Raw genomic sequence first — 57,671 nt, forward strand, 5'->3', positions numbered from 1 at the left:
AAGAATATCAAGCAGTGCTTTATATTAAGGAGCAATTTGAATCATATGGGTATGAAGCAGAAATTCAGCCGTTTGAATTTTTTGGATTTACAGCCCCTCATACTGTAGAGTTGTCAGTAGGTGAGACAAGCTTTACTCCTAATTCATTTACTTATACAGCGAGCGGAGAGGTAACTGCTGATCTTGTCGATGCAGGGTTAGGTCGTGAGGGTGATTTATCAGGTGTAGATCTTAAGGGGAAGATTGCTTTGATTCAACGAGGCGAAATCAGCTTTGGAGATAAAGTACTGAATGCAGCAAGGGCAGGAGCTAAAGGGGTCATCATTTATAATAATGCACCCGGGACCTTAAATGGTACTCTTGGAGCAGCAAATGAAGATTATGTGGCTGCCGTCTCTATTTCACAAGCAGAAGGACAAGCATTAGCTTCTCAATTATCTCAATTACCTGAAGGAGAGTCTCTTAAAGCTTCTCTAAAAGTTCTAGGAGCAGAGTCAGGGCTGCGTACTTCTCATAATGTCATTGCATCTAAGAAACCAACAAATAAAAACAAAGATAATGGTAATGTGATTGTGCTCAGCTCTCATCATGACTCTGTACCAGGAGCACCCGGAGCAAATGATAATGCATCAGGAACAGCCATGGTGTTAGAGTTAGCGAGAGCCATGAAGAACCTGCCAACGGATACCGAAATCCGCTTCACGACTTTTGGAGCTGAAGAGCTTGGATTAATTGGATCGAGACACTACGTAAAAACGCTGCCAGATACAGAGCTTAATAGAATTGTCGCAAACTTCAACTTAGACATGGTAGGTAGCCGCGATGCGGGTGACCTTGTCATGAGAACGGTCAATGGCCAGCCGAATCTTGTAACTGAACTAGCACAAGCATCCAGCTACCGCTTAAATGGTGCACCAACTCCATTTAACCAAGGCGGAAGCAGTGACCATGTTCCATTTGGAGAAAAAGGCATTCCGGCAGCACTCTTCATTCATAGTCCGCTTGAGCCATGGTACCACACACCAGAGGATACGATTGATAAAATCAGTAAAGAGAAACTCCAGGATGTGGCTCAGATTGTCAGCACTGCTATTTACGACTATGCAAGCTTTGACAATATGGGAGCTAAACCGAAAAAAGCGAAGCCTCAATCAGTCGATGCTCAAATGTACTTTGAAGAAGACGTACAATAAGCATAGAAACCAGCCCGTTGCGGCTGGTTTTTTGGTGCTTTTAGAATATGGGTTATGTTACCAGAAAAGGCTTGAAAGTGATAAAATGGATGTCGGTGTTAAGTGAAAGAGTAGTAGATGAAAAAATTCTCTTATGCTGCAGCTAGATTATTGTATATTGTTTATTTGCTAGGGCTATTAATATCAGTCATAACTTTGCTGCTGATTTCAAGTTTTATAACAGAAGCATTGCTGTAAAGGTAGGATTAGGGTGGCTGAATAAGGACTGTAGGGGGAAATGCATGGCTTTTATTCTTATTGTTGGTATAGGAATTGCGATGTTAATAGTGGCTAATATTATCACGGGATTACTAATTGGGGTATTTGGAAATGATTTTCATTCTTTTTTTGGTAGAGCTTACACTAAGAATCCCCGATCTACTTTTGATAAAGGGTTAAATAATGTATTTTTTGTTATGCATGCTATTCCTTATTTTTCTTATATTTCATATATGAAAAAACATTCATATTGGAAAGCAAGAATGCTTTACTTGATTTGGTTATTTGGGTTTAATCTGTTGTGCATCATAGTGGCCGTTATTATTGGCTTGTTTCTTGAAGTTTTGGGGTATTAAATACTAATGATTTTTATCTTTTTTTTCCTTTCATTCCATTGTGCCTGCCCTCTTAATCTATGTTCTTATTGATAATTGGTAAAAAAGACCTTGAATCAGCTCTGTTTCACTGTAATTAAACGGTAGAAAAGTCATTTGTGAATAGATTTATTGAGCTTTTCTTTATAATAATAGCACCTTAAGTATGGTTTTCATTTCCAATTGCTTCTTTTAAAATGATAAATGTACTTATAAATGTCATTTTATGTAGGTTTGGAGGGTGTTTATATGAGTGAAGAAATTAGCTTAAAACCAACTCGAGTGAGAAATAAGATGAATCGATTGTCATCTCATTTGGATAGTGTGACTCCCGAGTATACAGTCGCATTTGATGGGCGTTCTGAACTAGATACAATCAAGGAAGCAGAAAAAAACATGAAAGCGATGGAATCCCTGCTTCAATCCTATAAGGCACTCTTGCAAAAGAATGTGGAGCAAGTTTATCGGGTTGTGGAGCAGTATGAAGAAGCAGACCAACAGGTATCACGTCAAATTAAAGGAGGGTAAACGGTGAAAATATTAGATGCAGCTTCCATGATTGAAAATGTAGAATCATTACTTCAAGAAGTTAAGAGACAGCAGGATCAATTATCTCCAGTAGAAAGCTGGCTGCACAATGAAGCCGCTCTCTTGGGTGTGGAATCAAGATTTAATGGGCGTACTGCGATTCGGATCATCAATTATTTCACTTACTGTCATGGCCCTTTTGTAAAACTCCTTCGCACGATTCTATCAGAATTTGAGGCATCTCTCGAAGGTACCTTGAATCAATTAAATGCGTATTTTAATCAAAATGAGTTCATTCGCGAAGACTTTTTACAAGATGAAGTCAATGGAAAAATACAAGAATTAAAATCAACGATGACTACACTGGGTGAAGAAGTGAATGGTATTATTGCCATGTACAAAGATGTGGTATATTTGCCCGAATTCAACTATAACCGCGTCATCGACGGGTTAGCTGCATCGAAATCAAAATCTGAAGAAACTGTTGAAAAAGTGTATGAGTACGACTATGAACAGCTTCCTAGTATGGAATTTGTTGGGCAGGATATACAGCTTCTACAAAACTATGCATCAAGTTTAGAAGAAATGTTCGTCAGCCAATCCATATCAATTGAGCAGTTTAACCATAATATGATTAAGGATAATGAAGCATTCAGAGCTGTTAAAAATACACAGAATATAAGGGAAGCAGATAAATTATTTGAGGTTGCTGCTAATACCTCGACCTTTTTCGGATATACTGAATCAATAGCTCCCAATTTACTAGCTGCTTCAGCCTACGCTACAGGTAGTTATGCGGATGTCATAAATAAAGGGAATTACAATGAGGTTTCAAGTAAATCAACCCAGAATAACAAAAGTTCATCTATTAACAATCAAAACCTACAAAGAAATTCTGCGAGTAGTAAAAGCTTGCAAATTTTAAACTCTACAAATAAGGTAGTCAACAGCCCATTTGTACGGAGTGCTTCAGGTCCGATAGGGTTAGGTTTAACTGCTGCAGGGAATTTAACTGAGTTTACAAGCAGCGATAATAGAGATAAATCAGCTGCTGTGCGAACTACTAGATTTATAAGTGGCACTACAGTTGAAGCTGGTACGGCTGCTGCTGGAGCTATAACTGGTGCGAAAATTGGAGCAGTAGTAGGCTCATTTGCAATACCTGTTCCTGTGGTTGGTACTGCTATTGGAGGCGCTGTTGGTGCTATGTTAGGTGGTGTTGGTGGAGTATATGTAGGTTCTAAGATTTCAAGTTCTGCCAAAGACCTTGCAGAATCTGCATATAATAAAGTTACTGATATATCTAAAGCGGCTTTAAGCTCTGTGAAAAGCTGGTTTAAATAAATGGAGGAAATGAAATGTTAGTAATTTATATAATAATAGGTTTTATTTTTTCAATTCAGCTTGCTATGACTCTGGTCGCAAACCTGATTGGAAACTGGGCTATTCAATTTATGGAGCGTTCTTATTTCAAAAATCCTAATAGTAGTTTTGAGAAGGGGATGAATTTCGTATTTTATGCTCTCTATGGACTTCCTCATTATGTATATACTAAGCTAATGATTCGCTATACATATTGGAAAGCTAGATTTTTATTCTTCTTATGGTCTATCGCGTTTTTTGTTTTCAGTTTTATCCTTATTGTCATTTTTGGTTTATTCATGGAGTGGCTTGTAACGGTCTTATAAAGCTTAGTAAAGGGAATTTGTATGAGAGGTGATTTGATGCAAGCAGTTTTAAAATGTACTACAGAAGAACTGATTGTCCTAGTAGATTTATGCGGGTACCCTTCTGTTGCTAAAGGAATTGGTGAATCTTCACTAGGGGAAAAATCAGAGGATGCTTGGGAAGCAGTGTATGAAGGGGCGGTACATCAATTAATGCTGAAAGGGGTATGGGACGTTAAAAAATCAAGTGATAACGAGGCACCTTTAAATGAGGAGCTTCAATTATTTATTAAGCACTTTGTAAATTCTCCAAAAATTATTCGTTCTATTAATGTCACAGCTAATGAATCTCTCCTCTTTCATCAACTCCCTAATGGGAAGTGGCTCATGCATCATGTTACTGTAGATATAATCCATGAATTCTTTTTTGTAGAAGAACAGGAGATTCCAGAACATATCCTGCACTTCAATCAGTATATCGATATGAAAGGCGAGAATTATCATGCCTTCACATTAACGGATCATCAATTTGATTTATTAAGTAAAGAAGAAAACGTTCCTAAACTGAAAAGTCTTCTAAACATGACGGATGATCAAATGACTGCTTTTGAAGAACTTATTACTTCTATTAAAAGCAACAATTGGACCCTGCACAATACGAGTTTAATAAAAGTCAATCTGGAAAATGAGCAAAATACAATCACAGAAGTTCTATTTCACGTAGCTTCGACTAATGGAGTATGGATGTTGGAATACGATGAACATCTAAATGTACATGTTACTAATGTAGATTCTAATAAATTTCCAAGTAAAATACATTCTACGTTCTTAAACCCAGCAGAACAAGCATAGGAGGATTCTTATGGCTTTTAAAGGAAGACGGGATCTGCCCATGCTGTCTATTAATATAGCAACTGTTATTGGTCTTATCGTAATGTTCTTTGTAATGTATGGCTGGAGAGATGCTTCATTATTAATCCCCCCTTTATTAACCGGATATGCGTTATTAGTGCTGTGGATTATTACGTTGTTTCTTCGTTTACTATTTGTAGTAGAAGACGAGTATTTAGAAGTACAAATAGGGTTGCAGACATATACGTTTGATTATAAAAATATGAAAAGCATTCAAGAGACAAAGGGGTTATATCGTGTCCCTCATTACAATTTCATGTATGCTTTTAGTGGCTTTATGGTTGATTTTCATGACGGATCGATGAATATTCGTGTTTCTCCTGAAAACGAAAGAGAATTTATAACAGAGTTGTTCAAGAAGGCACCTCACTTATCTTATTGCTCGATAGAAGAGTATCGCTCCTTACAAAGAAGAAAAGAGGAAGTAGCTCAACATGAGGTGATCAGTGTCCCTCATCTAGGCAACACGGTAAAAGGGGGTGAAGTTGGAAGCTCATCAAGCAAGTGGGTGAAGTTATAATGACTGTAATTTATATTTTAGGTATTGTCATCATCATGCTTATTGGGATAAATATACTTAGTGCTTTGTTACCCGCAATACTTGGTAATCACTTTATCTCTTTCTTTGGAAGGTCCTATACAAAGCACCCTGAATCCTCATTTGATAAAGGGTTAAATATCGTTTTCTATCTCATGCATGGGATTCCTTATTTCTTCTATATACACTTTATGAAAAAGAATTCTTATTGGAGGGCAAGATTCATATTTGGTGTGTGGACCATCTTCTTCATTATTGTTTGTATCATTGTAGTCATTTTGTTGAGTTTGTTTCTTGAATTACTAGGCTTCTCATAATTCATTTTTAAACGGTGCACTTTAAGTTCGAAAAGTATCAACTAGGGGGTGAACCAATGAACATTGAAACATTATCTTCAAAAGAGTTAATCGTGTTAATTTCTCTATGCGGTTATGAAGACAAAGCGAAGGAAATTGGCGACAGTATGTTTCCTAATCGCACAGAGTTTTTTTGGAGAGATTATTCAGAAAAAGCATTAGAGCTTTTACTTGAAAAAGAATGGATTGATGAGGACCATATCGTATCTGAATGGCTGCAGGATTTTATCCATAAATATATTCAAGCTCGGTCTATCATTCGAGCAATTAATCGAGATAAAAACGAAACGCTTATTCTTCGTCGATTAAAAAATGGGACGTGGCTGCGAGAGGATATCTTCATGAGAGATGAAGATCATAAAATGACCGTCCTTCCTCACGCTGATCTTAATAAGGAGATAGCTAACTTTTACCGCTATTCTAATAAAAGAGAGGCTGCTGATGTCTCATTTACTCTGACTGATGATCAGTTTGCCGAAATGAGCAAGAAAAGCGGGGGACGAAAAATTCGCAGAGCGGCTGGTTTTACTCCACATGAAAGAGATGCCTTTGACCAGTTTAATCGAAGTTTAGATAAGAGAGACAGGCTGCTTGATAGTGTAAGTTTTCTCACAGTGGATGAAGAGTACCAGGATACCCATTTAAATAAAGTGATCTTTCATTTGCCAGCTGAGGAAGGGGTATGGGGGATAACGTATTCTAATGCTAGTAAAGTAGAATTGAAATTGCTGAGTCTTGAAGGTTGGTTGCACACTCTTGAGATTGAAAACCAAATGGAGTGGAGGGAAGAAGATGTTTGAAACAGAAGCGACGGTCCGACAAAGTATAGCTATATTATCAGGTGATATAAGCCAAATCCAAGAACAAATGCGCAGATTGAATGAAGCAAGGTCCAAGCTAGAAAGTCAGGAAGCAGAGATGACAGCATTCAAAGGTCAATTCCTGCTGCCGGAGCTTGATTCAAATACGTGGGCTGGAAAGTATGCTGCAGAGTTTGAAACGATTCGCACGAGTGAGGTGTATGAACAATACAATGATCTTACTTCCTCCTCGTTTTCTACCTATTATCGTCAAATTGAAATGGCTCAGAACTTTCTATCTGTACAATTAGAGTCGAAAACGCAGCAGCTTCAAAATCGGAGAAATCAACTAGAACAACTACAAAAACAAGAAGCGTAAACAACCTGTTCCAAGTGGGAGCAGGTTGTTTTTTTAGCATTTACCCTGCTTAACATTCTAACAAAATAATTCCAAGAGTTTGGGTTAGGCTAATTAAGAAGAACTCGATGAGGTGGTGAAACGCATGCTTTATCATTTGAAGCGAAAGTTTATGAAGCATTCAAGATCAACTGAAGCAGCTGACATCACTACTTCTCCATTAAGTGATGAATTAACACATAACATAGAGTTGATTGAAGAATTATATTCAGCCTCTATTAACAAAGACTTTGTTGTTCGGGATATACATATAAAAGGGATGGATTCAAGAGCTGCACTCTTTTTTTATGCAACGGCTGTGGATCTAGATAAAGTCGAACAATCGATTATCTCTCCTTTACTAACTGAGAATGGGAAAGATATTAGAGATATTGTTTCAGTTGAACATATTAGTGACGTAAATGATCTGTTGGATGTGAGCGAATATATTCATCAAGGATATGTGATCTTCCTTAAAGAAGGAAGTTCAAACGGGCTGGCTTTTAATGTTGCAAGCTATGAGCACCGCGGTATTGAGAAAGCAGAGAATGAAGTGCTTGTTAAAGGGCCAAAAGAAGCATTTACAGAATCAGCTTCGGTAAATTTATCGCTTCTAAGAAAGAGGATCTCTAACCCACATTTTATCGCCGAGGGTATGGGTGTAGGGGTTAGAAGCAAGAGTGAGGCCACGATTTTGTATATGAACGATCTGGTAGATGAGAACGTGTTAAATGAAGTGAGAAAACGTATTGAACGAATTGAGGTAGATAGTGTCAGGAGTATCGAAATGCTTGAGCAATTTATTGAGGAGCGAACCTATTCATTAATCCCAAGTGTTTTATATACTGAAAGACCCGATCGAACAGCAGCTTACATCGATGATGGGTACATCGCAATCATTATGGAAAACTCTCCTGCAGCGCTCATTCTTCCAGTTACCTTTTGGTCTTTCTTTCACTCACCAGAAGATCATTATTCAAGGCTGCTCTATGGTAATTTCTCAAGGTTGATTCGCTTGCTTGCGGTTTTTATTACTTTATTTATCTCATCTTTTTACATTGCAGTGACGAATTTTCATGAGGAAATGATACCTATTGATTTACTTTTAGCTATAGCAGGAGCAAGAGAGCAGCTTCCTTTTCCGCTTGTATTTGAAATCGTCATGATGGAGTTCGCATTTGAATTAATACGTGAAGCAGGATTAAGGATTCCAAGCCCTCTTGGACCAACAATAGGGATTGTCGGTGCTCTCATATTAGGACAGGCAGCAGTTGAGGCAAATGTAATAAGTCCGATTGTTGTCATTGTGGTAGCACTCTCGGGTTTATCGTCTTTCGCTATTGCGGATGTAAGTTTAAATTACACGATTCGTATGATCAGATTTGTCTTTATTTTTGCGGCTGCGACCTATGGCATTTTCGGAATAATAGGAGCCTTTATATTATGTTTGATGTATGCTGCGGCTGCTAGATCATTTGGAGTCTCGTTTTTGTCTCCTCTTTCTCCTCACTTTCGTTCCGGAAACGATACGGTCTTCAGAGGTCCTGTAACAAAGGAAATATTTAGACCTGGTCAGATTCATCCGAGGGATATGAAGAAAAACAGCATGAGGTAGGTGATTATATGGAACATTCACAAAAAATTGGCGGACGTGAATTTTTCTCAATCATTGTTCTAGCGATTGGAACAAAAATTACAAGTATGACTCCTGCCATTTTGGCTCAATCAGGTAAAAATGCATTCTGGATGATGCCTTTTGCGGGAGCATTAACTTTATTGGCGCCCTTTTTGTTGCTTCTATATTTATTACGTACCTACCAGAATAAGAATTTAATGGACCTTATTTATCATTTGTTAGGAAAGTGGATGGGTGGATTAGTTGGCGTAGTACTATTCCTAGTGGCATTTGTATCACTAGTTTTAGAAAGCAGAAATTATCTAGATGAACTAAGTTCCATCTTCTTCCCGCAATCTCCGCAGTATGCATTATATACTGTTTTATTCATTGTCATTTTGTTTGGTGCAAGAAAAGGGTTGAATGTCATCGCATCAACATCTTGGATCTTAACTCCATTTATTAAAGTGATTGCACTCATTTTATTAGTTTTAGTGCTAAAAGATGTCGTGTGGATGCGAGTATTTCCCATTTGGGGCGAAGGAATGATGGTGACAGTTATTGAAGGGGTTAAAAAGGCTTCAATTTTTGGAGATCTCTTTCTTTTAACAATGGCTTACACCTCTTTGAAATCAACAAAAACATTTCATAAAACGGCTTACATTGGCGGCGCATTTACCTTGTTTGAACTAACTTTGTTTTTTCTCATGTACAGCCTCTTCTTTGATTATAAATCGATCGACCAAGTGGCTTATCCTTTCCATGAAGTGACCCAATACATTTCTGTTGGAATGTATTTTACAAATGTTGAGGCCTTCTTTATGATCTTTTGGTTATTTGCAGCATTTATACGATTTATGATTTATCTTTATTTTACCACATGGATTTTTGCAGCTGTTTTTTCAATCACTTCATTCAAACCTTTGTTAGCTGTTTTCTTCTTTTTAGCTATAGTGTTGGGTATGTCTATTAATAATCCAATTCAAAATGTACTCGTTTATCGCGATATGTTCCTAACATTGACAACTCCTTTATTTATCATACTGCCACTCATTTTGTGGGCTGTGGCTAAAAGTAAGGGGGAGTTAGCGAGGTGAAGAGAACTAAAGGTTTGATAATTGTTCTTAGTTTATTAATACTAGGAGGCTGCTATGATAAAACAGAGCTTGAACAGCAGGCTTTTGTTATTGCAGTGGGGATAGATAAGGCAGAAGATGATGGACAATATCAGATCTCCTTTCAGGTAGCTCAAGGGCAGTTAAGAGGAGGTCAAGCAGAGGGTGAACTTCAAAAGAATATAACGATACAAGCCAATGATATAATCGCGGCAAAAAGTACCGCTAACACTCTCATTGCCAGAGAAATTAATCTTGATCAGACAAAAGTATTAATTGTTTCTGAAGAGCTTGCGCGTTCTGGCGAGTTATTAAATGTCCTACAAGCAACAACTAGAGCAGCGGCGTTTAGAAGAGGAGTGCAGCTTATTATAACAAGAGAAAATGCAAGTGAATTTCTTGCAAACAATGATCCTCCGCTTGAAGTAAAGCCCCATAAGTATTATCAGCTTATGATGCAGCAATCGAGCAGTACAGGGCTGATTCCTGATGCAGACATTCATCGCTTTTTTCAAATTACAGAAGGGGATGCTGATTTGTTTTTAGGCATCTATGCAACTGCTACAAGGCTACAAGATAAACCTGCATTAGAAGACGAATTTTACGCTGGTCAAGTCCCGCAAAAAGGGGAACAGGACACACAGTTTATTGGATCCGCTGTTTTTAAAGAGGGAGTTATGATAGATACGTTAACAGGTGAAGAAACAAGGCTTTCAATGATTCTTGATAATACTCAGCATATAGAGGACATATTAATTAATTTTCCAGATCCGAAGTCTGAGGTGCACCGCATATCTGCACGTCTCATAAAAGAGCGAACAACAAATATTTCTATAAAGATGAAAGAAGATGAGCCAGCTCAAATCGATGTGGTTGTTCCGTTTCACTTGGAACTATTAGCAGTCCCTAGTCTCATCGAATATGGGACGAATCAAGAAAATCTTAAAATGCTTGAAAGAGCAGTTGAGGAAAAGTTTAATCAAGAAGCAGGAAAACTAATCAAGAAGTCACAAGATGTATATGGATCTGAGCCTTTTTACTGGTCACTTTACGTCAGGCGATACTTTAGAACAATACAAGAATATGAACAAGCAGACTGGAATAATCGAATTTACCCCAATGCTAACATTGACGTAAAGTTTGATATGGAAGCGATTCGCTTTGGGAAACTTATTCAGAATACAGATATGAGAGAAGTGAGGGATTAAGAGATGATATGGCTGTTATCTGTTGGAGCAGCAATTTATACAGGTTATTATGCAAAAGAATATTACCACAAAGGAAATAAAGCAGGTGGAATAGCTGTTGGAGTTGTGGCTCTTATTGTGTTGATCTCACCACTCAGCCAATATGTCATGTAACTAGGTAAAACCCTTCGCTTTTATAAAGCGAAGGGTTTTTGATTGGGCTGTCGTTTTAAAAATAGGGTGATATTAACTACTCATTATAAAACATACTTGCCAACTAATTGAATATTCTATAAAATTAACATACTGACTAGTAGGTATAAATTGGAGGAGGTTAATGAATGGAAGAGAAAGATAAGAGAGTTCATTTCAGAACCTGTCCACTATGTGAAGCAACATGCGGATTAGAAATTCATACAGAAGGTGATAAAGTAACAGCAATTAAAGGAGATACTTTAGATCCTTTTAGTAAGGGATACTTATGCCCAAAAGGCTTTCATTTAGATAAATTATATTCTGACCCAGACCGGGTTAAAAAACCGATGATACGAAATGGAAGCAAGTGGCGGGAAACGTCTTGGGAAGAAGCATTTGAGGAAGTGAAAAGAGGTCTGCAGACCATTATAAAAAAGGACGGTCGAGATGCGGTAGCGAGCTATTTAGGCAATCCAAATGTTCATAATCTAGCTGGTATGCTCTATGTTCCAATTTTGTTGAGGGCACTTGGATCAAAAAATCGATATTCCGCAAGTACGATGGATCAAATCCCTAAGCAGCTGACAGCAGAATGGATGTATGGAAGTGACTTTTCTATACCTATTCCAGATATCGATCGTACGAATTACTTCTTAGTACTCGGTGCAAATCCGCTAGTTTCAAATGGGAGCCTAATGACTGCTCCAAATATGAGAAAGCGGATCAAAAATATTCAAAAACGCGGCGGGAAAATGGTGGTCATTGATCCGGTATCGACCGTTACAGCAAAAGCTGCTGATGAGCACTATACTATTATTCCTGGTACGGATGCCTATTTTTTAGCAGGACTTCTCCACACGATTTTCTCAGAGGGGTTAGAAGATCTTGGGAGGGCAGAAAATTATGTAAACGGATTAGAAGACTTAAAGCAAGCCCTTAATGACTTCTCAATAGAAGAGTTAAGTCTTACTTGCGGAATTGAAGTTCACATCATACAGAAACTTGCTAGAGAGGTTGCAAAAACAGAACGTGCAATTGTTTATGGTCGAATGGGGACGTGTACTCAAACGTTTGGAACAATGAACAGCTGGTTAATAGAAGTGATTAATATTGTCACAGGTAATCTTGATAAAGAAGGAGGAGTCATGTTCACCAGTGCAGCAGCCGGCTCAAAAAATGCAGGCGGCAAGAAAAAAGCAGATCGGTTCGGTCGGTTTCATTCAAGAATTAGAAAACAACCCGAGGTGCTAGGAGAACTTCCGATTTCATGCTTGGCTGAAGAAATTGAAACGCCTGGAGAGGGCCAAATTAAAGGCTTACTAACAGTCGCAGGGAATCCAGTATTATCCGCACCGAATGGTGAACGAATAGAACAAGCATTAAGTTCACTTGAATTTATGGTCAGTGTTGATTGTTACTTAAATGAAACGACTAGACATGCGAATGTGCTGCTGCCTGCTCCTTCTGCACTAGAACGCTCGCATTATGATTTATCCTTTTACCAGCTGTCCGTAAGAAATATCGCTCATTATTCAAAGCAAGTATTTGATCTGCCTGAAGATCAGCTCGATGAGTGGGAAATCCTGCTTCAGTTAGCTGCAGCAGTGATGGATGAAAAGCTTGGGGATGACCCTGTACGTGCACTAGATGATTATGCCGTTATGCAGCTTATAAAAAAAGAGCAGCGTAACGAGAATTCACCTCTTTCGAACAAGGACCCAGCTGAAATCTTTTCAAACCTTTCCCATAGACGAGGGCCGGAAAGAATGCTTGATTTTTTATTGCGAACAGGTGAATATGGTGACTTTTTCGGAGAGGTTCCTAGTGGACTATCTTTAACAGTCCTTAGTGAGAAGTATCCGCATGGTAAGGATTTAGGCCCTTTAAAATCCAGGCTTCCACAAGTGCTTACCACTATTTCAGGAAAGATAGAGATGGCACCCTCTCTTTTAATGAAGGATTTAACACGCTTAAAAGGAAAACGTGATAAGAATGCAGATCACCTATTATTAGTCAGCCGAAGACAGCTGCAGTCGAATAATTCATGGATGCATAATATTACAGAACTAACGAAGGGTAGTAATCGTTGTACATTACAGATGCACCCAAAAGATGCTAACCGACATCATATTGAAGATAAAAGTATAGTCAGTGTAGAGTCGGCAGTAGGGAAAATAGAAGTCCGGGTTGAATTAATGAATGACGTTATGGAAGGTGTTGTCACTCTTCCGCATGGGTGGGGACATGATTTGGATGGGATTCAGCTTGAACAGGGGAGGAAGAATGCTGGGGTGAATTCAAATCGATTAAGTAATGATCGTTTAATTGATCCAGTGTCTGGAAATGCGATATTTAATGGAATACCAGTATCGGTAAGCAGATGTGATACCAATAAAGACGTTGTCGGGTAACCGGCAGCGTTTTTTAAATTTTAGAAGATCTAAGAATACACCATAACCATTTGACACAAGTTAAGGAATGAAATGCTAAAGAAGGAGGAGGATTACCATGTTTTCACGACTGCAAATCATCTTTGTGTTATTGTTATTTATTGGTATTTCTAATCATGTACTTATCCTTCCTCATCTTCTTCAAGCAGCAAAACGTGACGCCTGGATCTGTGTCCTGATAGGGTATGGCCTCCTTTTAATTTGGGGTGTACTGCTCCATTTCATTATCAAACGGAATAAACAGAAAAAACTGGTTGATTGGGTCAGTGAGAGAGCTGGACATGCAGTGGCGACAATCGTTATTCTTCTATTTATTATTTATATCATTTTTACAGCGGCCATCACGTTTTATGATTTCACACAAAGTGTAGATATCTACTTTTTACCGGTGACACCTATTTGGTTAATTGTTGCACCATTTCTTCTGTTATGTGTCTTAGCTGCTTACTATAATTTAAAAACAATTGTCTACCTTTCATCTTTCTTTTTGCCTGTCGTTTGGATACTTGGGCATTTAGTTGCTTTTTCTACCATGGGGGAAAAAGCATATTCTTATATGCTTCCAGTTTTAATGTATGGCAGTGAACCGCTGATTAAGGGAACAATCATCGTTCTTGGAGGCAGTGTCGACCTGCTTTTTATCGTGCTGTTACAGCACCACCTTAATAAGCCATTTTATCTAAAACACTTCATTATTTTAATTTCTCTTTTAACAGGGTTAGTACTAGGGCCGACTTTAGGCTCTATTGCAGCTTTTGGACCTAATGTGGCAGCGAATATGCGATTTCCAGCTTTTGAACAGTGGAGGCTGGTGATGATCGGAGAACATATTTCTCATGTTGATTTTTTAGCAGTATTACAGCTGCTGTGCGGAACAACCATTCGAGTTTCACTATGTTTATTTATCCTCTATGACATTTTGAGAAAATATACCGAGAAGACAAAACAAATGCTGCTTGTATTAGTGGGGATTATTCTTTCTGCTGTGTCAATCTACCCGATCAGTGATATTTGGATGCAGACTTTTTTAGGGAGATATTTCTACCCATCAGTATTAATTTTTGGGTTTTTAATGACCCTTTTCCTTCTTGTGATTAGTTATTTACCTAGAAAGAAAGGAGGAGCACAAAGCCTATGAAACGTAAGATAGAACGTTATCCGGAGTCAATAACAGCAGATGAAAAATTAAAAAGCAAAACGTTGACGATACCAGAACTTAAAGAGTTGTTGGCAAGATTTGAAGATCTAGAGTGTAAAGAGGAACCAAATGCAGTTCTCTCCTTTTATTGTGAAGGGATGATTGATCACGCCCAATACAATGATCATTACATGGCTGTTATCAGCAATTTAAGCGATCACCATGACGAGAAAGCATATCTTCAAGGGCTGCCTCCTAGTTTTGAAGTAAATAACTTTGATTTATTGATTGAAAAACTCTTTTCTGGTTACCTGATTGTTTTTAAAGAAGGAAATCCACATTTTCAGGCAATTGATATTGGGAAAATACCACAGCGTACACCGCAGGAATCCACCACTGAAGTATCAATTAAAGGTCCGAAAGATTCTTTTACAGAAGAACTTCATACTAATATTGCTCTGATTAGAAAGCGGTTAAAATCACCGCGATTATATAGTGAAACGTTTACGCTAGGGTCTGAAACTGAAACTAAAGTAGCCCTTTTGTATTTGGAACATAAAGCTAACAAAGAAGTCATAAAGGAAGTTAGAAAAAGACTGGAAGGCCTTGAAACAGAAGGGATTGTAAGCAGCGGCCAATTAGAACAATGGCTGTCTGACCGTTCCTTTTCTCTATTTCCCTTGTTTGATTATATTACGCGCCCTGATTTTGTGGTAGAGTGCATGCTGCGAGGCCGGTTTATTATCATTGTGAATGGATCACCGACTGTGTTAATCGGACCCATTAATTTATTCGAATTGATTAAGTCACCTGAGGATGTTCACTATCCATTTTATTTAATTGCTTTCCAGCGTATTATCCGAGTGGTTGCTTTAACCATTGCTATTTTCTTGCCAGGCTTTTGGATTGCCATTGCTTCTGTAAATATAGATCAGCTGCCATTTCCACTGCTCGCAACAGTAGTTATTGCAAGGGAGGGTCTGCCCTTCCCATATGCGCTTGAAGGCATTTTCATTTTAGGTTTGTTTGAGCTGTTGAAAGAAGCAGGGGTCAGGATGCCAAAAGCATTAGGCCAGACAATATCAATTGTAGGTGGGTTAATTATTGGAGATGCGGCGATTCGTGCAGGGCTTGCATCACCGGCGCTTATCGTTGTCATTGCACTAAGTGCAGTTGCGACCTACACGCTCGTCAATCAATCATTGACCGGTACAGTCAGTGTGCTGCGGATCTACTGCTTAGTCGTATCGGCATTTTTAGGAGTGTATGGATTTTTTATTACGGTATTTAGTGTACTCATTTATTTGTGTCACCTTCAGTCGTTTAAGCTTTCATACCTTGAACCAGTTTCTTCTTTAAGTTTAAAAGAAATCCCAGCTGCATTACTGCTGAACCCTTTTAAGCGAAGAGATTTTACCGCACCTATGCTGAAACGGAGGAAATCATGATAGGAACTTTAGGTAAGAGATCCGTCATCCTTTTAGTAAGTGTTTTCTTGTTAGCTGGATGCAGTGATATTAAAGAACTTCAAAATGCCAATTATGCAACAGCTATCGGTGTTGATTTTAAAGACGGGAAATATGAGAGTTATATTCAAATGGTAAACCTTGATCAAGTTGCGACTACAGAGGGAGGCAGTGCAGGAGAGTCACAAATGCTCGTCTCAAAAGCCGTTGCTAATACTTTTGAAGAAGCTTTTTTTGAAGTGTATCGAACGGCACAAGAAAGAATTATATGGGCACATGTAACATCTATTGTTTTAAGTGATTCAGCCCTTGATCAAGGATTTCAACACATCTTTGATGCCTTAACAAGGTACTATGAATTTCGTTTAACGCCTTGGGTTTTTGGTACAAGTGAGTCAATAGAAGAAGTATTAAGTCAAACGGGGTTTTTCGCTAAAACCTCTCTTGACACGGTGATGCATAATCCAATGAGAAGCTATGAGCAAAGCTCAAAGGTAAGACCAATAAAATTGCAGCGTCTGGCAAGGGAAATGTTTGAACCTTCACAAACTACCTTTATTCCTTCACTTTCGATTGATCGAACTCAGTGGGAAAAGAATGGTGAAGACGAACCGAAGTTAGAAATCAATGGGGCATTTTTTATTCAAAATGATCATTTTAAAGGTTTCTTCACAACTGATCAATTAGAAGGCCTTCGTTGGCTTATTCCAGATACACAAAGGGCCTCATTGGTCGTACCTGATGAAGATAATACAGAATATGTGATGGTTATAAAAGACCCTGTACCTAGAACAAATCCAGGTATAAAAGAGGGGAAGCCGTCTTTTGACATTGTGGTATCGATGAGAGGCTATTTTACGAACCGAAACGAAAACCATCACCTCGTAATCCCGCAAATTTATAAACAATCAATTAAAGAGGTCGAAGATGAAATTTTAGCGCTCTATCAATTAGGAATTGAAAATAATGTAGACTTCTTAAATTTAGAGCATCAGTTTTTTAGAAAGCACCCAAAAGAATGGTTAACGTTAAAAAAAGATGGTCAGCTTTTCATTGATGAAGACTCTCTTAATGAAATAACCATTCATTTAAACATTAAGCATACGGGAGCCATCTTAAATAAATCACTTGATATGAAAAACATTAAATAAATGAGTAAAGTGGAGCCGAGGCTAGTTATTGCCTTGGCTTAGGTTGCTTTAAAATGTTTTGATGTTAACGCTTTCAGAGCTTTTGAATGAGCAATTTGAATTGATGAAATCTATATTTATGTTAAGATAAGTAACAATCAAGGCTTAATGTTACTTTTTCTAACACTTAAATGAATAAGAGTAACACCTAAAGGCTGAATAGTCAGAAAAATATTTGCGTATTAAAGCATTATCAGGTAAGATAATAAAAACCTGATGAGAGTCCTATAATTTCTTAGGGACACATATCGACCTGTCGGGACTTAGTGTGTCCCTATGGGCCGTTTCTAAGTTTAGAGTATGAGGAGGATGTTTGAATGATTGAAGTCAATGATGCAAATACATTATTAAGAAATGATGTAAAAAAGCTCGGTAATATCCTAGGAGAAATTCTTGTCCACCATGGTGGAGTTGATCTCCTAAACAAAGTTGAATCCATTCGTGAAAAAACAAAATCCTTGCGTCAACACCATGACCAAGAGACATATAACGCATTAAAAGAAGAGATTGCGACACTTGAACCACCAACACGTCAGCAAGTAATTCGCGCGTTCTCAATTTACTTCCATTTGGTAAATATTGCGGAACAAAATCACCGAATCCGCCGCCAAAGACAATACCAGCTGAATGAAGAGGGAGTAAGCCAGCCATTTTCTTTAGAACGTGCAGTGTCAGCTGTAAAAGAGTTAGAGCCAGAGGATGAAGTGATGCAGAAAGTGCTGAATGATTTATCGATTGAGCTTATTATTACGGCACACCCGACAGAGGCAACGAAACGTACGGTACTCGAAACGCAAAAACGTATCTCAACAATCTTACAAGAATTTGATAATCAACAACTAACGAAAAAAGAACGCCGCCGTTTAGAGGACAGCCTGTTTAACGAGGTAACGGCGTTATGGCAGACAGATGAGCTTCGTCATCGTAAGCCGACAGTTCTTGATGAAGTGAAAAATGGGTTGCACTATTTCAACCAAACGTTATTTGAAGTTATTCCTGAAGTACACCAAGAATTAGAAGTGCAGCTCGATGAACAGTTCCCTAATCACAAATGGTCCGTGCCAAACTTCCTTCATTTTGGATCATGGATTGGCGGGGACCGCGACGGCAACCCAAACGTAACGCCAGAAGTGACGTGGGAAACACTGAAACTCCAAAGACGCCTTGTCTTAAAGAAGTATAAAGAGAGTCTAGTTGATTTAATGAAACGCTTCAGTCAGACAACGACTCGTGTACAAATTAGTGACGAGCTTTTACAATCAGTTCAAGCAGATGAAGCTAATTATTTGGAGGACGGAGAAGAATGGCTGATTGAAACAGAGCTATATCGTCGTAAGTTTCAAGTGATTTTAAAAAGAATTCGTGCTGTTGGCAAAGAGGATAAAGCAGCTTACCAAAATGCAGAGGAATTATTAGCAGATCTAAATCTGATCAAAGAGAGTGCAGAACAGCATCAACCAGCAAACCGCACACTAAAAACATTACGAAAGCTAATTCGTCAGGTACAACTTTTTGGATTCCATTTAGCAACACTTGATATTCGTAATCACAGTGGCGAGCATGAGGCGGCAATTACTGAGATCTTAAGAGCTGTACAAATTACTGATGATTATGCTTCCCTGACAGAAGAAGAGAAATTGACTATCCTGCAAGATGTTTTAAGGGACCCAAGACCTCTCTTACTTCTGAAAGAAGATTACTCAAAAGAAACACAAGAAGTGATAAAAGTATTTGACATGATTAAGCAAGCACATCGTGAGTTTGGCAGCCGCTCTATTGAAGTGTATTTAGTAAGTATGACGCAGTCTTCAAGTGACTTGCTTGAAGTGCTATTACTAGCTAAAGAGGCTGGAATCTACCGCCTGCATGCTGATGGTACAGTAGACAGCGGACTTCATGTTGCACCGCTTCTTGAAACGGTTGATGATTTAGTAGCTGGGCCGCGTATTATGAAGACATTGTTTGAGATGGATGTATATCGCAACCATTTATCTGAGCGCGGCAACCATCAAGAAATTATGCTTGGATATTCTGATGGAAGTAAAGACGGCGGAACACTTACGGCAAACTGGAAGCTCTTTAAAGCTCAACAGGAAATTCATGATATGGCAAAGGATTATCAAGTGCGTTTGAAGTTCTTCCATGGCCGCGGCGGATCGCTAGGACGAGGAGGCGGACCGCTTAACCGCAGTATTTTATCCCAGCCGGCAGAGACGCTTGGTGATGGAGTGAAAATTACGGAGCAAGGCGAAGTGCTGTCCTCGCGTTATCTTCTTGAAGATATTGCTTATCGAAACCTTGAACAGGCAGCGTCCGCATTGTTAGAGGCATCAGCTTCATCACAGATCCAAACGAAAAAAGGACATTCGCGTAAAGAGGCTTGGGAAGAGGCAATGGAAGAAGCGTCTAAACACTCGCTGAAAAAATACCAGTCGCTTGTTTTTGGAGATCAAGACTTCTTAACCTATTTCAAACAAGCAACACCGTTAAATGAACTAGGTGCCTTAAATATTGGTTCGCGTCCAATGAGCCGTAAAGGAAGTCAGCGCTTTGAAGATTTACGTGCGATTCCGTGGGTATTTGCGTGGACGCAGTCTCGTCAAATGATCCCAGCGTGGTATGCAGCAGGGAGTGGTCTCAGCGCGTTTGCAAATGAGAGCGAAGAGAACCTGGCGCTATTACGCGAAATGTACAATAACTGGCCGTTTTTCCATTCAACGATTAATAATCTGCAAATGGCCCTAATGAAAGCCGATTTAAAGACGGCGAAAGAATATATGAATTTAGTAGAAGACCAAGAAATTGCAGATCGAATCTTTGGTGATATTAGTGAAGAGTATATTCGCACAAAAGAGATTTTATTAAAAATCTCAGAAAGCGAAGAACTTCTAGATCACTCGCCAAATATTCAAGAATCTGTCCATAGACGTAATCCGTACGTCGATCCGCTTAATTTCTTACAAGTCGATCTAATCTCAAAAATGCGTGCAGAAGAAAACCCATCTGATGAGTTAATGACCGAGGTATTGCTCACAATCAGCGGAGTAGCAGCAGGACTTGTGAATACGGGTTGATGAAAAACATTTTAAAGCCATCTCAAGAGATCCATTCTCCTGAGATGGCTTTATTTTATAGTTAGACCAATTTATAGTTGCTTTGCTTTAAAATGAACCACCGCTGTATAGATAGGCTGCCCTGTTTTAAAATGTGGGTACACATGATGATTCACTTGCGCTACTTCTAGTAATAATGCTTTATTCACATCAATTTTCTCATTAATACGCTGTTCAAGTTCTTTGAAGCTGGTTGCTTCAAAGCATTCAACTTTATCTTCAATTCGTTCTAATTGGATACTCAATGTCACCACTCCTAGTAAGGTGTTATCTTTTTCGGTTTTATCTGTTTGAAATAACTTATCTGTTTTAAATCATAGCAAATTCGTTTTCAAAAGAAAATAAGTGAATTCATGAGTTCTGCTGTGTATACTAGGAAGAGATTGTTTGAGTGAAAGGAATGAAGGAAATGAGAATTGGAATTATCGGTGCAATGGATGAAGAGGTTGAATTACTAAAAAGCAAACTCGGAAATAGAGAAGATAAAACGATTGCTGGATGTGAATTTCACCACGGTACTTTACAAGGAGTCGATGTGGTACTGCTTAAATCGGGTATTGGGAAAGTAAATGCTGCAGTCGGCACAACACTTTTAATTGAATTATACAAACCAGATCGTATTATTAATACAGGTTCAGCTGGCGGTTTTAAAGAAGGCTTAAACGTAGGGGATGTCGTTATTTCAACGGAAGTGCGTTACAACGATGTAGATGCAACGGTATTTGGTTATGAATTTGGTCAAGTACCGCAAATGCCTGCCTTCTATGACCCGAATGACGAGTTAATTTTTATTGCTGATAAGGCAGCTGCAAAAGTAGGAGTAAACACTGTAAAAGGATTGATTGTCTCTGGGGATTCCTTTATGAGTGATCATGCACGTGTACTTGAATTAAAAGAGATTTTCCCTGCTGCTCAATGTGCGGAAATGGAAGCTGGCGCCATTGCGCAAGTGTGTCACCAATTTAAGGTGCCGTTTGTTATTATCCGTTCATTATCTGACATTGCTGGCAGTGATGCAAAAGTATCTTATGAGAAGTTTTTAGAAACAGCATCTGTTAATTCAGCAAATCAAGTCATCTTAATGGTTGAAGCATTAGCGGAATAAGTTACCTATAGTGGCGGATATTGCATCATCATATCCTCTCTAAACATGCTATCATAAGTGATAGAGTAGGAGGGGACGTATTATGACAGAGAAGAAGATGCGAGAGTTAAAAGATAAAGTAGCTGATTATAAGCGCTTTGGTTTTATCCTGCTGTCGTTAAGTGCCTTTTTGTTTATTGGATTAATTATTCCGGCTGATGGACAAGCTGTCTCGCTGCCTAGCGGATTTATTGTAGGAGTCTTTCTTACAATGGGGTTAGCAGTGGTTTGTCACCGTTTAGCGATGAATGCACAAAAACAAATGTATGAAGATGAATAATATCATGCGCTTCGGCAGACGAGGCGCATTTTTTGTTTTGCTTAATGAAGAGAGGTGGACTGAGCAGTCGGTCCACGCAATAACAATTGATAGTAACCCAATCAGCAAATATATAGGTGCAATTAGTACTTGAAGTAACGCAATTAAACTCAACTGGCGCAATAAAGTTCAAAGTGAATATAATAATTCCTCAGACAGACGCATTAATACTAAACAGGGACACAATTCCTTTCTCGATCGACGCAATCCCACACTGCGATGCTCTCATTTACACCAAAAACCGCCAAGCAGAGCATGAGCTGCTTGGCGGTTTGCTTTTAAGATGCAGGTGGAATAACTAAATAATAGATACAAGCAAAAAAGATAAAAATTGCTAGTACAGATCCATATGATCGGAATCCTCTAAAGCTTTGAGTTGCTTCCATCGCGCGAACTCCCAACACATACATCCAAGCAATTCCTGCTGCAAGCAACGCGAGATGAATAGCAGAGATCGGGTAACCAGCTTGCATGCCGATCAGCGTAGGCATCGCTAGAAAGCTCGGTACTAAGATAATAATAGAAAGACGGTATTGAACACGAAGCAATCCAGCTCCGCCAAAGCCGCGAGCCCCTGCCCAAAGGAGTAGAGTAAAAGCAAATCGAGTTAAAATAATGGTTATAATTCCAAAGATAATAAAGATTACAGGAACAACAAAGTCACGAAGCAGGGGTGATTCAAAACTGCTGACATAGGCGTTGTTTGCTTGAACAGAAAACAGCCCATACGCTGCACCTAGCAGAACAACAAGCAGCATTCCGATGCGGTTCGTTTTAGGTGATTCAGCAAGCGTGCGAAAGGCTTCTCGATCTAGTAAAATCGCTTTAATAAGTAGAGTAAATCGATTCATATGGATAACTCCTATCTCTTTAGCTATGTATATATAAGCAGCAGTGTACACTATGTACACTGCTACTATTCACTTGAAATGTCAAGTGATTCTTATAGATTCCAAGGCATGATGGCCCAAACTGCTACTCCGATACAGATGATGCTGATAATGGCAGCACCAAAACGGCTGTTGTAGCGTGCTGGGTTAACGTCTGTCCAGCCATGGATGCGCTCTACCAGCTTATGATCTTCAGCTGTAGAAAGTTTTGATTGCAGTGAAGGCATGCGGTTTGTAATGTATGAAACAACAATAAGAATCAAGAAGCTTAATGGTACGGCCAGCATAGCACCAGAAATCCCCATACCATCTGTTAATCCATGACCACTGATTACAATAGATGGGAAGACGAAAGGTGAAACAACAACGTATAGACCACCTGCTACTACTGATGCAGCTATGGCGCCAAAGCGGTTTGCTTCCTTCCACCATACACCCATCAAAATTAACGGAGCATTTGTTACACCGGCTAAACCGAAAGCCCATAAAATACTTACTACTAGAAAGTCAGGAGGATTAATAGCAAGCAGGACACTTGCAACCCCGCCCCCAGCAATCGAGAAGTAACCAAGCTTTACTTTCATACTGTTTGTTAAATTTGGCTTTAGCGTCGTTACGATATCTTGTGAAATAAGAGCACCAATTGCAAGGAGGTTTCCACTTAAAGTTGATAGACCGGCGCTGATTGCACCAGCAATAACTAGAGCAGTTACCCACTCTGGGTTGTACACTAAGTTTAAGATAATGGTTAATTTATCTGCATCAGCTTGAGAGATTGCAACACCTTCTGTTTGTGTAAAGAATACACCTGCAAATCCCATTGCATAAGTTGCAGAGAAAACAAGACCTAGTACAAGCGCAAACCATACCATCGCTTGACGAGCACTTTTAAGACTTGATGCCGTATAAATACGCATTGCTAAGTGAGGAAGCCCAAGAGCTCCAATTGTAAATGCCGGAATCAAAGCAAAGTACCATTTAGAAGAATACTGATAATCAAAGAATGTAGGCATAGCCTCAAGCATAGCAGGTACCATATCCGCATATAGAAGCGGAGGGAAATACCAGCCAGTTCCGCCCATTACTTTCATGATCGCTCCAAGAGGAACGATAAACATTAACGCAATGATGACCATTTGGATCGCTGCGTTATTTGTCGCACCAGACATACCGCCAATTGTTACATACCCAACAATTAATAGACCGCCGATAATAAGGCCTGTCATATACGGGATACCAAGCAGCGTTTCAAATGTTACGGCGATACCGATCATTTGACCAAGTGCATACATGATAGATACTAAAATCATAAATAGAGCCGCAATAATAGATGCACTAACCCCGTAACGCTCCCGTACGAAGTGAGTTGGTGAGAATGCGCCCATACGACGTAGACTCGTACCATAGATAATTGTAATTAAAGGAATAGCTAAAATCATTTGAATCCACAGTAAGATAAATGGGGCTTGCAAATTTAAGATAAGACCAGTAACACCAAGGAATGTAGCAAGACTCATGTAGGTCGAAGCCATCGCTAGTCCATTTGTAATTGGACCAACACCGCCGCCAGCGGCATATAAATCTTCTACAGATTTACTCGCACGGTTTGAAACCCAGCCTACGATGTAGAATAAAGCGAATGTAGCGACTACAAAAATAATACCAATAACGGGATTCGATAATTGCCATAGTTGATCTTCCATTTAGCTAGCTCCCTTCTCAGATGATTGAGCAGATTGATTTTGAGCATTTTCATCTTCAATTGCTTGGTCAATGTGATTTCCCATTTTACCAGCGATGATCGTTAGAATGAGTACGCCAAACCAACCGACCAGTATGGGAACGATGTACATAATCGGAAACCCAAATAACATTCCATCAACAGGGAAAAGAGAGAAGATTAAACCCATATGACCAGACACTAGAAAAAGGGCTGACATGATAATCGTAAACCAAACTTCTTTTTTGTAAGCACTCATACTGACACCTCTTTTCGTATAATTGATAACGCTTTCAATCGAAATAAGACTGAACGCTCGCTCAGTTAAATTGACAGCTGAGCATTTGTTCAAATTATATGTACGTCACCCCCTGGCCACTAATTAAATATTCACTTCCTTGTCAATCTATACTAAAATTACATCATGTTTGACTGAATGTAAAGACAAAATATTGAGAAAATTAAAACAGGATAAATAAAAGGGGTAAATTTATGTGAGTAAGCGTAAAACAAAGCGTCCAATTGTGTTAACAGCAGTTATTTTGGCCATGTTTATGGCGGCTGTGGAAGCGACAATTGTTGCTACAGCGATGCCTCAAATTGTTGCTGATCTAGGAGGTTTTTCATTATTCAGCTGGGTCTTTTCATCCTACCTATTAATGCAGGTAGTAATGATCCCTGTATATGGAAAACTTTCTGATATGTATGGACGGAAAATTATTTTTGCTATTGGGATATCTATATTTTTAATCGGATCGATCCTATGCGGCTTTTCTGCAACGATGGAAATGTTAATTATCAGCAGGTTTATTCAAGGGCTGGGCGCAGGGGCTGTGCAGCCAATAGCTACAACGATTGTGGGCGATATGTACACGAAAGAAGAACGTGCGAATATCCAAGGGTACTTAGCGAGTGTATGGGGGATATCTGCGATTATGGGTCCTGTACTCGGTGCTGTATTTATTGAATATCTACATTGGGCTTGGATTTTTTGGGTCAACATCCCTTTTGGAATCATTGCATTAATTGGGGTAACTCTTTTCTTACATGAGGATATTAAGTCCGCTGAATCGATGAAAAAGAATAGGCAATCCATTGATTATAAGGGAGCACTTCTTTTACTTTTGGCCATTACACCTTTTATGCTCGTCTTAATACAAGGAAATGTGTGGGGATTCACTTCACCTCTGGTAATGAGCTTACTTGCTTGCTCATTTATTTGTCTTGTCTTGTTCATCAAAGTGGAACGCAGAGAGGCTAATCCAATGATGACGTTGTCTTTATGGGAGAATCAGCACATTCGCAACGCAAATATTGCCTCTTTTTCTGCAGGAGCGATCTTGCTGGCTGTTTCAACCTTTTTACCTACCTATGTGCAAGGTGTCATGAATCAGCCTCCAATTATTGCTGGACTTGCGTTGACAGCGATATCGATTGGGTGGCCGATCTCATCTACTATTGCTGGAAAAATGATGCTCAAAAAAGGCTTCCGTACGACAGCTTTGATTGGTGGATGTGCATTAGTAACAGGCGGGTTATTCTATATGCTGCTGCCTGTTATTAACCATCCGCTATGGGCTGGAGCAGGTTCCTTTGTTATTGGAGTTGGAATGGGTTTTTCTACAACGACTTTTATAGTGTCGATTCAATCATCAGTTGACTGGAATGTCCGAGGAGAAGCGACATCTATGAATATGTTTATGAGGCTTCTTGGAGGAGCTGTAGGAGTTGCTTTTTTAGGAGGTCTTTTGAATAGACGTCTTGAAAACGAGCTTAAAAACAGTCAAGAGTATCTATCATTTGAGCCGACCATTGATGCTGTCAATCACTTGCTCGAGGCAGGTCAGAGGGAAGAATTACGTTCAGTAGAGCTAGAGGCACTGCAGATAGGCTTAACAAACAGTCTAGGGATTGTTTTTACGACCATTTTTATATTAGCTGTGACTAGTTTCTTCTTTATATTACGGTTGCCGAAAGATTCATAAACAAGTAGGAAGCCAACATGATCTGTCATGTTGGCTTTGTTAAGGTTAAGAAGTGATTAAGGACTCTGGCGGTTAGTCCCCAAATTACGTACGCATCATAAAAATAAAATAGTTCCTGGACCGATTGGGTACGGCCGTTATAAGTTCTCTTGTTTGGAATGAGGTGAAAGGGGAAATTATCTGCAGGTTCAAACGTGATCCCCATTTCATACATTTTTGGCTTTGTCTCATACAAGTAACTAAGCGGTGCTGTAAATGTAGAAGCCACCTCATCCTTGTTAGGGTTCAATTGAGTTATATCGTTAATTTTACCTACAAAGGGGTAGATGACTCCTCGGAAAGGGGTAACTAAATAATCTAGTGGAGCAATTAATTCCACCTGATTTTCTGGAATTCCTAATTCCTCGCTTAGCTCTCTAATCGCAGCAGCTTCAGCGCTGTTATCACTTTGATCAATTCGGCCGCCAGGAAAGCAAATCTCACCAGGTTGACTCCTTAAATGCTCGGATCGAACTTCAAATAATACAGAAAGTTCTCCATCTACTTCAACAAGAGGCAGAAGAATAGCGGAATGTTTAGCAGTCTGTTGTCCAAGTACACCTGGTTGGCGGTCTTTAATCGTTGAAATAATAGTTGAGATATCCGGCAAAGAGATCCTTCCTTTCACACACATAATTATGGTTATCCTATACGCTTTTTTAACTATAGTATAGCATATGAGCATCTACGATTGATTGTTGCAAAGAAGAGGGGGGTCTTGTACACTTAGTACATATCTTAAAATTAAGATAAAGGGGATTAACTATGACTAAAGCAAATGATGATCTTTCGTTGAAGTTATTTGTGGTCTTATCTCGAGCTCATAGTGCTGTGATGACAGAGGTTGAAAAGGATATTCGAAGTTACGGTTTGAATCCAACTGAGTTTGCCGTAATAGAATTGCTTTACCATAAAGGCGATCAGCCGCTTCAAAAGATTGGTGAAAAGATACTTATTTCAAGTGGAAGTATCACTTATGTAGTAGATAAACTCGAAAAAAAACAACTGTTACTAAGGCGTCCATGTCCGAAAGATCGCCGTATTACGTATGCGACATTAACAGATGAAGGGAAGCAATGGATGGATGAACGTTTTCATGTGCATAAGGAACGAATTGCACATATCTTATCTGGTTTAAATACAGATGAAACAGAAGAAGCGATTCAATTGCTGAAAAAGTTAGGATTACATGCTTCAAGTTAAGGGGTCGATTCTCAGATATTGATGAATCAAAGAATCAATTATTTAGAGCGAAATAATGCTAAAAAATCTGTTAGATGATATGACAAGAACTCTGTATTTTAATGAAATGTGAGGTAAGATGAATTCAGGAAAGGTCATTGACCTAGCTTCCAACATGTTCTCTCTACTCTCCCCATTGTTAGCGGTTCACTTGATGTGAACCGCCCTTTTTTTGATTAAATTAAATCAGACTTCATTTCCTAGGGAATATGAATCTTAGTAAATAAAAGCAATAAATTCTTCTTTATCAAGGCTGCCAAAGTAAGGTTTAATATCTACACCGTTTAATGCTTCACGCAATGCATCCCCGTCATACTTGACGCCTATTAGTTTAGATTCAAGCTCGCTTACATCGCCCACACCAAAGAAATCTCCGTATATTTTGCATGCTTCAATTCGACCTTTACGCACATTCAAGCGAACATCTATTGAGCCAATCGGAAACCGCTTCGTTCGTTTTAAGTCGAAGGCCGGAGATTTCCCGTAATTCCAGTCCCAATTTTTATACCTAGATTCTGAAATGCGATTAATTTCTTCCCAATCTGTTTCTGTTAAATGATACTCAGGGATTTCGTCGTCAGCTTCAAAGATATACTGTAATAATACTTTTTTGAACTGATCAACTGTTAATGGCTGATCTAGAAATTCATTAATGTTTGCTACCCTGCTGCGTATTGATTTAATCCCTTTTGAACGGATCTTTTCATCTTTTACATTAAGCGCTGAAACGACATGTTCAATTTCTGAGTGAAGCATTAATGTACCGTGGCTGAACATTCTTCCTTTAGTAGAAAATTGAGCATTTCCAGATATTTTACGCTCACCCACATGTATATCGTTGCGGCCGCTAAGTTCTGCCTCCACTCCAAGCTTCTTTAAAGCAGAAACAACAGGCTCTGTGAACTTTTTAAAATTGTGAAAAGATTCACCGTCATCTTTAGTGATAAAGCTGAAGTTTAGATTTCCTAAATCATGATAAACAGCCCCTCCGCCAGAAAGTCTGCGAACCACATGGATGTCCTTTTCCTTTACGTAGTCAAGATTGATTTCTTCTATCGTATTTTGGTTTTTACCAATGATGATTGAAGGCTCATTTACATAAAACAAAAGATAGGAGTGTTCTGGATCTAAATTCTTTAAAGCATATTCTTCAATCGCTAAATTGATTCTCGGGTTAGTAATATTGTTATTATCTATAAATTTCATCATTTTGCATTACGTCCTTTCTTGATATGTTCCATCTTCAGTATAGTGATTGTTTTAGTAGCCGTCTAATGGGAGTGTTCCTTACCACTTTTTTCATACGTTTAGACTCTTCTTTTATGAATAGTAAGGATTGTCGATTGGAAAGATATGCATGCACCTATAAAAAAGGAGATGAGTTAGATGAAAAAATTACTTAGTTTAGTATTGCTTTTTATGCTATTCCTAACCTTAACAGGAACCGGTTTTGCTGAGGAAATGGCAATGGTTCGAGTACTCCATGCAACACCTGATGCTCCAGGAGTAGATGTTTTTGTAAATGAGGAGCTTGTAGTAGAAAATATAGAATTTAAAGATGCTAGTGACTACTTGCAGCTGCCTGCTGGTTCTCATAAAGTAGAGATCTATGCTGCAGGTGATACAACTTCTGCAATCATTAGCGAACAATTAGCTGTAAGCGGAGGAGAAGCATATACTGTGTCAGCAATCGGTCAGTTAGAGTCTATTCGCTTAACAACGATGCTAGATGAGCAAGAAGTATCAGAAGGCAATACGAAGATCCGTGTGGCTCATTTTTCACCTGATGCTCCAGCTGTTGATATCGCAACAGATACAGGAGATATTTTATTCCCAAATGCAGCTTTTTCCGCAGTGACAGACTATTTAGAGCTGCCGGCAGGAGAATATAACCTTGAAATTCGTGCAGCTGGGACGGCTGATGTCGTTGAAGAACTAACTAATCTTGAGTTGAAAGAAGGAATGATCTATACAGCTGTAGCAACCGGGCTTTTAAATGCTGAGCCTGAATTTGATGTGATTTTATTAACAGATGCTATGCCAACTCCAGAAGACATGCCGAAGACAGGACTAGGCGGAGCATCAGACATTCGCTAAGATGAAAATTTGGCTCACATCTTTTTCAGTTTTTATTCTTATCATGCTAGGATGTCAGCCGTCCCAATCAAATGCTGCAGAAAGTTTAACAGGATCTAAACCAGAGGTTATCAAAATTCCTGCATTGGATATTCAAGCTGAAATTGCGCCATTCGGTTTAAGGAATTATGAGCAGATTCCGCCTGATGGAGAAAAAGTATTCTGGTATGAGGACGGGGTGAATCCAGGAGGACCAGGAAATGCTGTGTTAGCAGGTCATTTCGATGATTATGTAGGTCCAGCGGTGTTTTATCACCTTCATGAGTTAAAAACAGGGGACTATATTTATATTGTCACTGAGAATGATTATATACTGACATATCGAGTGGAAGATGTAGAGACATATAAGAGAGCAGAAGCACCTGTGAAATCAATTTTTCATGGTAGTGGGAAATCAAAGCTCAACCTTGTCACATGTTCAGGTTATTATAGTAAAAAAGAAAAAACTCACTCTCATCGTACTGTTGTAACAGCTGCATTAAAAGGAAAGTCTTATCCCTACCAACCTATAACCGAGCCTCCTTTATAAAAGGCTCGGTTTATTTGGATTTAAACGTTCTCACCGGTAGTTGGATAACCATGCAAAGCGTATAATAAATGGTAAGTAACGTGATTGGAGAGGATGAAATGAACATAAGACATTTAGCAGAAGCTGATTATGATCGGGTCATTTCAGTCATTGATGAATGGTGGGGCGGCCGTATGATGAGTGATATGCTGCAACGCTTATTCTTTATTCATTTTCAAGAAACGAGCTTTGTCATTGAAGAGAAACATAAGATTATAGGGTTTTTAGTGGGATTTCCTTCCCAGACTGACCCTAATATAGGATATATCCATTTTGTAGGGATTCACCCGAAAGCGAGGAAAGAAGGTCATGCACGCATACTGTATGAGGCTTTCTTTGAAAAAATAAAAGAGCTTGGGTGCGATAACGTACTTTGCGTTACTTCACCAGTAAATAAAGGATCCATTGCTTTTCATAAACGGATGGGATTTACCATTAAACCAGGCACCAAGGTAGTAAATGGTATTTCTATTTATGAAAATTATGATGGGCCTGGTAAAGACCGAATTATTTTCACAAAATCACTCGACGAAAAAAGAACCTAAGCTCTAACTTGGAGCTTGGGTTCTTGTATATTTCCGGACAAGGCCTGGAACAACTCGTATACAAATTATAAACCATAGGATAGAAATGCTGATAGCCGCGATAATATCACTCGGATAATGGGCTTCTAAGATCATTCTGCTCAATGCGACAACAGATATGCAGAAAACAGCAATGGCATAACTCATCAAACGGATCGCACGTTTTGTGATAAAGAGGTAACTAATATATATGATAAAAGCAAATAGTAAAAAGGTTCTCATCGTATGGCCGCTTGGGAAGCTGTAGGAAGCTAGCTCAAAAGACTGCCCAAACACTTCTAAATAACGAATCTCACCAGGCCGCTCCCGCTGAAATAATAACTTTAATCCTAGGTTCAAAAAGAGTCCGCCAAAAACAATAACTCCGAGCATGAGGGCATAAAGTTTTTCTCTTTTAAAATATAAAAACCCCATTAAGACAAGGGTAAGTATAATCATTACTTCTCCAGAACCAAGTTTAGTTAGAAAAGACATAGGCTCTTGTAATGATGAAGGAATAAGCTGATTCATCCAATCAAGCAGCAGCTTATCAAATTCATTAGAATCAATAAAAAACACCATACTAAGAAAAACAGAAATCGTAAGAATATAAATTACATTTATTTTCATTGCTTCCTCCTGCTATATATATTACTCATAAATTAGAATTCTACCATTTTACACAACATGTGACTAGTGTCTATTCTCAGGTGATGTATAATAAAGTTAAAAGGTTGGAAATTTAATTTAAGAGAAGGAGGACGTTACAAAAATGGAAGCACCAAAAGTAAATGTGAGCGGCTTAGAATTTGGGTGGGATGTAGAAAAGGGCCAATTTCTCTTTGAAGGGGAAGATGCTGTACTTTTTTGGATCTCTTCTGCAATGAAAACGTTTTTTGATACGATTGAAGAGGTGTCAGGAGAAGAAGCCACAAGTGTTGTGTTAGAAACGACTGGATACAGGCAAGGGACTGTAGTTGGTGATTATTTTGAGAGGCTGCATGTTAGCGAAAAAGAGTTTGCTGAAACTCTTACGCGTACATATGCTTCTGCAGGCTGGGGAAAAGCAGTAATTGATCTATTTGATACAGATCAAAAAAGGGTCATTCTTCGTTTAAGAGATGATTGGGAATACAAAATAAATATTGCCCAAGGAAAAATCAAAGGCGGCAGATTTCTTCCAGCTCATTATGCTGGGATCTTCACTGGGTTATTTGGTACAAATATTTGGTATAGAATCCTTCAAAGCCAAGTCGAGGGCAAAGAGGAAACCGTAGTTGAGTATTTCCCCTCTGAAATAACCGTTACAGAAAATATACATAAATTGATTCGAAGCCGTGAACAACAAGAAATTATGCAGCTTGAGGCCATGGTTGAAGATAAAACACAAGAACTGAAGGCTCTTATCAGAACGTTATCTTCCCCGATGATTCCGGTGATGGATGGGGTAGTAGTCGTACCACTGCTTGGTATGTATGATAAAGAGCGTACAGATGAACTAATCGAGAAAACGCTGCACAATCTTCCTAAGCATAAAGCAACCTTCTTAATTCTCGATTTCACGGGACTCGATTCAGATATTGCCTCTGTCTCAGCTGATTTAATTGAGAAACTTGTATCAGCTACTTCATTAATAGGAGCTAAAACGATCCTAGTAGGAATTAAAGCTGAATTAAGCCTTGCGATTACAAAGGAAGATATCGACTTATCTAACTATGATTGTTTTCAGACATTAGAACATGGTATTTACTACGCGCTCGCTGAAAAAGGCCGGAAAATTATTTCAATATAAACGAAGAGAAGCATTTAATTTTCTAATTGAAAATTAAATGCTTTTTCTATAAAGAGAATTTCCTTATCCTGCAAGGGAATCATGGCCTTAATGGCGAATAAGATAAGTAATAAAATAGACGGAGGTGTGAGATGAATAGTATCCAAACATTAAAACAAACTATTCTTCTTTTAGAAGAAAAGCTGCTTCAATCGCACACAAGAACGTCGCCTGAACAATTAGAAGAACTCTTAGCTGATGATTTTTTGGAATTTGCAAGCTCCGGACAAGTATGGGTTAGAGATGACTGCTTAGGAGAAGGAGGAGTCGGTGTAGTCAGCATGAAGATTTATGATTTTGAGATCAGGGAGCTGGCACCCGAAGTGATTCTTGCTACTTATAGGGTATTTGATGAGCACAGGGTAAGTAACACAATACGAAGTTCTATATGGAAAAAAGAGAATGGTAACTGGAAAATGTCCTTTCATCAAGGAACTTATACAAAGTCATAATCAAATCCTATGTTAGGAAAAAATGCATCTCCTTATCTGATCAAGGAGATGCATTTTTTTCTTAGATCGAAGGATGTCTCGTTACTTCAACACGCTCCTGGTTCTCTCTTTTGTGAGTAAGAAGCAGGGCGCTTCCAATTAATAAGAGTAAGATTCCAGACCCTTTTAATACAGTGTAGATAGAAAACAATTCAACAAGAATTGCTCCTATCAACGGCGCCACTAGAATGCTTATATTGATAATCGCATGATAAAGGCTTGAAATACGTGCAATAGTGTCACCCGTTGTTTCTTTTTGAATAACAGTTTGGGCGACAAACATTTGCAGTCCAACGCCGATTCCTAAAATAATAGACATGAGTAAAGGCACTGACAGTGGAAAGCCGCTTGTTAAAAAGCTCGCACTAATAAACACAATCGCTAAACAGGCAAAACTTGTCATTAGTAACTTAGCGGGGTAAAGCATTTTTCTTTGTTTAGACATCAGTCCATAAATAAAAATAGATCCGATACCGACAAATGACATAATCCAGCCCATTAACTCAGGATGTTCTGGGGCGATCAATCTAAATAAAACAGGGAATTGCACATCAACCATTTGTAGAGCGAAAAAGCCTAAAAAAGAATACCCAAAACAGATTAAGAGAGTGTTTGTTTGTAGGATAATCCTCAAACCTTCCTGTAAGTCCTCCCAAAATGGCTGTTTCTCTCTTATTGGAGGATGTGAGAAATCAGTTTTTTCTTTAGCAGCACTCAGTAATATGAGACTCGAAAAAAGCAGTGAAACCCCGTTTATGAACAGACATAGAAGAGGTGAGTAGATAGCTGCAAGCGTAGCTCCAATAACCGGACCTATAATTCTTGCAGCCTGGGCGGATATCCCGTTTAAACTTACTGCACGAAGCACAAGGGCCTCTGGAACAATATGTTTGATGATGGCTTGTTCAGCAGGGAAATGAACGGTTGCGATCGTAGAACGTAGCATTAAAACAGTTAAAAAGAGCCATGTATTTGTGATAAATAATAGTGAGAAGGTAAAAAGAGCGGTCAGGATATCTGCTGCAAGCATCACTTTTACCTTATTTCGATGTTCTATAAATACTCCGGCAAAAGGACTAATAATCACTTGAGGAAGGGCGATTGCGACAGCAATAAATGCTAGCATGATTGGGCGCTCTTGCCACACATAAGCAAACAATAAGAAGATGGCGACACGGTCAAAGTAAATGCCAAACATTGAGATACTATAAGACGCGAACACTTTCATAAATAATCTATTTTTAAATAGTGGTTGTAAAGACATGGTAAGATACCTCCCTTATGGTTTCATCATAGAGGAGGTATGTCAGAGGAATATCAGAGGTGACGATGAAATATAGATTTTATTTCTTTTTTAAGTTTTTCTATTTGATGTGGTTCAAAAAATGCTGTGGAAGTGTTTGTTACAAGAAGCTGAAGCGCTTCATCTGTACATTCCTTCTCAAGGAAAAATCTCATAATGGCAATGGCTAAGCCCATATGTGAATTGAATTGAGAATGTTCTACAATTTCAATTCCTTCCTCAATCAAAGCTAGACCAGATCTCTTTTTTGTTTCAATTAATTCTTTAATGCCTGTGACAATGAGAAAGATCCCTTTTTCACGAAGGTAAGGTTTTTCTGTAAAGAAAACTTTTAACAATGCCTTTTCCTCGTCTATTTCCCTTTGATCAGACATGCATATCGCGTACATTAGTTTTGTTATTCTAAAAAATGGATAGAAGCCATCATTTGACGAAGTTATTTTTCCTTCTGTAAAAACTATTGCCTCAAGCGCTTTATCAAAATTCCGGCTAAGTAAGAGAAATAGAATTCTGCTTAATGTATCAAATTCAGGCTGCTGCAAAGGGGTGAAAAGCTGCTTTGTGTACACTTGATTAAAGTATTCACAAGCAGGCTTTGCCCCTTCTAGTAAGAGATTGACCCATAATAAAAATAAAGATTTCTCTTTAAATGAAATGGATGAATCATAGATGATTGAGCGATAATCTCCAGCCATAAACGCTAACGGCATTCGTAGGCTTGAAGGAGGCTCAATACCGAATGCTGGATTATTTAATAATGACTTGATAGCCTGACCGTTACCGTACAAATGGTAGGTATATAATAAAGATTCGCTTATCTCTTCAAATTGAGGATCTTCTATTTTTAGCGTTTTTTCATTAGAGGAGCCCTTAATTAAACAATATCCTTGTCCTCTGAAGGTATTTATCTTAATCCCGGATTTAAGAGTGCCAAGCTTTTTTCTTACCCTGTAAATATGATCATCCACCGTCCGGTCTGTTGGGGTGCCCTCCCCCCAAACCGCATCTAATAGCTTGTCGCGGCTGAAGACTTGGTTCGGGTGACGATACAAGAAATGTAATAAATCAAACTCTTTTGGAAGCAAAGTCAATTGTTGATTAGCAAATTCAATACTATAGGTAGAAAGCTGAAACGAAAGGGTGTCCATATCCTCACCTCGGAAGTAAGTCTTCTTTTATCGTAATCGAAGTGCATAAGGAAATAAATAGAAAAATTAAAGAGACAATAAAGATTATAACCTGGATCGTTAGTCCCCCTTTATGTTAGACTAGTAATATCTATCTATTAAACTATTTTCTACCATATTGGAGGTTATCTTTTGAAGAAGTTAGTGAAAAATGGCCTGTTTACATTTGGGTTTATTGGTCTACTTTCTATGAATCTGCCAACTTCAGTATTAGCTGCTGAAACGGTGGCGGAACGTTGTCAATATGAAGCAGTTGTTGGGGTGAATCCTGCCTTTCAAACGACTAATTGCCTGCTAACAGAAATGGCGTTAGATTATAATATCCCGCCAGAAGTTGTAAAAGCGATAGCAGAAAGAGAAAGCAGCTGGGTGCAATTCAATTCTGACGGTACACCAAATATCTCATCAGATAATGGAATAGGAATGATGCAATTAACCAACCAAGCAAATTTTGATCAAGAGCGTTTGGAAACGGATGTCCTTTATAATATTGAAGTGGGTGTAAAAGTATTAGATGAAATGTTCACACGCGGAAATCTTCCGGTTATTAATGATAACGACCGCGATGTAATTGAAAGCTGGTATTTTGCAGTAATGGCTTATAACGGCATCAAGCCTCAGAACAGTCCAGTCAGACAGGCGAGCGGTGAACGTAACGAGTCCGCTTATCAAGAATTAGTATATTCTTTAATAAATCGTTCTGAACAAGGCACAACAACTAAACAACTAAGTTTTGAGCCATCAGATTTCAACTATGATCCGACTAGTGACGCCAACATCGAGTTTCCTGTACATCATTTTACATTCGATAATTTAACGAAAACAAAGTACTTATTTGATATCGGAGAAAAAGTAGAAACGAATACTCGTGCCAATTTTAGAACAAGTCCGTCCACACAAAACAATTTGATTACTACTCTCCCAGCAGGTGAAGTATTAACGATTACAGGTGCTTTTACATATGATCAGGTTTCTCTATCAAACCAATTCGTATGGTACCCCGTCAAAAGAACAGATGGAACAGAAGGATTTATCACTTCTGGTAATCTTAATCCATTAAGTGGTGAAAGCGTGGAGCCGGCTCCACCTGTTGAGCCGGAAGAGCCAGTGACGTTTAGTGATGTACCTGTCACTCATTATGCTTATGATGAAATACATTATCTAGCCAATAATAATATTGTAGGTGGAGTTGGTCATGGTAGGTTCGATCCTACTGCACCGTTAACTCGCGCTCAAGCCGCGACAATGCTTACTCGTGCATTAGGTACTTCTACAAATGCTCCTAACCCCGGCTTTAAAGATGTTTCTACAACACATTATTTTTACAGCGGTATTGCTAGTGCTGTTGAAAGTGGTTTTTTTGTTAAAGCTGACAACTTTTATCCTGAGCGCACATTAACACGAGGAGAAATGGCTGCTATCTTAGATCGTGCATTTGATTTTCCACAAGCTGTTGGTTCGCACCCTTTCACCGATGCATCAGGAATTTTTGAATATAACATTACGAATGTATACGAGGCTGGAGTCACGTCAGGAGTAACCCCAACTACTTATGCTCCTCGAAATACGATTGACAGAGGACAATTTGCAGCATTTTTAGCTCGATCATTAAATGAAGAGTTCCGAGCTCAATAATATAGAATGATAAAACAGGTCAAAGCCATTAAGCTGTGGCCTGTTTTTTTGTATAGGTGTACATGGATTTCTTATTATTTCACTTTCCCACTTGATAAAAGGGCTCACATCAACGAAAATATAAGGAATAGACAGCATATACTAGAATAGGAAAGTAAATGTGTAGGAGAAGAAAGAAGGTACGTTAGCATGATCGAGGTTCATTCAAAAGAAAGCGAGATGCTTCAATTACTTGAGAAACTTGTTAATATTGATAGTGGTTCGAATAATAAAGCAGGTGTTGATAAAGTCGGGGAGATTGTCGGACAAAAATTTAAGGAGTTAGGATTTAAGGTCAATGTGGTTCCTAATATTGAGGTTGGCAATCATTTAGTGATCCAACACCCAGATGCAAGTCACATTGATATCTTAATTGTCGCTCATATGGATACAGTATTTGAAGATGGTACGGCTAAGGTTCGTCCTTTCAGTATAGATCAAGAAAAGGGACGCGCGTATGGGCCAGGAGTCATTGACATGAAAGCAAGTCTCGTGTCCGTTCTTTATGCCTTACAAGCGTTAAAAGATGAAGGGGATGCTGCCTATCAGAATGTTCGAATTGTCTTAAATAGTGATGAAGAGATTGGCTCCAGGTCTTCAAGAGGCTTAATTGAAGAGCAAGCGAGAGGTATATCTTATGCTCTTGTCATGGAACCTGCGAGAAAGGATGGATCTCTTGTGACGGAGCGGCGTGGCAGCGGCCGATACAAAATCGAAGTTCAAGGGCTTGCTGCTCATTCAGGTATAGAACCGGAAAAGGGCAGAAGTGCAATAGAAGAACTTGCTCACAAAATAGTGAAGCTGCACGAACTGAATGATCATGAACATGGGATCTCAGTCAATGTTGGAATCATAGAGGGAGGCAATGCGGTTAATACGATTTCTTCCTCTGCAATAGGACATGTTGATGTCCGTGTGGCAACACCTGAACAGGCAAGCGAGATGGAGCATAAGATTGAAGAGGTATGTGCTTCTACTGATGTGCGGGGCACAAGAATTGAAGTGACTGGTGATATCAGCAGGCCGCCGATGTTGAAAAATGAAAAGATTGCTCAGCTGTTTCAAATTGTACAAGAAGTTGGACGCGAGCTTGGGATGGCTATAAAGGATACAAAAACAGGCGGTGGATCAGATGCATCATTTACGGCTGCGATGGGAATCCCTACAATTGACGGCTTAGGACCAATTGGCGGAGGCGCACATAGCGAGGATGAGTATTTAGAGATTGCTTCTCTTACTGAGCGCACAAGACTATTAGCCAAAATTATCCAACGACTTCATGTATATAAATAAATTAAATAATGTGAGTTGAGAACCTTCCAATTATTGGTTGGTTCTCTTTTTATGTTTAGAGAAAAGAAATGAGGGTATTTTTTTAGTAACAAATCATTCTAACATTAAAATTTTTAAATTTAATAGGAGGTTCAACCAATGGCACAAGCTAAAATTAGTCATACCACGTATGCACAAGCACCATCTACTAAGGACGAGAAAAGCGGAAGTCTAATGAAAGGTATTGTAATCGGGGCAGCAGTAGGAGCTGCTGTCGCAATGTTAGATCCTAAGACGAGAAATCGTGTGACGACCGCTACAAGCGATATGAAAGATCAGACAATGGATATGGTAACAAAAGTAAGAGAGAATCCAGAAGAAGTGAAGACAGATGTCCAAGCAAGAGTTCAATCTGCTTCTGCTGTATTAAAGGAGGCCATTAACGAGGCCAAAGATTTATATGAGCGAGTGAATGGCGATATCGTAGAGCAAGTGAAAGATGTGAAAGAAGATTCGATGGATATTGTGAATCAAGCACAAGACCTAAAAGAAGATGTAGTGGATATTGGAAATAAAGTGGCTGAAGCGAAAGATGAAGTGAGTTCTAATTCCACGAAGTCGAAAACAAATAATAACATCCCTGGAGAAGTAGGCAAGGATGATATCTAGATAGGAATATAAAGTGAAGCGAAATGCTTCACTTTTTTTATGCACCAAACTTAGCTGATTACATAGTTTATAGTTAAATACATTTTATTTTAAAAACCTACTTGACACATATGAATAATCTGAATATTATAGTGTATAATAGAACAACAACTAAAGCTGATCGGATAAACCGAAGGCCCTTTGTAACTCTAATACAAATGGCTTTCGGTTTTTATTTTTTCTTAAAGCCGACTTAACTTATCTAGTTTATTGGATATGGGGTGATGAATTGAAGGTTTCAAGTAAAGGGGAATATTGTTTAAGAGCATTAATTATGTTAGCTGTTAAGAAGGAAGAAAGGCTGACAGTTGATGAAATTAGTAAAGCCACTCATGTAACGCCAGCATATTTAGAAAAACTATTAAGCCAATTAAAAACTTTAGGATATATTAACAGCAAGCGAGGTACCAGAGGGGGCTTCATGCTGCAGCTAGCCCCTAAAGACATTAAAATTGGTGAAGTAATAAGAAAGCTAGAAGGGCCTCTTGCTCCAATGAGTTGTGTAAGTGTGACTTCCTATCAGGAATGTGCCTTAGAAGGTAGTTGTATGTTAAAGCCTTTATGGGGGCTTGTCAGGGACACAGTAGCGGACGTTCTTGATCGAACAACATTAGCCGATTTAGTAGAAGGGAACATTGGATCATACAGGGAGGTAATCTAAGATGAGCACTGTAGATGGAGAAAAGCTAACAGAAATTACAAAAGCTTTGCAAAAGATTGCGTTTGGGTCTGTAGTGATAACCATACATGATGGACAGATCACTCAGATAGATGCGACAGAAAAGATTCGCTTTGTGCAACAACGAAAGAAAAAATAGTGTGAAAGAGCCAACCGGACCACCGAAGGCTTCTATATATAGGGAACTTATTTGAAGTGTCCTTGTTTATAGAAGCTTTTTATTTTTATCCAAATAGTAATCTGCTATAACAGCAGGTTTCTATTAAATCATACACATAAGGGGCGAAAGTGACATGGGAAAGAATCATTCGATCATTAAAGGATTAAAAGGGTTGGGACTTACTTCTTTAGTAGTGGCAGGGCTTGTTGGATGCGGCTCAAGCGAGGAGTCATCAGGTACTGAAGGAGCCGCTTCAACTTCTAGTAAAAGTGGGGAAGGGAAAATTGAATTACTCAATGTCTCATATGATCCAACCCGAGAATTGTACTCAGATTTCAATAAAAAGTTCAGTGAATATTGGGAGGAGGAAACAGGTGATAAGGTTACTATCCAGCAATCCCATGGGGGCTCCGGCAGTCAAGCTCGATCTGTAGTAGATGGACTTGATGCAGACGTTGTCACTTTAGCGCTTGCTTATGATATCGATATGCTTCATGAAACGCGAGACTTAATTCCTGCTGATTGGCAGGAGAGACTTGAGTATAATTCTACGCCATATACTTCAACGATTGTTTTTCTTGTTAGGAAAGACAATCCACTTGAAATCGAGGATTGGGATGATTTAGTCGAAGAAGATGTATCGGTAATTACCCCTAATCCCAAAACGTCTGGAGGAGCAAGATGGAATTATTTAGCAGCTTGGGGGTATGCGCTTGAAGAATATGGAAGTGAAGAAGCGGCAGAAGAGTTTGTCTCAAAACTTTATAAAAACGTGCCAGTTCTAGACTCAGGCGCTCGAGGTGCAACCACCACATTCGTTGAAAGAGGAATTGGAGATGTATTTCTTTCATGGGAAAATGAAGCCTTTCTTGCTTTAAATGAATTAGGTGAAGATGAATTTGAAATCGTCTTTCCATCAGTAAGTATCTTAGCAGAACCACCAGTTACCGTAGTTGATCATGTTGTCGATAAAAAAGGAACGAGAGAAGTAGCAGAAGCTTACCTTGATTTTCTATATACAGTAGAGGGGCAAAAGCTTGCAGCTGAACATTATTACCGACCTCGGAATGAAGAGATCCTTGCTGACCATTCAGATACGTTCCCTGAGTTAAACTTATTTACAATTGATGAGGTGTTTGGTGGCTGGAGCTCTGCACAAGAAAAGCATTTCAGTGATGGCGGTGTATTTGATCAAATCTATCAACCATAGGGAATCGTTTGTGAGGGGGGATTCCCCCTACAAGGTAGATAAAAAGGAGAATATCCAAAATGAAGAAGACATTAACCTTTAAACAACCTAGTATTCTCCCAGGCTTTGGGTTATCAATGGGGATTACACTGTTTTATTTAGGCTTGCTTATTCTACTCCCATTATCAATGGTGTTTATTAACACATCAACAATGGGCTGGAATGAATTTTGGCAGGTTGTTACAGAACCGAGGGTAGTAGCTTCCTATAAATTAAGTTTTGGGGCAGCGTTTGCTGCAGCTATAATCAACGCCATTTTTGGATTAATTGTAGCCTGGGTGCTTGTAAGATACCAGTTTCCAGGCAAGCGTATTATAGATGGATTAGTAGATCTTCCATTTGCATTGCCGACAGCAGTGGCTGGTATTGCGCTTACTACTTTATACACAACAAACGGGTGGGTAGGACAATACCTCGATATTTTTGGGATACGAGTTGCTTTTACTCCGCTTGGGGTAATGCTTGCCTTAACCTTTATTGGGCTTCCATTTGTTGTACGGATGGTGCAGCCAGTGTTACAAGGCCTTGAAAAGGAAGTAGAAGAAGCATCAGCGAGCCTCGGTGCAAACAGATATCATACGTTTACCAAAGTGATTGCACCTGTTTTACTTCCTGCATTATTAACAGGTTTTGCCTTAGCCTTTGCTAGAGCACTAGGTGAATATGGGTCTGTGGTATTTATATCTGGAAATATGCCAATGCAGACGGAAATCACTCCTCTGTTAATCATGACAAAATTAGAACAGTTCGATTACGCAGGTGCGACAGCGATTGCTGCTGTGATGCTTGTTGTTTCATTTATCATGTTACTGCTCATTAATATTCTACAGTGGTGGACCAATCATCGCCGCCAAGTGTCATAAGGGGGATTAAGCTATGGCTGGTCAAGTTCAAGTATCAACAAATCATTCTCTATCTACAAATCGTGCTGTTACCGAATCACCTTGGGTAAGAATAGGGTTAATTGGTATAGCCTTAACGTTTTTAACACTTGTATTACTGCTGCCGTTAGTCGCTATTTTTATAAAAGCATTTGAACAAGGCGCTGCTGTATATTTTGCTTCTATTACAGAGCCAGATGCGCTTTCGGCAATAAGACTTACTTTACTAGTTGTATTAATTACTGTACCGCTCAATACAATTTTTGGTGTGGCAGCTGCATGGGCTATTTCTAAATTCCAATTTAAAGGGAAAAACATTTTAACAACACTCATTGATCTTCCATTTGCTGTTTCCCCGGTCATTGCGGGGCTGGTGTTTATTTTATTATTTAGTGTACATGGCTTATTTGGTCCGTGGTTTTTAGAGCGTGATATTCAAATAATCTTTGCTGTACCAGGCATTGTTTTGGCTACGATGTTTGTTACCATTCCATTTATTGCTCGTGAATTAATACCAGTTATGCAAGCACAAGGTACAGCTGCAGAAGAAGCTTCTTTAACACTTGGAGCGAACGGATGGAAAACATTCTGGTATGTCACACTTCCATCTATAAAGTGGGGGCTTCTATACGGGATCACACTTTGTAACGCAAGGGCAATTGGAGAGTTTGGTGCTGTTTCTGTTGTATCAGGTCACATACGCGGCTTAACAAATACCATGCCGCTGCATGTTGAAATTCTATATAACGAATATCAATTTACCGCTGCATTTGCCGTGGCATCCTTGATGTCTATATTGGCTATTGTCACTTTGATTATTAAAAACATCATAGAATGGCGTCATATGAGTAAGTAGGAGGTTTTAAATATGTCAATTCAAATTCATAACGTCTCAAAGTCGTTTGGTACATTTCAAGCACTTGATACTATTGATTTAACTATACAGACTGGGGAGCTTGTTGCATTGCTGGGCCCATCAGGATCAGGAAAAACCACATTACTTCGAATCATTGCAGGTTTAGAGCAAAGTGATAAAGGAGAGATTTCATTTGATGGGAAAGAAATGACAAATGTAGATCCCACTTCCCGCCAAGTAGGGTTTGTTTTTCAACATTATGCACTTTTTGCCCATATGAATGTTGAAGAAAATATATCTTACGGGTTAAGAGTCAGGCCTCGAAAATTACGCCCGGGTAAGAAAGAAATCCATGAAAAAGTAAGTGAATTATTAAGTCTTGTTAAATTAGAAGGGCTCGGTAAGAGGTATCCATCTCAATTATCTGGAGGCCAGAGGCAGCGTGTAGCTTTAGCAAGGGCCTTAGCAGTTCAGCCGAGAGTACTCCTTCTTGACGAACCATTTGGCGCCCTAGATGCAAAGGTGAGAAAGGATCTGAGAAGATGGCTTAGAAGACTCCATGATGAATTTCACGTGACGAGCGTCTTTGTTACTCATGATCAGGAGGAAGCTCTTGATGTTTCTGATCGTGTAGTAGTGATGAATAACGGCAAAATTGAACAGGTTGGTACACCAAATGATGTGTATGAAAAGCCAAATAGTCCGTTTGTATTTGATTTCTTAGGGAATGTAAACCGATTTACAGGACGTTTAAAGGAGGGAGCGTTAGAAGTAGGCAATAGCCGTATTTTAACTCCGCAATATGGCGGCAAGAACAGTTCTGAGGCAACTTTATATGCTCGTCCGCACCAAATGGAGATTCTTAAGGAAAAAGAAGAGCATGCAATTCAGGCGAAAATCTCTCATATTCATGCAGTAGGCCCAATTGTCTTTATAGAACTTGAGCAAGAAGGCTTGAATGAAATCATTGAAGTAGAAATGATGAGGGAGCGCTTTGATCAACTTAACTTAAAGGCGGCTGATACGGTATATGTCAGGCCAAAGCAAGTAAAGTTATTTCTTCCAAACGATTATGCTATTTAAGCGAGTGCCTATCTCATGATTCTACGATGAGATAGGTTATTTTTAAGTTTAGAAGTATGAAAAAAGGTTATGTATAGTTGTAGGGGTATAAGGAGTATTAACTAAAGGAGGAATCGTGATGTTTCATGTAACAGTTAAATCACCACATTCAATTAATGAGACAGTAGAGAAGTTAACAGCTAATTTAAAAGAGCAAGAATTCGGCGTTCTTTGGGATTTTGATCTCCGAGGAAAACTAGAAGAGAAAGGCCAAACATTTGATGAAGATTTCCGTGTGCTTGAAGTGTGTAATCCAAAAGTTGCTAAAGACGTGCTGACAAGGAACTTGCTGGCAGGATACTTTCTTCCATGTAAGATGGTTGTGTATGTTGAAAATGGCGTAACAAAAATTGGAATGCCAAAACCAACTCACTTAATTTCTACCTTGGATGATTCAGAATTAACCAGTCACGCAGAAGCAGTAGAAGAGCGTTTAACGATTGCCATGAATCAAACCGTTAATGGATAAATGGTAAAAAAACGGCGATCATTCGTCGTTTTTTTAGTTAAATCACAATATCTAACTTTATGTGTTTTTAGCAAGAGTGTAATAAAAGTTTTTTTCTATGTACAGACACAGGCGAGCCCAATTCGACATATGAATGTAAAAACGACAAATGCGGGGGTGAGGTCGTGTCTGGAATGCTAGCGGCACTTTCTTATTTTGTAAAAGAAGTGATTGTGTTTGTTTCTTATGTGAAAAACAACGCGTTTCCGCAGCCGCTCAAAAAAGACGATGAACGTAAATACTTAAAGCTGATGCAAGAGGGGGATGCGGAGGCGAGAAATTTACTCATTGAACATAATTTAAGACTTGTTGCTCATATCGTCAAAAAATTTGAGAATACAAGAGAAGACACAGAAGATTTAATTTCAATCGGTACAATAGGGTTGATTAAAGCGATTGAAAGTTATTCTGATGGGAAAGGGACAAAGCTTGCGACGTATGCAGCTAGATGTATTGAAAACGAAATCCTCATGCATCTTCGTGCATTGAAAAAAGTGAAGAAAGACGTTTCTCTTCATGACCCGATTGGTACAGATAAAGAAGGCAATGAAATTTCACTTATTGACGTTCTCCAAGAAGATGCAGACGATATTGTTGATGTGATTCAGACAAAAATGGAGAAAAAACAAATTTATGAATACATTCATGTACTTGATGAGCGTGAGAAAGAAGTGATCGTCGGCAGGTTTGGGCTCGATATGGAAGATGAATTGACACAACGAGAGATTGCCAAGAAGCTTGGAATCTCTAGAAGCTATGTTTCAAGGATTGAAAAGCGAGCACTGATGAAGTTGTTCCATGAATTTTATAAACATAGTCAAGGGAAGGGATAGAAAAAACAGCTGGCAATGGCCGGCTGTTTTATTTTTTGTATGAAGGGTAGAAGCCATATAGTCAGGCTTGCTTATAACAAAGGAACTTTCAGGTAAGAATAAAAAAAGAAAGGCAGGTAACCGATGAGAAAGGGTGTGTATGAGTGAGTAAACAATACATAAATGAGGCATTTTGGCTTCGTGCGATTTCTTGTTTAGCCGTTGCGGTCACTCATGCAGTGAACACCACGCTTGCAAATTATGAACATACGGCCTCTGAATTAAGTGAACATATCCTTATATTAATCCGCTTTATGGCCTTTTTTGGGACTCCTGCGTTTGTGTTTATATCAGAGTTGTTACTAGCTAAGGCCTATCCTAATCATGTTCCTGAGGATTTTTTTAAGAAGCGGGTGATGTTTTTACTGATTCCGTTTATCTCGATTGGTATATTGTTCGCTTTGGTTATATTTCATTCATGGGAAGAGGCGTTATTGCAATCATTTAAGCATATTTTTCTTGGTGGATATTACGGTTATTTCATTTTGATCATTTTTCAGTTTTATATACTCCATGTTCTACTGCAAGGCTACCTGAAAAAATGGTCTCCAAAAGTCGTTCTACCGATTGCTTTAATCCTTAATTTGATTTATTTAGGTTTTTTTAATTTTACAGAACCAGGAAGATCTCCTGTTGCTGAATACATTTGGCTGCGTGGATACTGGGTACCATTTTTCGGGTGGATCTTTTATTTCGTTCTTGGGTATTATTGCGGGAAGAATTATGAAGCACTGAAAGTTTTATTACTTAGACATAAATGGAAAGTACTGGTTATGCCGTCCGTATCAATCGTACTTCTAGTCTTCTTAGTCACCTCAGACATTTTATCTGTCGTCTCATCAAAAAGAATAGATATGCTTCTTTACACAGTAAGTATGATATTTGTGATAATTTTATTCACGATGAGATTTGATTATGTCCCACCCTTTATTAGGTTAATAAGTAAATATTCCTTTAATATTTATTTATTGCATAAATTCTTTTTGTTTTATATGGGACCGGTAGAATTTCTACATCCTCTCTTATATTTTATAGCGGTATTTATACTTTCTGTAGGCGCATCAATTTTGTTGGCCAAACTGTTATCTCCAATAAAGATAAGTCAGTACGTCATTGGAAGGCAATTAGTGGTGCCTGATGCAGTAAAAGGAGAGAAAATGAAAAAGAACTAGTTTTTACTAAAGGTATTAGTGGAAAATAAAGTACTATTAAGAAATGTAGTATATAATAGAAAAATCTGATTCTTTAAAAGGAAGGGGTAAAGAAATGAAGAAATTAGCGATAGGAATGGCCGCTCTTTTTTCAGCATTTGTTATTTCTGCTTGCGGAAATGAAGAGGTTAACCCGGATGAAGTCATGGAAAACGAGAAACAAACGGAAACTGAGGGAGAAGAGCATTCTGAAATGGACGAGCATGGTGATGTGGACGAAGATGAACATGCTCACATGGATCACTCAAGCTCTGGTGAGGTTCCGGAAGGCTTAGAAGAAGCTGATAATCCAACGTATGAGATAGGAAGCCATGCGATGATCACTGACGGCCATATGCCTGGGATGGAAGGTGCCGAGGCAACGATTGTTGGTGCGTACGATACAATGGTTTATGCGGTGTCTTATGATCCAACAGACGGCGGCCCGAGAGAAGAGAACCATAAATGGGTGATTCATGAAGAATTAGAAGAGGCTGAGCAGGACCCTTTTGAACCGGGTGATGAAGTCACTCTTAATACAGACCACATGGCGGGGATGGAAGGTGCTGTAGCAGTCATTGATTCAGCCCAACAGACAACCGTGTACATGGTGGACTTTACCCTAACAGATAGTGGAGAAGAAGTGCTTAACCATAAATGGGTCACAGAAGAAGAGTTATCTGAATTGGAGCATAGCAATCATTAATACTAGGATAGAAAAAAAAGAGGAGCTTCCCATTTATAGGGAGCTCCTCTTTTTTGAATGTACCTTTTTATATGTCTGAAATACTTAGGTTTACTAGGGCACGCTTTGTTTATAATGGAAGATATTTAGCACAAAGCTTTGTTCAATCTTTAAATATAGTACTATGAAATTTTTTCACACAATGTTCGTAAATGTCACTCGTTTACCTCATAACGACCTTCTTGCAACTATTTATATCAAGTTTCGACAAGAGGTGACGTGACAGAGAAGCTTCAAGCCTTTATAATGGGGGGACGTGTGAGGAAGCAGGTGTGAAAAGATTGTTAGAATATACGATTCATAAACATGCAAGCAGTTTAGAAGATGTCGTTTTGATTCACGGTTTTGGTGGAAATTCAAAGATCTTTAAATTGCAGCTAAAAGCATATACAGAACACTTTAATGTAATTACGATTGAATTGCCTGGTCATGGAAACTCGCCAGATGTAGATTCATATACAGAAGATTTCTCTTGGAAATTAGCCGCTAGAGAAGTGGTGAAAACACTAGACTTTTTAAAATTGAAACAAGCGCATTTTGTGGGCGTATCTTTAGGAACCATTATCATTCATCAAATTCTTCAAGATGCACCAGAACGAGTAAAAAGTGTTGTCATGGCAGGGACTGTCACAAGATTTAATTTAACGTCTAAAGCACTGTTAACATTTGGAAAGCTCATTAAGCCATTTACTCCCCACTTATGGATCTATAAATTATTTGCTCAAATTATGATGCCTAAGGCGAATCATAAGAAATCACGCGATAGTTTTATCCGTGAAGCGGTTAAGATGAAGCGGAAAAATTTTATGGGCTGGTACGATGCAGTACAATCTATCGAAACCACTTATACTTTTGTTCAAAAGCATGCTCCTGAGATCGGTAAGCTGTATATATCAGGCAGTGAAGATCACTTTTTTATTGATACATTAAAAGAAGATATTAAGTCTGATAAAAAGGCAAGCTTGATTGTTTTTGAGAAATGCGGGCACCTATGCAATATCGAAAAGTACCGCAAGTTCAATGAAGTTTCTGTAAACTTTTTGAAGGGGCAGTTCGAGGCTGTAAAAAAAATTTCCTAATGTTGGGTTAATTGGAGGAAGAATATGAATATCTTTCTAACAGGTTCTACAGGGTTTCTTGGCGGTAAGCTCATCAAGAATTTAATAGAGGACACCTCTCATCAGTTGTATGTGCTTGTTCGTAATATGGAAAAAGGAATGAAGGTTAAATCAGCATTTACAGCTGAAGAACAAGAACGTATTCATCTTTTAAAGGGTGATATTACGGATGTTGATTGTGGATTATCTAAAGAAAACCTTAAACAACTAAACAACAATATAGATGCATTTTATCATTTAGCAGCTCTTGTAAAATTTGATTTAGATTTACGTGATGAATTATTTGCGATTAATTATAACGGAACAAAACATGCACTTGATCTTGCGGTAAAATTAGGAGTAGAATCGTTCCATTATGTAAGTACAGCCTATACTGTTGGAAAACGCAGCCTTGGAGTAGAGGATCTGTATGATCCATCGGCTGAATATAACAACCCTTATGAAGAAAGTAAAGTCAAATCTGAACATCTTGTTTTTGCTTATTCCGATAAAATGAATGTCTCAATTTTCAGGCCATCTATTATAGTCGGTGATTCAAAAACAGGAGAAGCAGACTCTGAATTTACTCTTTATGGGTTTATGCGTGCCCTTGATTTATTTAAACGTCGAGTGAGCAGACAGAATACTTCTTCTGAAGTCTACCGTTTGGTGGCAAATAAAGAAGGTACATCAAATCTAGTTCCTGTTGATTATGTTGCTGACGTTTTAGCAGTCGGTTTAGTAAAAGCGGAGCCTAATAAGGTTTACCATATTACAAATCCTAATCCGCCAAATAATATGGATCTCTTAAACGTATTAAAAGAGGCTCTAGAATTTGAGCGGTTGTCGGTTGTGGAAGATACCATTAGCTATGAATTAAGTCCGGCAGAAATGAAATTGAACGGAATGGTGGATGTGTTCAATGTATATCTATCAGGTGCAATTACATTTGAAGATGCTAATACCCAAAGGTTAATCAAACAAACGAACATTAAACATTTAATGATGTCAGAAGAAACGATTAAAATGATTATCGAAGCCTACTTTGATATGCAGGTTGTCAAAATATAATGAAAAACGCAGCATCGGTGTAGAGACATCGGTGCTTTTCTGTCGTTAACTAATCTCCTTTAATAGGTTTAAGTTCCTATTATAAAAGGTGTTAGGTGGGTATTAAGTCATATTTTAATTTAGAGAAGGGGGCTAGGGAGAAAATCTTAATATTTAACCTTTATTAAAGATAAATGTCCATTTTCCCCGAGGAGCTGCATGCAGAAATGCAGTAAACTTTCATTGCATCTTGAATAGTAATGCTTATGGAAGAAGGCAAAGAAGTTGTAAAGAAAGGAATTGACAAAGTAAATCTGACAGGCAATGGTTTTACAGGGATTTTAAAAGATATACAATTGATGAAAGCACAAACAAACGAAATGATGTAATTATCGATCAAGTCAACCAACAATCGATTAATATGACAGGGGAAATTGAAGATGTTGCTGTCATCGCTGAACGAACAAGCATCCAGCAGTATTCAAACGATCAGTGCCTCCGTAGAAGAGCAAAATACATCCATGGAGGAGATCTCCTCATCTGTCACACTATTAAATGGTTTAGCGCAGGATCTATCAAGGGAATTAGAGAAGTTTAAAGTGGAATAAACACAAATGTAAATACATTCAAAAACCCTTAAGGCAAGATTTCACCTTAAGGTTTTTTGATTCAATCTAAAGGGTTAATGATTTCAAAAGTTATATTTAATTGAGTTATTATTATTTTTATGAAAAGCACAATATTAACCAACTGCTCTATCTGCTTTTATCAAAATTGAGCTTAAATGAAAAATATCTGTTTTTATTGATTGCTTTATATGGTCATTGGTAGCATGCAAATATTCGTCAGCTAATTTTTTTAATTCGATTTTGAAAATTTCATATTCAAATTTTGTTAACATATGCAGCACCTCTTGCTAGTCAAAATATAAATCTAGTATATAAGTACCCCCGATTTAGCTTGCTGAAACGTAATTAATGGGTATATGGTAATTTAATTTTCAAGTATATGTTCTATATTAATTTACCTATACAGAATAAATTTCATTTCTAGGTATACTATCTTATAATAAAAATGTTACATTGCTTTTGGTATAATCAGGTGGGAGGCTTGTATGAATGATTTAACGAAGAACATTATTGCGATTAGTATAGGAGGGGCAATAGGAACGACTTTCAGGTACATATTTAATATAGTAACGCTTGAAACAGGCTATCCCTTGGGTACAATTATAGAAAATCTTGGCGGAAGTTTTTTATTAGGGTTTTTGACTGCTTGGTTTATTGTTTTTAAACCAAAAGAATGGGTGAAAACGGGTCTTGGAGTAGGTTTATGCGGAGGGTTTACGACGATGTCTACTTTTGCTGCAGACTCCGTTCTCTTGTATGGTGTACACGTTTATAACGCGTTAATTTATGTGGTTATCTCTCTCTTTGGCGGAGTGGTGTGTGCATTAGCAGGTTCAGTTCTAGGCACTGCGATAGCTAAACGCAAACTGAAAACGAGAGAAGGAGGGCTTAAATCATGAGTATATTCCTTCTTGCATTAGGCGGAGCTATTGGCGCTGTCACTAGATATCTTTTGGGTTTAATCATAATGAAGAAGTTTCCAAAACCTCCTGTACCCACTGCAATGCTCGTTGTGAATATATTAGGATCCTTTGGGCTAGGGGGTTTTTTGGGAGGGTATTTTGGTGAAGTCCCATTAGGTGCTTATGAAGACCCTCTCTTTTTATCAATTGGACTTGGTTTTTTTGGAGCATTTACTACCTATTCAACCTTCAGTGTTGAGGCTGTTATGTTAATCGAACAAAAAGAGTGGCGAAAACTACTGGCATATATTGGATTAAGTATATTAGGGTCAATAATCACTTTCATGTTAGGCTTCTGGATAACAGCGAGTATTTTTTATTAGAACAGCTTTATGGAGCTGTTTTTTTTTTGTCATTTTTTTGGTTAAATGGCATACAATAATTAAGAATGTATGTTCTTATTTATATTGATTGAGAACATGTGTTTGTGTATAATGTAAAAAAGTGAGTGAGGTGGGTCTAATGAAAGGACAGCTAAGAAGAGCTATAGAAAACAAAAAGAAGATTGAAATGATCTATCTATCTGCTGAGGGCATGGTTACCCAAAGGAGTATTACCATTATTCAAATGAATGAAACTCATTTGATCGCCTATTGCCATAAAAGAAGGCAGCGGCGTATGTTTAAAATCGATCATATTCTTTCATTAGAGGAAACCGCATAAAAAAATCTTGCTTCTATTTAGAAGCAAGATTTGAGAGTATATTAACCAATAGCTTTGGTTAATGCAGGAATAATTTGTTTTTTTCTTGATACGACACCTTTTAAATGAGCTGTGTCTTCAGTAATCGCTACATCGAATGCTTCGCCGACTTTAGCTGCTCCCGCACCGTAAGTAAGGATCGTAGAATCTCCTTCTAAGATATCTGTAATTGCTAGAACAAATACTTCGAGTCCTTTTTCTTCGATCGTTCTATTCATTGCAGCTGAAAGTTCGTCTTTTCTCGCTAGTACTTCTGCTACATCAACTGTGTTTACTTGTGCAACCTCAACTAATTTGTCTCCCATAGGAAACTCTTTACTGTCAATTGAGATAATTTCTTCCGCTGAACGGTTCTCAAGCTTCGTTCCTGCTTTTAACATTTCAAGGCCGTATTCATCAAGGTTAATTTCTGCAATTTCAGCCAAACTCTTAGCAGCTTGTACATCTTCTTCTGTACATGTTGGTGATTTGAATAATAATGAGTCAGAGATAATAGCAGATACCATTAAACCAGCAATTTGTTTTGTGATTTCTACATTATTCTCTTGGTACATTTTTCGCAGGATGGTTGTTGTACATCCAACCGGCTCTACTCGGAAATGAAGTGGCTCTTTCGTTTGGAAATTTGCAATACGATGGTGGTCTACTACTTCAATAATTTTTACATTCTCAATGTCATCTACACTTTGTTGAAATTCATTATGGTCAACAAGCGCGACTTCAGCAACCTCATCTGAAACCGTATTTATAAGTCGAGGCTTTTCAGCATTAAAATAGTTTAATGCAAAGGCAGTCTCTTCGTTAATCTCTCCAAGACGAACAGCTTCAACATTCCCTCCAAGCTTAGATTTAAGGTCTGCATAAATTAAAGCAGAACAAATAGTATCAGTGTCTGGATTCTTGTGACCGAAAACTAAAATTTTATCATTACTCATTTTCAAATCCACCTCTTTATTTAGTGTTGTATGTAATTGGCATGAATTCTCACTGATTCATTTTACATCATAGAAATTGATTCTTCAATCCTATCATTCCTATAAGGGAAGGGGAGTAATCGCCATCTATCAAGAAATTCATCCATTCTTAACTGATTTTTTAGAAAATTATGTTATAATTAACTGGCAAAAAAGGGGGATGTGCGGTGGGGATTGATTGGAAGGCCCGTTTATTAAATAAAGATGAGTTAGCAAGCGGCTGGTATCGTATATTAGCAGGTTTTTATGATTTTTTATTTCTTTCCGTAGTACTTCTTTTGGCTTCGGCAGGAACAACATCTTGGTTGATGGTCATTTCTGAATCACCTCATTATGATGCAGAAGGATTTTCAAGATATTTATATCAAAATGAGTTTCATTTGCTACTTATTAACTGGGGGATTTTAGCGGTTGTATTTATTGTTGTGCATTTTTTATATGTATTTCGTGCAGGACGTTCGTTTGGTATGATGATCGTTGATTTACATGTATATAACGAAGAGGCTGAAAAACCGTCACGATTACAATTGCTTTCTCGTGAGTTTTTAAAATATATTCTATTTCCGTTTGTCATTATAACGTTCTTTAAAAAAGAAAGGCCTTTATATGAACGAATAACCAAAACGTACTTAGTCAAGTAAAGTAGATCTAAGTCTGGCATAAATGAGGTGTTCGAAATGAAATGGGATTTGGACCGAATTACACCGAGGGGGCAAGATAAAGTAGAGGTTCCCAAGTATTTAAAGAATATTGAAGAAGGTTTAGAAAGCCTTAAAGTCAAGATACAAAAGAAGAAAAGAAGCGAAGTAATAGACCATATCCTAGATCTGCAGAAGCTTTACCAATCATGGTATCAGCTATTTGAATATGTGATTTGTTTACGCTCTATCGATACAACAAAAGAAGCTCCTCAAATATGGCTTGATCAGGTCAATCAAGTGTATAGCATTTATAGAATAGTAGAATCGCAAGTGGAGATTGAATTGGCTGGACTGAGTGAGCAAGAATGGAAGGTCCTTCGCGGTGATAAGCGTTTAGCAGAAATTAGAACTCATTTAAAGCATGGTAGAGATAAACAGCTGTCACGTAATCAAGCGAAAGAAGAAGCGATATTTTCCTTAGAGGCAGATGGTCTGCATGCCTGGGGTGACCTTCATCAACTAGCCGCAAATCGCATCTCATTCATGTTAGATGAAGATGAGCTTACGGCACAAAATGCTTTAAGTACGATTTATTACGGCAGTGATCGTGCAAAAAGAGTTGAAGGAATCAAGAAATGGAAAGAAGCATGGCAGCATGAAGCTCCTCTTTGTGCAAAAGCACTCAATCATATAGCAGGATTCAGATTAAATGCTTATAAGAATCAGGGGATGGAATCATCTCTAGAGGAATCTCTTCATCTTAATCGGATGAATGAAAAAACGTTGGATGCTATGTGGAATACGGTGCTTCAGCATATGGAGCCTTTTTATAATTACATCAGACATAAGCACGTATTATTTAAGGAAGATCATCTATGTTGGACTGACCAATTTGCATCATTGCCCCAAAAGCAAGATAAAATGCACATTCCTTTTAAAGAGGGAGTTGAATTTATTGAAAACCATTTAAAGAGCTTTGATGAGAATATAGCTGCTTTTACTAGGCATATTGTTGAAAATGCCTGGGTTGATGCGCTGCCCAGTGAGAGTAAGAGTCCGGGGGCATTTTGTGCAGCGTTTCCAATTGATAAGGAATCACGGATACTCATGCATTATAATCAACAAATAGAAAGTGTTGGCGTGCTAGCACATGAAATCGGACATGCCTATCATTACAAGCTATTGCAAGAGCTGCCTATGTACAGGCAGGACTGTCCTATGGTCATGGCAGAAATTGCATCAACGTTAACAGAAACGATTGTCATGCGGGCGGCTATCGAGAAGGCAGAAGATTACGGTGAAAAATTACATTTGTTAAACCAACAGCTCGTTCGTGATCTAGTAACGATCGTAAACAGCTATATCAGGCATCAGTTTGAAGTTGTCTTTTATGATAAACGTACATCTGGCTATGTAAGTACTGATGAACTAAATATGCTCATGGAATGTATCCAAAAAGAAGTGATGAATAATCTTTTTGATACCTATGAGCCTACCTTTTGGGCCTCCTTAAGGCATTTTTATTTCACCCATAAACCGTTTGGTCATTATCCTTATACCGTTGCTCATTTAATCAGCAGCGGACTCTATCAATTCCTGAAAAAATCGGATGATAAAGGGACTTTGTTGAAGGATATTCTGCTTGATACATCTGTTCTATCGGTTGAAGAACTTATAAAAAAATATACCGGAATGAATGCAGGAGAAGAAGAATTTTGGCTGCTAAGCTTAGAAAAAGTGTTTGAGGATATTGAAGAGTTCATACACCTTAGCCAACTAGTGTCACTAGAAGACTTTTAATATGAAAATCTATCTCGATTTAAAGCTTTAACGATTTACTTAGATGAATTAAAGCTTGTCAGATGTGATAGAGGTATAGGAAAATAGAATAGAAAGAACTTTTAGTTAAATTCATTTTTAATGAAATATGGGGAGGATGGAAGTATGGTTATGAGTTTGCAAGAGGCAGCTACGTTACATAATGGAGTGAAAATGCCTTGGTTTGGCCTTGGCGTATATAAAGTGAAAGATGGGTCTGAGGCAAGTGAATCAGTTCGTATTGCGATTCAAAATGGATACAGAAGTATTGATACGGCTGCGATATATAAAAACGAAGAAGGGGTAGGACAAGGTATTAAAGAGTCAGGTATTCCTCGGGAAGAATTGTTTATCACTTCTAAAGTATGGAACGCTGATCAAGGCTATGAATCAACCCTTGCAGCATTCGATCAGAGCTTAAAACGTCTTGAGCTCGATTATTTAGATTTATACCTCATTCACTGGCCTGTTGAAGGGAAATTCATTGAGACATGGAAAGCGCTTGAGAAGCTTTATAAAGATGGGAAAGTAAAGGCTGTCGGTGTAAGTAATTTCCACATTCATCACCTTCGTGACCTTTTAAAAGAAGCTGAGATTAAGCCGATGGTCAACCAAGTAGAGTTTCACCCGCATCTTACCCAAGTAGAATTAAAGCAATTTTGTGAGAGTGAAGGGATTCAGCTTGAAGCATGGTCTCCGTTAAAGCAAGGTGAATTACTAGAAGATGAGACCATTAAAGAAATAGCTGAATCGTACAGAAAATCACCTGCTCAAATTATTTTGCGCTGGGACCTTCAGCAAAAAGTCATTACAATCCCTAAATCTATTAAAGAATATCGCATTATTGCCAATGCGGATATTTTTGACTTTGAATTAACAAATGAAGATATGGATCGTATTAATGCATTAAACAAAGATGAGCGCTGCGGCCCAGATCCTGATAATTTTGATTTTTAAATTGAAAAAGGAGTTCCTCTGCATTGGAGGAACTCCTTTTCTGATTACTTACCAAACTCAAGTTTCATTGCTTCGGCAATTCGATTTGGCAGGTCTGTATTATCTAGCAGACCGTTAAATAAATCTGATTGCGGACCGTAGGCATATAAAGGAACGTCGACACCTGTATGTGCTTTTGATGTCCAGCCCACATAGGCACGTTCGCTGATAATTTGATTGATTGTCATCGCTGTTTGATTGACAGCAGCTGATTGAATGCGAGCTTCTTCATCTTCTGTAAGCTCAATGTTGGCATATTGGCTTACAATGTCGCGTGCATTACTGCGATCTTCATTCAACTCCCGAGCCATAAAATCTCCTGTAGCTTCTACATCTCTTAAAATATCAACTTTTGAAAGGTATTCATCATAACCGCCAACACTCATTCCGCCTGTATCATGATCTCCTGCAACGACTACTAATGTTTTACCGTCTTTCTTAGCAAACTCTAATGCTTCTTCAACGGCCATTTCAAAAGCTTCCGAGTCTTTCATTGCCCAAGCTGCATCATGTGCATGACCGGCCCAATCAATTTGGCTTCCTTCTACCATTAAGAAAAACCCTTTTTTATTGTTTGATAGCGAATGTAGTGCAGCTGTAGTCATATCTGCGAGACTTGGCTCCTCTGTGTGATCCCGATCTAGTTCTGGTGCCATGCCGCCATCTGCAAATAAGCCTAGCACTTTATCCTGTTTGCCATTCATTGCTAAAAGTTCTTCTTTTGTTTCTACGAATTGATATCCGTTCGATTTAGCTTCTTCTACTAAATTACGTTCTGCTTGATTTCCATTTTCTTCTTTAGGCAGGAAGTTGCTTTTACCCCCTCCAAGCATGACATCTACATCATTGATTAATTGAAGCGCAATATCAGCCTCACTGCCGCGAGACTCAACATGTGAACCGAACACAGCCGGAGTGGCATGCGTTATGGTCGAGGTCGCAACGAGCCCGGTCGATTTTCCTGCATCACTTGCTG

Annotated in this window: 63 protein-coding genes (2 of these 63 running past the window's edge); 51 read left to right on the forward strand and 12 right to left on the reverse strand. The window is 38.5% G+C overall.

The annotated features are described in order from the left end of the window. The 19 genes from PQ478_RS05000 to ppc all read left to right on the forward strand — a co-directional run. Window positions 1-1,193: the 3' portion of a M28 family peptidase gene (locus tag PQ478_RS05000; protein WP_289236029.1), read on the forward strand. 208 nt of this gene lie to the left of the window's left edge; the window shows 1,193 of its 1,401 coding nt (coding positions 209-1,401); its start codon lies off the left edge, out of view; its stop codon occupies window positions 1,191-1,193. A gap of 281 nt (window positions 1,194-1,474) precedes the next feature. Next, window positions 1,475-1,807 carry a hypothetical protein gene (locus PQ478_RS05005; RefSeq protein WP_289236030.1) on the forward strand — a complete coding sequence of 111 codons (333 nt, stop codon included), beginning with the start codon at window positions 1,475-1,477 and terminating at the stop codon, window positions 1,805-1,807. Window positions 1,808-2,074: 267 nt separating this feature from the next. Continuing rightward, on the forward strand, window positions 2,075-2,353 hold the full coding sequence (locus PQ478_RS05010) for a YwqI/YxiC family protein (protein WP_289236031.1): 279 nt from the start codon (window positions 2,075-2,077) through the stop codon (window positions 2,351-2,353). A 3-nt stretch (window positions 2,354-2,356) separates the two neighbouring features. Next, window positions 2,357-3,697, forward strand: a complete 1,341-nt coding sequence (locus PQ478_RS05015; RefSeq protein WP_289236032.1) for an LXG domain-containing protein — start codon at window positions 2,357-2,359, stop codon at window positions 3,695-3,697. A 14-nt stretch (window positions 3,698-3,711) separates the two neighbouring features. Then, a complete protein-coding gene (locus PQ478_RS05020) occupies window positions 3,712-4,041 on the forward strand; it encodes a hypothetical protein (protein WP_289236033.1) in 330 nt (109 codons plus the stop codon). Window positions 4,042-4,077: 36 nt separating this feature from the next. Continuing rightward, the gene (locus PQ478_RS05025; protein WP_289236034.1) at window positions 4,078-4,872 is read left to right on the forward strand and encodes a YfjC family protein; all 795 of its coding nucleotides are present in this window, start codon (window positions 4,078-4,080) and stop codon (window positions 4,870-4,872) included. 10 nt (window positions 4,873-4,882) lie between these two features. Then, a complete protein-coding gene (locus tag PQ478_RS05030) occupies window positions 4,883-5,452 on the forward strand; it encodes a PH domain-containing protein (RefSeq protein WP_289236035.1) in 570 nt (189 codons plus the stop codon). Next, window positions 5,452-5,787, forward strand: coding sequence for a hypothetical protein (locus PQ478_RS05035; protein WP_289236036.1), 336 nt, complete (start codon window positions 5,452-5,454; stop codon window positions 5,785-5,787). The genes PQ478_RS05030 and PQ478_RS05035 overlap by 1 nt, the downstream gene beginning before the upstream one ends. Window positions 5,788-5,843: 56 nt before the next feature. Next, window positions 5,844-6,626, forward strand: coding sequence for a YfjC family protein (locus tag PQ478_RS05040; protein ID WP_289236037.1), 783 nt, complete (start codon window positions 5,844-5,846; stop codon window positions 6,624-6,626). Next, window positions 6,619-7,005 carry a YwqH-like family protein gene (locus PQ478_RS05045; RefSeq protein WP_289236038.1) on the forward strand — a complete coding sequence of 129 codons (387 nt, stop codon included), beginning with the start codon at window positions 6,619-6,621 and terminating at the stop codon, window positions 7,003-7,005. The genes PQ478_RS05040 and PQ478_RS05045 overlap by 8 nt, the downstream gene beginning before the upstream one ends. A 124-nt stretch (window positions 7,006-7,129) precedes the next feature. Further along, window positions 7,130-8,638, forward strand: coding sequence for a spore germination protein (locus tag PQ478_RS05050; protein ID WP_289236039.1), 1,509 nt, complete (start codon window positions 7,130-7,132; stop codon window positions 8,636-8,638). Window positions 8,639-8,646: 8 nt separating this feature from the next. Next, the gene (locus tag PQ478_RS05055) at window positions 8,647-9,735 is read left to right on the forward strand and encodes a GerAB/ArcD/ProY family transporter (RefSeq protein WP_289236040.1); all 1,089 of its coding nucleotides are present in this window, start codon (window positions 8,647-8,649) and stop codon (window positions 9,733-9,735) included. Next, window positions 9,732-10,961 (forward strand): Ger(x)C family spore germination protein, encoded by a 1,230-nt coding sequence (locus PQ478_RS05060; protein WP_289236041.1) that lies wholly within the window; start codon window positions 9,732-9,734, stop codon window positions 10,959-10,961. The genes PQ478_RS05055 and PQ478_RS05060 overlap by 4 nt, the downstream gene beginning before the upstream one ends. Window positions 10,962-10,964: 3 nt before the next feature. Beyond that, window positions 10,965-11,114: a hypothetical protein gene (locus PQ478_RS05065; protein ID WP_012957981.1), complete on the forward strand. Its 150-nt coding sequence runs from the start codon at window positions 10,965-10,967 to the stop codon at window positions 11,112-11,114. Window positions 11,115-11,281: 167 nt separating this feature from the next. After that, entirely contained in the window at window positions 11,282-13,546 is a 2,265-nt protein-coding gene (locus PQ478_RS05070; protein WP_289236042.1) for a molybdopterin-dependent oxidoreductase, read from the forward strand. Between the two features lie 97 nt (window positions 13,547-13,643). Then, window positions 13,644-14,723: a GerAB/ArcD/ProY family transporter gene (locus tag PQ478_RS05075; protein WP_289236043.1), complete on the forward strand. Its 1,080-nt coding sequence runs from the start codon at window positions 13,644-13,646 to the stop codon at window positions 14,721-14,723. Next, window positions 14,720-16,171, forward strand: coding sequence for a spore germination protein (locus PQ478_RS05080; RefSeq protein ID WP_289236044.1), 1,452 nt, complete (start codon window positions 14,720-14,722; stop codon window positions 16,169-16,171). The genes PQ478_RS05075 and PQ478_RS05080 overlap by 4 nt, the downstream gene beginning before the upstream one ends. Next, entirely contained in the window at window positions 16,168-17,340 is a 1,173-nt protein-coding gene (locus PQ478_RS05085; protein ID WP_289236045.1) for a Ger(x)C family spore germination protein, read from the forward strand. The genes PQ478_RS05080 and PQ478_RS05085 overlap by 4 nt, the downstream gene beginning before the upstream one ends. Window positions 17,341-17,696: 356 nt before the next feature. Beyond that, window positions 17,697-20,453 (forward strand): phosphoenolpyruvate carboxylase, encoded by a 2,757-nt coding sequence (ppc, locus tag PQ478_RS05090; protein ID WP_289236046.1) that lies wholly within the window; start codon window positions 17,697-17,699, stop codon window positions 20,451-20,453. Between the two features lie 71 nt (window positions 20,454-20,524). On the opposite strand, the gene PQ478_RS05095 is transcribed toward ppc, so the two are convergent. Continuing rightward, window positions 20,525-20,737: a YrzA family protein gene (locus PQ478_RS05095; RefSeq protein ID WP_012957988.1), complete on the reverse strand. Its 213-nt coding sequence runs from the start codon at window positions 20,735-20,737 to the stop codon at window positions 20,525-20,527. Between the two features lie 164 nt (window positions 20,738-20,901). On the opposite strand from PQ478_RS05095, the gene mtnN reads away from it, so the two are divergent. Together mtnN and PQ478_RS05105 are read left to right on the forward strand one after the other, a co-directional pair. Then, complete coding sequence (mtnN, locus tag PQ478_RS05100) at window positions 20,902-21,597, forward strand: 5'-methylthioadenosine/S-adenosylhomocysteine nucleosidase (protein ID WP_289236936.1); 696 nt, start codon at window positions 20,902-20,904, stop codon at window positions 21,595-21,597. 82 nt (window positions 21,598-21,679) lie between these two features. Beyond that, window positions 21,680-21,916, forward strand: coding sequence for a YrhC family protein (locus PQ478_RS05105; RefSeq protein WP_289236047.1), 237 nt, complete (start codon window positions 21,680-21,682; stop codon window positions 21,914-21,916). A 317-nt stretch (window positions 21,917-22,233) separates the two neighbouring features. On the opposite strand, the gene PQ478_RS05110 is transcribed toward PQ478_RS05105, so the two are convergent. From PQ478_RS05110 to PQ478_RS05120, 3 genes are all read right to left on the reverse strand, one after another. After that, entirely contained in the window at window positions 22,234-22,806 is a 573-nt protein-coding gene (locus PQ478_RS05110) for a hypothetical protein (protein WP_012957991.1), read from the reverse strand. A 92-nt stretch (window positions 22,807-22,898) separates the two neighbouring features. Continuing rightward, window positions 22,899-24,548 (reverse strand): sodium:solute symporter family transporter, encoded by a 1,650-nt coding sequence (locus tag PQ478_RS05115; protein WP_289236048.1) that lies wholly within the window; start codon window positions 24,546-24,548, stop codon window positions 22,899-22,901. Continuing rightward, the gene (locus tag PQ478_RS05120; RefSeq protein ID WP_022626711.1) at window positions 24,549-24,824 is read right to left on the reverse strand and encodes a hypothetical protein; all 276 of its coding nucleotides are present in this window, start codon (window positions 24,822-24,824) and stop codon (window positions 24,549-24,551) included. 235 nt (window positions 24,825-25,059) lie between these two features. Here PQ478_RS05120 and PQ478_RS05125 point away from each other — a divergent pair, with 235 nt between their 5' ends. Beyond that, window positions 25,060-26,550 carry an MDR family MFS transporter gene (locus tag PQ478_RS05125; protein ID WP_289236049.1) on the forward strand — a complete coding sequence of 497 codons (1,491 nt, stop codon included), beginning with the start codon at window positions 25,060-25,062 and terminating at the stop codon, window positions 26,548-26,550. A 25-nt stretch (window positions 26,551-26,575) separates the two neighbouring features. On the opposite strand, the gene PQ478_RS05130 is transcribed toward PQ478_RS05125, so the two are convergent. Further along, on the reverse strand, window positions 26,576-27,199 hold the full coding sequence (locus PQ478_RS05130; protein ID WP_289236050.1) for an NUDIX hydrolase: 624 nt from the start codon (window positions 27,197-27,199) through the stop codon (window positions 26,576-26,578). 155 nt (window positions 27,200-27,354) lie between these two features. Between PQ478_RS05130 and PQ478_RS05135 the strand changes: the two genes are divergently transcribed. Continuing rightward, complete coding sequence (locus PQ478_RS05135) at window positions 27,355-27,792, forward strand: MarR family winged helix-turn-helix transcriptional regulator (RefSeq protein ID WP_289236051.1); 438 nt, start codon at window positions 27,355-27,357, stop codon at window positions 27,790-27,792. Between the two features lie 255 nt (window positions 27,793-28,047). Here PQ478_RS05135 and lplA read toward each other — a convergent pair whose 3' ends face one another. Next, window positions 28,048-29,037, reverse strand: coding sequence for a lipoate--protein ligase (gene lplA / locus PQ478_RS05140; RefSeq protein WP_289236937.1), 990 nt, complete (start codon window positions 29,035-29,037; stop codon window positions 28,048-28,050). A 180-nt stretch (window positions 29,038-29,217) separates the two neighbouring features. Between lplA and PQ478_RS05145 the strand changes: the two genes are divergently transcribed. The 3 genes from PQ478_RS05145 (at window position 29,218) to PQ478_RS05155 (ending at window position 31,080) form a co-directional block, all read left to right on the forward strand. Then, the gene (locus PQ478_RS05145) at window positions 29,218-29,928 is read left to right on the forward strand and encodes a DUF4397 domain-containing protein (RefSeq protein ID WP_289236052.1); all 711 of its coding nucleotides are present in this window, start codon (window positions 29,218-29,220) and stop codon (window positions 29,926-29,928) included. Between the two features lies 1 nt (window position 29,929). Continuing rightward, window positions 29,930-30,496: a class F sortase gene (locus PQ478_RS05150; RefSeq protein ID WP_289236053.1), complete on the forward strand. Its 567-nt coding sequence runs from the start codon at window positions 29,930-29,932 to the stop codon at window positions 30,494-30,496. Between the two features lie 98 nt (window positions 30,497-30,594). Then, window positions 30,595-31,080, forward strand: coding sequence for a GNAT family N-acetyltransferase (locus tag PQ478_RS05155; protein WP_012958000.1), 486 nt, complete (start codon window positions 30,595-30,597; stop codon window positions 31,078-31,080). A 3-nt stretch (window positions 31,081-31,083) separates the two neighbouring features. Here the strand turns inward: PQ478_RS05155 and PQ478_RS05160 are convergent, their stop codons facing one another. Beyond that, window positions 31,084-31,728: a phosphatase PAP2 family protein gene (locus tag PQ478_RS05160; RefSeq protein WP_289236054.1), complete on the reverse strand. Its 645-nt coding sequence runs from the start codon at window positions 31,726-31,728 to the stop codon at window positions 31,084-31,086. 142 nt (window positions 31,729-31,870) lie between these two features. Here PQ478_RS05160 and PQ478_RS05165 point away from each other — a divergent pair, with 142 nt between their 5' ends. After that, the gene (locus tag PQ478_RS05165) at window positions 31,871-32,890 is read left to right on the forward strand and encodes an STAS domain-containing protein (RefSeq protein WP_289236055.1); all 1,020 of its coding nucleotides are present in this window, start codon (window positions 31,871-31,873) and stop codon (window positions 32,888-32,890) included. A 131-nt stretch (window positions 32,891-33,021) separates the two neighbouring features. After that, window positions 33,022-33,381: a nuclear transport factor 2 family protein gene (locus tag PQ478_RS05170; RefSeq protein ID WP_289236056.1), complete on the forward strand. Its 360-nt coding sequence runs from the start codon at window positions 33,022-33,024 to the stop codon at window positions 33,379-33,381. Window positions 33,382-33,442: 61 nt separating this feature from the next. On the opposite strand, the gene PQ478_RS05175 is transcribed toward PQ478_RS05170, so the two are convergent. Together PQ478_RS05175 and PQ478_RS05180 are read right to left on the reverse strand one after the other, a co-directional pair. Then, window positions 33,443-34,684, reverse strand: coding sequence for an MFS transporter (locus tag PQ478_RS05175; protein WP_289236057.1), 1,242 nt, complete (start codon window positions 34,682-34,684; stop codon window positions 33,443-33,445). A gap of 53 nt (window positions 34,685-34,737) precedes the next feature. Then, window positions 34,738-35,871 (reverse strand): winged helix-turn-helix domain-containing protein, encoded by a 1,134-nt coding sequence (locus PQ478_RS05180; RefSeq protein WP_289236058.1) that lies wholly within the window; start codon window positions 35,869-35,871, stop codon window positions 34,738-34,740. 171 nt (window positions 35,872-36,042) lie between these two features. Here PQ478_RS05180 and PQ478_RS05185 point away from each other — a divergent pair, with 171 nt between their 5' ends. From PQ478_RS05185 to PQ478_RS05265, 17 genes are all read left to right on the forward strand, one after another. After that, window positions 36,043-37,545 carry an S-layer homology domain-containing protein gene (locus PQ478_RS05185; RefSeq protein WP_289236059.1) on the forward strand — a complete coding sequence of 501 codons (1,503 nt, stop codon included), beginning with the start codon at window positions 36,043-36,045 and terminating at the stop codon, window positions 37,543-37,545. A gap of 189 nt (window positions 37,546-37,734) precedes the next feature. Beyond that, the gene (locus tag PQ478_RS05190) at window positions 37,735-38,877 is read left to right on the forward strand and encodes a M20 family metallopeptidase (protein WP_289236060.1); all 1,143 of its coding nucleotides are present in this window, start codon (window positions 37,735-37,737) and stop codon (window positions 38,875-38,877) included. A 138-nt stretch (window positions 38,878-39,015) separates the two neighbouring features. Next, window positions 39,016-39,525, forward strand: a complete 510-nt coding sequence (locus PQ478_RS05195) for a serine--tRNA ligase (protein ID WP_289236061.1) — start codon at window positions 39,016-39,018, stop codon at window positions 39,523-39,525. A 268-nt stretch (window positions 39,526-39,793) separates the two neighbouring features. Continuing rightward, the gene (locus tag PQ478_RS05200) at window positions 39,794-40,225 is read left to right on the forward strand and encodes an RrF2 family transcriptional regulator (RefSeq protein ID WP_289236062.1); all 432 of its coding nucleotides are present in this window, start codon (window positions 39,794-39,796) and stop codon (window positions 40,223-40,225) included. 1 nt (window position 40,226) lies between these two features. Next, window positions 40,227-40,382, forward strand: coding sequence for a YezD family protein (locus PQ478_RS05205; RefSeq protein WP_289236063.1), 156 nt, complete (start codon window positions 40,227-40,229; stop codon window positions 40,380-40,382). A gap of 154 nt (window positions 40,383-40,536) precedes the next feature. After that, window positions 40,537-41,613, forward strand: coding sequence for a sulfate ABC transporter substrate-binding protein (locus PQ478_RS05210; protein WP_289236064.1), 1,077 nt, complete (start codon window positions 40,537-40,539; stop codon window positions 41,611-41,613). Window positions 41,614-41,672: 59 nt separating this feature from the next. Then, window positions 41,673-42,515 (forward strand): sulfate ABC transporter permease subunit CysT, encoded by an 843-nt coding sequence (gene cysT / locus PQ478_RS05215; protein ID WP_289236065.1) that lies wholly within the window; start codon window positions 41,673-41,675, stop codon window positions 42,513-42,515. A 13-nt stretch (window positions 42,516-42,528) separates the two neighbouring features. Next, on the forward strand, window positions 42,529-43,389 hold the full coding sequence (gene cysW, locus PQ478_RS05220; RefSeq protein WP_289236066.1) for a sulfate ABC transporter permease subunit CysW: 861 nt from the start codon (window positions 42,529-42,531) through the stop codon (window positions 43,387-43,389). 12 nt (window positions 43,390-43,401) lie between these two features. Beyond that, window positions 43,402-44,472, forward strand: coding sequence for a sulfate/molybdate ABC transporter ATP-binding protein (locus PQ478_RS05225; RefSeq protein ID WP_289236067.1), 1,071 nt, complete (start codon window positions 43,402-43,404; stop codon window positions 44,470-44,472). A 118-nt stretch (window positions 44,473-44,590) separates the two neighbouring features. Beyond that, window positions 44,591-44,980: a DUF302 domain-containing protein gene (locus tag PQ478_RS05230; RefSeq protein ID WP_289236068.1), complete on the forward strand. Its 390-nt coding sequence runs from the start codon at window positions 44,591-44,593 to the stop codon at window positions 44,978-44,980. A 164-nt stretch (window positions 44,981-45,144) separates the two neighbouring features. Then, window positions 45,145-45,852, forward strand: coding sequence for an RNA polymerase sporulation sigma factor SigK (sigK, locus tag PQ478_RS05235; protein WP_012958014.1), 708 nt, complete (start codon window positions 45,145-45,147; stop codon window positions 45,850-45,852). A gap of 143 nt (window positions 45,853-45,995) precedes the next feature. Next, entirely contained in the window at window positions 45,996-47,063 is a 1,068-nt protein-coding gene (locus tag PQ478_RS05240; protein ID WP_289236069.1) for an acyltransferase family protein, read from the forward strand. Between the two features lie 94 nt (window positions 47,064-47,157). Then, complete coding sequence (locus tag PQ478_RS05245; RefSeq protein ID WP_289236070.1) at window positions 47,158-47,787, forward strand: DUF1541 domain-containing protein; 630 nt, start codon at window positions 47,158-47,160, stop codon at window positions 47,785-47,787. A gap of 311 nt (window positions 47,788-48,098) precedes the next feature. After that, a complete protein-coding gene (locus PQ478_RS05250) occupies window positions 48,099-48,905 on the forward strand; it encodes an alpha/beta fold hydrolase (protein ID WP_289236071.1) in 807 nt (268 codons plus the stop codon). A gap of 24 nt (window positions 48,906-48,929) precedes the next feature. Next, entirely contained in the window at window positions 48,930-49,994 is a 1,065-nt protein-coding gene (locus tag PQ478_RS05255) for an SDR family oxidoreductase (protein WP_289236072.1), read from the forward strand. A gap of 245 nt (window positions 49,995-50,239) precedes the next feature. After that, entirely contained in the window at window positions 50,240-50,362 is a 123-nt protein-coding gene (locus tag PQ478_RS05260) for a hypothetical protein (protein WP_289236073.1), read from the forward strand. A gap of 51 nt (window positions 50,363-50,413) precedes the next feature. Continuing rightward, complete coding sequence (locus PQ478_RS05265) at window positions 50,414-50,581, forward strand: hypothetical protein (protein WP_289236074.1); 168 nt, start codon at window positions 50,414-50,416, stop codon at window positions 50,579-50,581. A 134-nt stretch (window positions 50,582-50,715) separates the two neighbouring features. Here the strand turns inward: PQ478_RS05265 and PQ478_RS05270 are convergent, their stop codons facing one another. Continuing rightward, complete coding sequence (locus PQ478_RS05270) at window positions 50,716-50,874, reverse strand: hypothetical protein (RefSeq protein ID WP_289236075.1); 159 nt, start codon at window positions 50,872-50,874, stop codon at window positions 50,716-50,718. A 213-nt stretch (window positions 50,875-51,087) separates the two neighbouring features. Here PQ478_RS05270 and PQ478_RS05275 point away from each other — a divergent pair, with 213 nt between their 5' ends. The 3 genes from PQ478_RS05275 to PQ478_RS05285 all read left to right on the forward strand — a co-directional run bounded on the left by PQ478_RS05275 (window position 51,088) and on the right by PQ478_RS05285 (window position 52,227). After that, window positions 51,088-51,501 (forward strand): fluoride efflux transporter FluC, encoded by a 414-nt coding sequence (locus PQ478_RS05275; RefSeq protein ID WP_289236076.1) that lies wholly within the window; start codon window positions 51,088-51,090, stop codon window positions 51,499-51,501. Then, window positions 51,498-51,887, forward strand: coding sequence for a fluoride efflux transporter CrcB (gene crcB / locus PQ478_RS05280; RefSeq protein WP_289236077.1), 390 nt, complete (start codon window positions 51,498-51,500; stop codon window positions 51,885-51,887). The genes PQ478_RS05275 and crcB overlap by 4 nt, the downstream gene beginning before the upstream one ends. Before the next feature lie 139 nt (window positions 51,888-52,026). Further along, entirely contained in the window at window positions 52,027-52,227 is a 201-nt protein-coding gene (locus tag PQ478_RS05285; RefSeq protein ID WP_012958035.1) for a WYL domain-containing protein, read from the forward strand. Window positions 52,228-52,268: 41 nt separating this feature from the next. Here PQ478_RS05285 and PQ478_RS05290 read toward each other — a convergent pair whose 3' ends face one another. Then, entirely contained in the window at window positions 52,269-53,201 is a 933-nt protein-coding gene (locus PQ478_RS05290) for a manganese-dependent inorganic pyrophosphatase (protein WP_289236078.1), read from the reverse strand. A 206-nt stretch (window positions 53,202-53,407) separates the two neighbouring features. On the opposite strand from PQ478_RS05290, the gene PQ478_RS05295 reads away from it, so the two are divergent. The 3 genes from PQ478_RS05295 (at window position 53,408) to PQ478_RS05305 (ending at window position 56,656) form a co-directional block, all read left to right on the forward strand. Continuing rightward, entirely contained in the window at window positions 53,408-53,881 is a 474-nt protein-coding gene (locus PQ478_RS05295; RefSeq protein WP_289236079.1) for an RDD family protein, read from the forward strand. A gap of 36 nt (window positions 53,882-53,917) precedes the next feature. Continuing rightward, on the forward strand, window positions 53,918-55,681 hold the full coding sequence (locus PQ478_RS05300; protein WP_289236080.1) for a M3 family metallopeptidase: 1,764 nt from the start codon (window positions 53,918-53,920) through the stop codon (window positions 55,679-55,681). 144 nt (window positions 55,682-55,825) lie between these two features. After that, entirely contained in the window at window positions 55,826-56,656 is an 831-nt protein-coding gene (locus tag PQ478_RS05305; RefSeq protein WP_075683616.1) for an aldo/keto reductase, read from the forward strand. 44 nt (window positions 56,657-56,700) lie between these two features. On the opposite strand, the gene PQ478_RS05310 is transcribed toward PQ478_RS05305, so the two are convergent. After that, window positions 56,701-57,671, reverse strand: the 3' portion of a protein-coding gene (locus tag PQ478_RS05310) for an alkaline phosphatase (RefSeq protein WP_289236081.1). Its footprint extends 361 nt past the window's final position; 971 of the gene's 1,332 nt are visible here — the last part of the coding sequence; its start codon lies off the right edge, out of view — the gene reads right to left on this strand; its stop codon occupies window positions 56,701-56,703.

Source organism: Alkalihalophilus pseudofirmus (genome assembly GCF_029094545.1).
Classification (GTDB): Bacteria; Bacillota; Bacilli; order Bacillales; family Bacillaceae_D; genus Alkalihalophilus; species Alkalihalophilus pseudofirmus.

Bases quoted from the DNA above. Each gene is read 5' to 3' on its own strand.
- PQ478_RS05005 (WP_289236030.1), top strand. From the start codon at position 1,475: ATGGCTTTTATTCTTATTGTTGGTATAGGAATTGCGATGTTAATAGTG.
- PQ478_RS05010 (WP_289236031.1), top strand. From the start codon at position 2,075: ATGAGTGAAGAAATTAGCTTAAAACCAACTCGAGTGAGAAATAAGATG.
- PQ478_RS05020 (WP_289236033.1), top strand. From the start codon at position 3,712: ATGTTAGTAATTTATATAATAATAGGTTTTATTTTTTCAATTCAGCTT.
- PQ478_RS05025 (WP_289236034.1), top strand. From the start codon at position 4,078: ATGCAAGCAGTTTTAAAATGTACTACAGAAGAACTGATTGTCCTAGTA.
- PQ478_RS05030 (WP_289236035.1), top strand. From the start codon at position 4,883: ATGGCTTTTAAAGGAAGACGGGATCTGCCCATGCTGTCTATTAATATA.
- PQ478_RS05035 (WP_289236036.1), top strand. From the start codon at position 5,452: ATGACTGTAATTTATATTTTAGGTATTGTCATCATCATGCTTATTGGG.
- PQ478_RS05040 (WP_289236037.1), top strand. From the start codon at position 5,844: ATGAACATTGAAACATTATCTTCAAAAGAGTTAATCGTGTTAATTTCT.
- PQ478_RS05045 (WP_289236038.1), top strand. From the start codon at position 6,619: ATGTTTGAAACAGAAGCGACGGTCCGACAAAGTATAGCTATATTATCA.
- PQ478_RS05050 (WP_289236039.1), top strand. From the start codon at position 7,130: ATGCTTTATCATTTGAAGCGAAAGTTTATGAAGCATTCAAGATCAACT.
- PQ478_RS05055 (WP_289236040.1), top strand. From the start codon at position 8,647: ATGGAACATTCACAAAAAATTGGCGGACGTGAATTTTTCTCAATCATT.
- PQ478_RS05065 (WP_012957981.1), top strand. From the start codon at position 10,965: ATGATATGGCTGTTATCTGTTGGAGCAGCAATTTATACAGGTTATTAT.
- PQ478_RS05070 (WP_289236042.1), top strand. From the start codon at position 11,282: ATGGAAGAGAAAGATAAGAGAGTTCATTTCAGAACCTGTCCACTATGT.
- PQ478_RS05075 (WP_289236043.1), top strand. From the start codon at position 13,644: ATGTTTTCACGACTGCAAATCATCTTTGTGTTATTGTTATTTATTGGT.
- PQ478_RS05080 (WP_289236044.1), top strand. From the start codon at position 14,720: ATGAAACGTAAGATAGAACGTTATCCGGAGTCAATAACAGCAGATGAA.
- PQ478_RS05085 (WP_289236045.1), top strand. From the start codon at position 16,168: ATGATAGGAACTTTAGGTAAGAGATCCGTCATCCTTTTAGTAAGTGTT.
- ppc (WP_289236046.1), top strand. From the start codon at position 17,697: ATGATTGAAGTCAATGATGCAAATACATTATTAAGAAATGATGTAAAA.
- mtnN (WP_289236936.1), top strand. From the start codon at position 20,902: ATGAGAATTGGAATTATCGGTGCAATGGATGAAGAGGTTGAATTACTA.
- PQ478_RS05105 (WP_289236047.1), top strand. From the start codon at position 21,680: ATGACAGAGAAGAAGATGCGAGAGTTAAAAGATAAAGTAGCTGATTAT.
- PQ478_RS05110 (WP_012957991.1), bottom strand. From the start codon at position 22,806: ATGAATCGATTTACTCTACTTATTAAAGCGATTTTACTAGATCGAGAA.
- PQ478_RS05115 (WP_289236048.1), bottom strand. From the start codon at position 24,548: ATGGAAGATCAACTATGGCAATTATCGAATCCCGTTATTGGTATTATT.
- PQ478_RS05120 (WP_022626711.1), bottom strand. From the start codon at position 24,824: ATGAGTGCTTACAAAAAAGAAGTTTGGTTTACGATTATCATGTCAGCC.
- PQ478_RS05135 (WP_289236051.1), top strand. From the start codon at position 27,355: ATGACTAAAGCAAATGATGATCTTTCGTTGAAGTTATTTGTGGTCTTA.
- lplA (WP_289236937.1), bottom strand. From the start codon at position 29,037: ATGAAATTTATAGATAATAACAATATTACTAACCCGAGAATCAATTTA.
- PQ478_RS05145 (WP_289236052.1), top strand. From the start codon at position 29,218: ATGAAAAAATTACTTAGTTTAGTATTGCTTTTTATGCTATTCCTAACC.
- PQ478_RS05150 (WP_289236053.1), top strand. From the start codon at position 29,930: ATGAAAATTTGGCTCACATCTTTTTCAGTTTTTATTCTTATCATGCTA.
- PQ478_RS05155 (WP_012958000.1), top strand. From the start codon at position 30,595: ATGAACATAAGACATTTAGCAGAAGCTGATTATGATCGGGTCATTTCA.
- PQ478_RS05160 (WP_289236054.1), bottom strand. From the start codon at position 31,728: ATGAAAATAAATGTAATTTATATTCTTACGATTTCTGTTTTTCTTAGT.
- PQ478_RS05165 (WP_289236055.1), top strand. From the start codon at position 31,871: ATGGAAGCACCAAAAGTAAATGTGAGCGGCTTAGAATTTGGGTGGGAT.
- PQ478_RS05170 (WP_289236056.1), top strand. From the start codon at position 33,022: ATGAATAGTATCCAAACATTAAAACAAACTATTCTTCTTTTAGAAGAA.
- PQ478_RS05175 (WP_289236057.1), bottom strand. From the start codon at position 34,684: ATGTCTTTACAACCACTATTTAAAAATAGATTATTTATGAAAGTGTTC.
- PQ478_RS05180 (WP_289236058.1), bottom strand. From the start codon at position 35,871: ATGGACACCCTTTCGTTTCAGCTTTCTACCTATAGTATTGAATTTGCT.
- PQ478_RS05190 (WP_289236060.1), top strand. From the start codon at position 37,735: ATGATCGAGGTTCATTCAAAAGAAAGCGAGATGCTTCAATTACTTGAG.
- PQ478_RS05195 (WP_289236061.1), top strand. From the start codon at position 39,016: ATGGCACAAGCTAAAATTAGTCATACCACGTATGCACAAGCACCATCT.
- PQ478_RS05205 (WP_289236063.1), top strand. From the start codon at position 40,227: ATGAGCACTGTAGATGGAGAAAAGCTAACAGAAATTACAAAAGCTTTG.
- PQ478_RS05210 (WP_289236064.1), top strand. From the start codon at position 40,537: ATGGGAAAGAATCATTCGATCATTAAAGGATTAAAAGGGTTGGGACTT.
- cysT (WP_289236065.1), top strand. From the start codon at position 41,673: ATGAAGAAGACATTAACCTTTAAACAACCTAGTATTCTCCCAGGCTTT.
- cysW (WP_289236066.1), top strand. From the start codon at position 42,529: ATGGCTGGTCAAGTTCAAGTATCAACAAATCATTCTCTATCTACAAAT.
- PQ478_RS05225 (WP_289236067.1), top strand. From the start codon at position 43,402: ATGTCAATTCAAATTCATAACGTCTCAAAGTCGTTTGGTACATTTCAA.
- PQ478_RS05230 (WP_289236068.1), top strand. From the start codon at position 44,591: ATGTTTCATGTAACAGTTAAATCACCACATTCAATTAATGAGACAGTA.
- PQ478_RS05245 (WP_289236070.1), top strand. From the start codon at position 47,158: ATGAAGAAATTAGCGATAGGAATGGCCGCTCTTTTTTCAGCATTTGTT.
- PQ478_RS05255 (WP_289236072.1), top strand. From the start codon at position 48,930: ATGAATATCTTTCTAACAGGTTCTACAGGGTTTCTTGGCGGTAAGCTC.
- PQ478_RS05260 (WP_289236073.1), top strand. From the start codon at position 50,240: ATGGAAGAAGGCAAAGAAGTTGTAAAGAAAGGAATTGACAAAGTAAAT.
- PQ478_RS05265 (WP_289236074.1), top strand. From the start codon at position 50,414: ATGTTGCTGTCATCGCTGAACGAACAAGCATCCAGCAGTATTCAAACG.
- PQ478_RS05270 (WP_289236075.1), bottom strand. From the start codon at position 50,874: ATGTTAACAAAATTTGAATATGAAATTTTCAAAATCGAATTAAAAAAA.
- PQ478_RS05275 (WP_289236076.1), top strand. From the start codon at position 51,088: ATGAATGATTTAACGAAGAACATTATTGCGATTAGTATAGGAGGGGCA.
- crcB (WP_289236077.1), top strand. From the start codon at position 51,498: ATGAGTATATTCCTTCTTGCATTAGGCGGAGCTATTGGCGCTGTCACT.
- PQ478_RS05285 (WP_012958035.1), top strand. From the start codon at position 52,027: ATGAAAGGACAGCTAAGAAGAGCTATAGAAAACAAAAAGAAGATTGAA.
- PQ478_RS05290 (WP_289236078.1), bottom strand. From the start codon at position 53,201: ATGAGTAATGATAAAATTTTAGTTTTCGGTCACAAGAATCCAGACACT.
- PQ478_RS05300 (WP_289236080.1), top strand. From the start codon at position 53,918: ATGAAATGGGATTTGGACCGAATTACACCGAGGGGGCAAGATAAAGTA.
- PQ478_RS05305 (WP_075683616.1), top strand. From the start codon at position 55,826: ATGGTTATGAGTTTGCAAGAGGCAGCTACGTTACATAATGGAGTGAAA.